The sequence below is a fragment of the Sporosarcina ureae genome (assembly GCF_029267015.1).
GTDB lineage: Bacteria > Bacillota > Bacilli > Bacillales_A > Planococcaceae > Sporosarcina > Sporosarcina ureae_D.
Genome location: NZ_JARIEA010000042.1, coordinates 57,672 through 115,342 on the forward strand (window position 1 = coordinate 57,672; position 57,671 = coordinate 115,342).

A 57,671-nucleotide genomic window follows, 5' to 3' on the forward strand; every position below is an offset into this window, starting at 1 on the left:
CACAGAAATTTGAAGGAATTCAGAATACGGGGAATTAAAACGAATATTCCTTTCCTGGAAAATGTAGTGTGCCATGAAAACTTCTTGTCAGGTGAGTACAACACAAGCTTTATCGATGAAACGCCTGAACTATTTACATTTGCCAAGAAACAAGATAGAGGAACGAAAATGTTATCTTATCTTGGAAATGTCACTATTAATGGCTTCCCTGGTATTGACGATGCGACACGTCCAGTTCTCCATCCGGTACGTATCCCTAAAGTTGATTACAGTGCGCCAATACAAAAGGGAACAAAACAAATTTTAGATGAGCAAGGTGCAGATGGATTAGTCAAATGGGTGTTGGAGCAAGACGATGTATTATTGACAGATACTACGTTCCGCGATGCGCATCAGTCTTTGCTCGCTACGCGTATGAGAACAAAGGAGTTAACACAGATTGCAACGGAAAGTGCGCATTTATTACCTGATCTCTTCTCGTTTGAGATGTGGGGTGGCGCAACATTCGATGTAGCCTACCGTTTCTTAAAAGAAAGCCCGTGGGATCGACTAGAAAAATTGCGTGAGCAAGTTCCTAATGTGTTGTTCCAGATGCTCTTTAGAGGGGCCAATGCCGTCGGTTACACAAACTACCCCGATAACGTCATTCGTGAATTCATAAAAGAATCGGCTTCATCAGGTATAGATGTATTCCGTATATTCGACAGCTTGAATTGGATCAAAGGCATGGAAGTCGCGATTGATGAAACACGTTCGACAGGAAAGATTGCGGAGGCAACGATTTGTTATACAGGAGATATTCTGGACGACAACCGTGCCAAATATACGGTCAACTACTACAAAGAGATGGCCAAAGAACTCGAAGCAGTCGGTGCTCATATATTGGCAATCAAAGACATGGCAGGGTTGCTGAAGCCTGAAGCAGCTTATCGTCTAGTGTCAGAATTGAAAGCGTCAACAAGTCTGCCAATTCATTTGCATACGCACGATACGAGCGGGAATGGTATTTATATGTACGCTAAAGCGATTGAAGCCGGAGTTGATATTGTCGATACGGCAATTGGTTCCATGGCGGGTATGACGTCACAACCGTCTGCCAATTCACTTGCTTACGCTATGCAAAACAATAAACGACATGTTCGTGCAAATACAGAGTCGTTAGAAAAACTGTCGCACTACTGGGAAGATGTGCGGAAATACTACAAGCCGTTTGAGAGTGGTATGAACAGTCCGCATTCAGAGATCTATGTACACGAAATGCCAGGGGGCCAATATTCAAATCTACAACAACAGTCAAAAGCTGTAGGATTGGGAGAACGCTGGGAAGAAGTGAAGAAAATGTACTCCCGCGTGAATTTCCTCTTTGGAGACATTGTCAAAGTAACACCTTCATCCAAAGTAGTAGGGGATATGGCATTGTTCATGGTACAAAATGAATTGGATGAGCATACGGTTATTGAAAAGGGACAAACTATTGATTTCCCTGAATCCGTTATTGATTTCTTCGAAGGTTCAATCGGTCAACCATATGGCGGTTTCCCTGAAGAGTTGCAGGAAGTCATATTGAAAGGTCGCAAAGCGATCACTGTGCGTCCGGGTGAGTTATTGGCACCGGTGAACTTCCAAGACGTGCTGAAGAAGCTAACGGAGAAAATGGGCAAGCCAGCTACTATGCATGATGCACTAGCTTACGTCTTATATCCGAAAGTGTTTGATGAGTACATTGAAACGAGAAAACAGTTTGGTGATGTTTCCGTCATCAATACTCCTGAATTCTTGTATGGTTTACGTTTAGGTGAAGAAATCGAAATTGAGATTGAGTTCGGGAAAACACTTATCGTCAAACTAGTGTCAATTGGTGAGCCAAACCCAGACGGAACGCGAGTGCTATACTTTGAGTTAAATGGTCAGTCTCGTGAAATTATCATCCAAGATTTCCAAGTGGAAACAAAAGATGAGACGAAACAAAAAGCTGATCCTACAAATGAGTCTCATATTGCAGCTACGATGCCTGGAACTGTTTTGCAAGTCGCGGTTTCATTAGGTGCGAGAGTAAAACGTGGGGAGCACTTACTCATTACAGAGGCTATGAAAATGGAAACAACAATTCAAGCTCCTTTTACAGGAGTTGTAAAAGCTATATATGCAGGCCCTGGAGATTCTATATCAACAGGTGACTTGTTAATTGAATTAGAACACTAAAAAACAGCTTCCACATGCCTTTAGGGCAGTGGAAGCTGTTTTTGTCATAAGTTGTATATAAGAAGCGTGTAACGGCCGCCAAGCAGCTGTTACACGCTTCTTGTTACTTCTTCAAACGACTTCGTGAAACCAGTAGGACTAGATAAGTTAACAAGCCGAATAATAACGTGACGAACAAGGAGTGTAGTAAAGCAAAATAGAGATTCAACTTCGTCAGTACAACTATCATTCCAGTTGTGGCTTGTGCAAGTACTAAAGCGAACGCTGAAATCCATCCCCAGTATAGAACACGCTGATTCTTGTAATGCTTTATTGCTTTAATAGCGATAAAACCAATCCATATCACGATCATCGCGGCAGCCAAACGATGGCCCATCTGAATCCATTCGTACATGTTGTTAGGCAAGCTAAATTCATTATTGCGGCATAGTGGCCAATCAGAACAGATCAGACCAGAATCCGTATGACGAACAAGCGCGCCAGTGTAAATTACAATGTATGAATAAATCGTTACGCCGATTGTGTGGAAGCGCATTGACTTATCTATACGTAATTTATCTGAATCAAATTTTTGATCCACTTCAAACACCAATAATGTCAGTAGGAATACTGCTGCAAATGAGATAAGCGATATACCGAAGTGAAGCGCAAGTATAAAGTCACCTTGACCCCATAAAACTTGTGCCGCTCCTATCAATGCTTGTAAAACCAGGAAAAAAATTGCCATGAATGCCAAAAACTTTGTTTCGCGGACATGACCAAGTGCTTTCCACGACCATACAGCTAATATGACGATGAAAATACCTACTGCACCTGTAACTAAACGGTGTGAGAACTCGATTAATACTTCTGCTGTGATGTCATCCGGAATAAGTTGTCCATTACATCCTGGCCAATGTCTTCCGCACCCCATGCCGCTGTCGGTTTTAGTAACGAGAGCTCCACCAAGTAAAATCGCGAGCATTCCGATCGTAGAAGCTACTCCAAACCACTTTAAAAATCTGTTGTATCGCAAGTATGAAACACCTTCTTCTATTGAATTGACCATAAAAAGGTCGATTTACAGTAAATTTTGCCCGGTAAACAGAAATAATTATCTGGAAACATATGAGTGAATCGCGTAGATTTCTGTTGAATCAGGGCAGCTATTGCAAGCTTTATGATAACGAAAAACTTAAAGAAACACAATGCATGTAGTTAATAAACCACTGATGTATAAGGCTTTTCACAAATTGTTCATAAAATAGTCTCTTTAACTTCACAAATGGCAGTCAGAAATGCTTTACTATATAGGAGGTGAAGGACAAAGACACAAAGGTTGCACGAAACCGCTATAAATTGAGAAATGCTCTAGAAATTACGGACGTTTTTCGATATAGTAGGTGATAGGGTCTTTGCTGAAAACTTTGAAAGGAGGGTTATTATGTCAAACGGTCGAACGCTTTCGACAGTTGCAGATCCAAAAGTAGAGACAATCACCTTATGGAAAGACTTTTTGGCGCTGATCAAAATTGGTATTGTCAATTCGAATTTGATCACTACGTTCACCGGTCTTTTTTTGGCATTTCAATTCACCGGTAAAAGTTTTCTTCACAATTTTGATCTACTGGTATTTGCGATTTTAGGTACTGGATTGATTATCGCATCGTCAGGTGCCATGAATAACTTGATTGATCGCGATATTGATCCCGTCATGTCGAGAACGAAGTCGAGACCGACAGTAACAGGTAGATTTAAAGCTCCCGCTGTGATGACGTTAGCCGTTACATTCCTACTAGTCGGAGAAGTGTTATTATTTTCTGCATCATCTACGGCTGGTTGGCTAGGCATCTTGGGTGTATTTGCTTACGTTGTTTTGTATTCCATGTGGTCTAAACGTAGGCATGTAAGCAATACTGTAGTAGGAAGTCTTTCAGGAGCAATACCACCCCTTATCGGATGGGCAGCTGTTGATCCTACACTGCCAATGGGAGCGTGGGCGTTGTTTTTAATCATGTTCATATGGCAACCACCGCATTTCTATGCGTTGGCTATGCGCAGAACAGAAGAGTATCGGGCAGCTAACATTCCGATGCTACCTGTAGTAAAAGGATTTGAGCGGACGAAAAAGTCCATGCTTATGTGGGTGCTACTACTGTTCCCATTGCCTTTCTTATTATCGGAGCTCGGTACTGCGTTTATAGTTTTTGCAACACTGTTGAATGTCGGGTGGCTTTATCTAGCGCTGAAAGGATTTAAAGCCAAAGAGGATTTGAAGTGGGCAACCGGGATGTTTGTATATTCATTGAATTACATGACAATCTTGTTTGTATCTATGATTATCTTCTCAATATTCATCTAACGTATCGGAATTCTTTCTTTAAAACAGGAATTCATCATAAAGAGGCATTCAGTCCTCCATAGTAGAAAAACATTTTTTTAGAAAGAGAGGTATTAGTTAGCGATGATTAAAGGACTCAAAAAGTGGCGTCTCTTTTCTTTACTAGCGGTTTTTGCTGTGTTCATGGCAGGTTGTGGTAATGAAGAAATTTCAACCTTCCAACCGGCTGGACAAGTCGCTAATGACCAGTTCAAATTGTTGCTATTAGCATCAGGCATCATGTTACTGGTTATCATTGTAGTAGTAATTATTTACACTGTTGCATTATTCCGCTTCAGACGTTCCAAGTTGGGTGAAGATCATATACCAGAGCAAGTAGAAGGAAGTCACACACTTGAACTGATTTGGACATTCATTCCAATCGTATTACTTCTTATCCTTGCAATTCCTACTGTTCACTACACGTATAAATTAGGTGATGTGCAAGCAATGGGAGCAGTTGATGATGATGGTAATGCGGAAAACTTGGTAGTAGACGTTACAGCGAAATTGTATTGGTGGGAGTTCGAGTATCCTGATCTAGGAATTGTTACGGCTCAGGAACTAGTAGTACCTACTGATGAAAAAGTTTATTTCAACTTGATTGCAGCAGACGTAAAGCACTCATTCTGGATTCCGTCAGTTGGCGGTAAGCTAGACACGAACGTTGAGAACGTGAATAAGTTCTATTTATCATTTGAGAAAGAATCTGAAGGCTTGAAAGATGGCGTTTTCTACGGAAAATGTGCTGAGCTATGCGGACCTTCTCACGCATTGATGGACTTTAAAGTAAAAACATTACCGAGAGATCAATTTGACAGCTGGGTTGCAGCTATGCAGGAATCAGCAGAAAAACCTGTTGTTGCAAATGCTGACGGCGAAGAAGTCTTCTCTCAAAGCTGTATCGGGTGTCACGCAGTTTCGGGTGTAGGTGAGTCTGGTGCACAAGGACCTAACTTGACTTCATTCGGTGATCGCAATCGTGTTGCAGGATTCCTTAAACACGATGAAAAAGAATTAAAAGAGTGGATTCGAGATACACAGAAATACAAGCCAGGCAACACAATGCCTTCATTCAGTAAAGATCAAATTTCTGATGAAGAATTGGATGCATTAGCTGAATACTTAATGGGCTTAAAAGTCGCAAAATAATTTTCAAACGGAAATTGAATAGGAGGTAACACAGTGAGTTCAGTTGCTCAAAAAAGTGGCTTTGGCGCAACGCTATGGGATTGGCTGACAACAGTCGACCATAAGAAGATCGGAATTCTGTATCTCCTTGGGGGATTATTCTTCTTCGTTCTAGGTGGTATTGAAGCGATGATCATTCGTCTTCAGTTGATAACCCCAAACAACGATCTCGTAAGCGCAGGGCTTTTTAATGACTTAATTACAATGCACGGAACAACCATGATTTTCTTGGCAGCGATGCCGATTCTCTTTGGTTTTATGAACGCGATCATGCCGCTTCAAATCGGAGCACGTGACGTAGCATTCCCATTCATCAACTCATTAGGTTTTTGGATGTTCGCATTTGGTGGTTTATTCCTTAACATCTCTTGGTTATTTGGTGAAGTTCCGGATGCTGGATGGACGTCTTATGCATCGTTATCACTTCACTCGCCAGGACATGGTGTAGACTTCTATGCCATTGGTTTACAAATCGCAGGTGGTGGTACGTTAATGGCAGGGATTAACTTCCTTGTAACGATCATCAACATGCGTGCGCCAGGTATGACGTATATGCGTATGCCACTATTCACATGGACAACATTTGTTGCATCTGCAATGATCTTGTTCGCATTCCCTCCATTGACAGTTGGATTGTTCTTCTTAACATTCGATCGAATGTTTAGTGGTAACTTCTTCGACCATACAATGGGCGGAAACACGATTATCTGGGAGCATATTTTCTGGATATTCGGTCACCCTGAAGTATATATCTTGATTTTACCGGCATTCGGTATTTTCTCAGAAATATTCTCTGTATTTGCTCGGAAACGTCTTTTCGGTTACACGGCGATGGTATTCGCAACAGTGTTAATCGGTTTCTTAGGATTTATGGTATGGGCTCACCATATGTTTACAGTTGGTCTTGGACCGACAGCGAACGCAATCTTTGCGGTTGCTACAATGGCTATTGCTGTACCTACAGGAGTTAAAATCTTTAACTGGTTGCTTACAATTTGGGGCGGTAGTATTAAGGTTACGACTCCAATGCTTTACGCTTTAGGTTTTATTCCTTCATTCGTAATGGGTGGAGTAACAGGCGTTATGCAAGGGGCAGCACCACTTGATTATCAGCTACACGATTCATATTTCATCGTAGCTCACTTCCACTACGTAATTGTAGGTGGGGTAGTACTCGCTATTTTTGCAGGCCTTCACTACTGGTGGCCGAAAATGTTCGGTACTATGTTGAATGAGTTTTTAGGTAAAATTACTTTCGTATTCTTCTTTATCGGTTTCCACATGACATTCCTAATTCAACACTGGTTAGGTTTCTGGGGAATGCCACGTCGCGTTTGGACGTTTATGGATGGACAAGGTTGGAACATTGCGAACTTAGTAAGTACAATCGGTGCTCTATTAATGGCAATTGGTTTTACAGTAATGGTGATCAACATCATTATGACAACTATTAAAAATGAGCGCGTTGGAAATGACCCTTGGGGCGACGGACGTACACTTGAGTGGGCGATTCCATCTCCACCACCTTTCTATAACTTCCCAGCAACTCCATTAGTTCGTGGTTTAGATACACTTTGGATTGAGAAGATGGAAGGTAGTAAGGAAATGATTACACCAGCTGAGCCTATTACGGACATTCATATGCCGCACGGTTCAATCATCCCAATGTTGATGACTCTTGGATTATTCATTGCTGGATTTGGTGCAATGTTCCATCAAGAAACTTCATGGGGATTAGGAGTATTGATCTTTGGTCTTGCTTTCACATTCGTTGCAATGGCAGCTCGTTCATTAAAAGATGATCTTGGTTATTATGTAACGAAAGAGCAAATCTTGCAGGATCAAGAAAATATTAAAAGGGGGCGTAACTAATGGATTTGAATACAAAATTCACCCCTGAAACGTGGCCCGCTCATCCTGAGAGAGCGACTATGGAAGCAAAGAATAAATTCGTTGGTTTCTGGCTATTCCTTGGCGGAGAGACAATTCTCTTCGCTACGTTGTTCGCAACGTATATGGCTTTGAAAAACAAAGGTCCAAGTGGCTTTGGTTTCACAACACAAGAATTATATACATTACCGTTAGTATTTGTTATGACAATGCTTCTTTTGACATCGTCACTAACAAGTGTATACGCAATGTATCATTTGAAGAGTTTTAACTTCAAAAAAATGCAGCTATGGTTAGGTATTACAGCATTATTAGGACTAGGATTCTTAATGTTAGAAGTGTATGAGTTCTCTCATTACGTTCAAGAAGGATTTACGTTCAGTAATAGTGCGTTCAGTTCTGCGTTCTATACATTAGTAGGAACACACGGCTTCCACGTTGCAGTTGGTTTAGTATGGATCACATTGTTGATCTTCCGTAACTCGAAGCGTGGATTGAACTTGTATAACGCAACTAAATATTATACATTTTCACTTTACTGGCACTTCATTGACGTAGTTTGGGTATTCATCTTTACTGTAGTCTACTTGATGGGAGTGGTCGGTTGATGTCAGAAGTTCAAATGATTAAAAGATCTCCTGCTGAACAGTCACTGTCTCAACGTCGTGCAAAAGAATCAATGCGCAGTCAAGTTGCGATGTTTGCTCTGATGATTTTCTTAACACTTGTATCGTTTTCTATGGTGTTTGCTCATCTAAATGACGTTGCTGGTTTCTCAAAATTCTTTATCATTCCAACATTATTCCTCTTTGCAGCTGTACAAGTTGGTCTTCAACTTTACTACTTCATGCATATGAATGAAAAAGGACATGGCATTCCACAAATGTTTATGTTTACAGGTGCTTTGCTAGGATTCTTGATCCCACTTACATTTGTAACTATCGTTTGGTGGTAAGCAATAGAAAGAGCTTATGGATTTTTCCATAAGCTCTTTTTTATTCGTTTTTAGATGAAATTGTCAAAGTTCGTACATTGAGTTATCGTTTATAAGCTCGTATAATAGGCGTAGGAAAGAACTTCGTCAACTTTTTGCTGTGATGGTGAGTATGTTGCGAGTAACTCAGCACTACGCACAGAGTAGATTCAGCGAATTGATTATAAAAGGAGAGTGATTGTTTTGCCGTTAAGTATTTTTGGTTTTAGGGCTTTGTGGAGTCCTTATTTCTTAATAGCCATTGCACTTGGAATCGTTTTATATTATCTCATAACCGTTAAATGGCGTGATCGTTTCGAGGGGTCACAACCGTTAAAGAAACACCAAGCTGTTTATTTTTTATCGTCCATGGTGTTGCTCTATGTTGTCAAAGGCTCTCCTATGGATTTAATTGGTCATATTTTATTTTCTGTCCACATGGCTCAAATGGCTATATTGCTTTTAATCGTTGCACCGTTCTTCATTATCGGTATACCGAACTGGATATGGGAAAAGCTTCTATCCTTCACGATTTTCAGAAAAGTATTCATGCTATTGACTAAACCGCTCATTAGTTTGTTAGTATTTACATTTATGTTCTCGATGTATCACTATCCACTCATATTAGACCAAGTGAAGTTAAGTTTGCCATTACACACTATTTTCACCATCACACTTTTCTTCTCTGCTATTTGTCTCTGGTGGCCAGTAGTCAATACGGTAAAAGGGCAGCCACAATTACACGGTTTGAAAAAAATCGGTTATGTAATATTGAGTGCTTTGCTCATTACACCTGCCTGTTCGTTGATCATCTTTGTCGACGTGCCCGTTTACGAAACATACAGCAGTGGTGAAGCGTGGCTACAAGCGATGGCTTTATGTGTGCCAAGTGGAACTCTAGCTGGACTATCAGGCCTTGGCATCTCAGGACCTGAGCTGTTCACAAATATGCCTACGTTATACGATCAGCAATTAGGCGGTATCCTGATGAAAGTGATTCAGGAACTCGTTTATGTAGTTGTTATCGGTCGCATTTTCTTAAGTTGGTCACAGTATGAAAGAGATAATGCGGAAGAAATTACTAGACAAGATTTACTCAAACGCCAGAATTTGACTATGCATGGCTGATTGAGCAAAAAGGAGTTAGTGTAGGATGGGACTACCACTATTACCGACGATCAGCACATTTTTTATCATCTTATCTGCTGTTTTGGTTGCGGTTGGTTGGAATTTAGTACGACAAAGGAAGATAGAAGCGCATAAGAAAACGATGATTGCAGCCGCTGTATCAGCAGTTCTATTCTTTATTATTTATATCTCTAGAACAATATTTATAGGTAATACTGCTTTTGGTGGACCGGATGAGTTGAAAATTTATTACACAGTGTTTTTAATATTCCACATTGTATTAGCAACGACAGGGGCCGTCTTCGGCGTTATTACGATCAATGCAGGTTTAAAGAACAATCTTGCACGTCATCGTAAAATCGGTCCTGTTACAAGTATCATCTGGTTTTTCACAGCCATTACAGGAGTCGCTGTGTACTTGTTGCTCTATGTCTTCTATACAGGCGGAGAAACTACTTCGATGTTTAAAGCAATTCTCGGCTTTTAGTAAAATTTATGATTGAAGTCGAATCACCTGTATACATGTGTGTAACATCAGCCTTTTACCTAAGAACATTATAGCTATATAAAACAAAAGGGATATCTCAATCGAGATATCCCTTTTTGACATTAAATTTTGAAATTCAGTTTGATCATACCTGCTTCTCTTGCTGTATTGAATAGAATGACGAGCATTGGTCCAATGAAGAAGCCAAGAAATCCAATTAGCTTTAAACCGATAAACATCGCAATCAAAGTAGGTAATGGAGACAATCCGATTTGTGAACCCATTACTTTCGGTTCGATTGTTCGTCTGATGACTAAGAGAATGACAGCTAATATCGCCAATTTTGTACCCATTGCAATATCGCCTGAGACATATTGATAGATCGACCAAGGAGCGAGAATAATAATGGAACCGAGTATTGGAATGATATCAACAATCCAAATAACTAACGCCATAACCACTGCGTATTTGGGGATAATTAGCAACAAGCCGATAAAGGAAACGACTAGAATGATTACACTAACGAGCAATTGTGCTTTGACGAAGCCTAATATGACATAACGTAATCTGTTCATCATATAGTGGACCTTTTCTGCAGTAGCCTCTGTTAAGTGGAAATAGAAAGTCTTTTTCAAGTTAGGTAATTCCAACATGAATAAGAATAGGGCAATCATAAACACGATAAAACTAACGAGGAAATTAGGGATATCAGAAATCAAAGCCAAAATCCGATCATAGCTCAAAAGCGTAATAATTGAAATACGTATCGATTCAATGATTTCATTAAATTCATTTTCCAGCATCGCCAGTATATCTTCCGGCATTCCAACGGTGTACTGAAATAATTTGCTTTGAGTGTTAATCCATACACTTGAAAGGGAATTTAAATAATTTGGAATTTCTTTTGTGAAATAAACTATTTTACCGATGAGTGTAGTAACCGTATAGTAAAGTAGAAAAACACTGATTCCAACAAATACAATAAAATTCACAATAACAGAAACTTTACGCTTCCATTTAAATCGCATTTCTACCCATTTAACGAGGGGATCTAAAAATAGAGCGGTCAACAACGCTAAAATGATAGGGATAGAGACGGGTAAAACAAAGAATATGATAACTAATAATACGATAATACTTAACACAATCATGATATTTCGTTTTGTCAGCAATTTCAAAAGTGATCGTCCTCCACATAGATACTGTTTTTATTATAACCAAATTAGTGGAGTAATAGTAGAAAAAGCCGAAGAACATTTAGCTCTTCGGCTTTTCGTATCATTACAAACTATATTGCTTTAACTCATCATATACTTTCTTTAGCGTGAGTTCGCAGTCCTTAACTAGGCTAGCTGGGAAGTTTTCTTCTTCGCCATACTCCACACCGTGTGGATAGTAGTGCTTTCCTAAAACTGGTTGTTTTAGACGAACTGTAGCTTTTCTACCATCTATATCGCCTTCAACTAGTTCACCAAAAACTCGCAAGTAATATGTACCTTCTTTGACAATATACTTTTTGTCAAAAGTTACACGCTCATAATCCCATTGTCCATCAATCTCAAGATTATTCTTATTCATAATTTCTTCCATTACGCGTAAATCTGCTACAAGGCCTTTAAGACCAATATTTTCAACATACATCAGTATATCCCCCTCTATGTTCATCCTGACGAATACGTATACTATTATATCATAAAACAAATCGATTTTACTTGCAATGACAACATTGTGTCAACGCTTTCTTTCTGACTTATATAAGTGACTAGAGCGAGTGTCTTCTGTACAATGAAGGAAAGTTGCATTTTAAATTAAATATTCATCACACCATGATTTTTACAATACGCTAAACTAACAGAGTAACAACAGATACGTGTGGAAAGGGAGATTACATGTGGAGAGTAGGATGGAAGATTCTTCTTTTACTTTTTATCGTAATGGGAGTCTTTTATTTCATGAGTGATAAAGTGAGTGAGAACGAGCTGCTGGAATCACCCGTGCAGCACGGTTCGCCAATAGCCGTTCCTGAAAAAGGTCCGTCAATAGGCGGGGAAGGAATGCCGCGGCCAACAGAAGGTATGTCAGTACTTGTTGGACAGAAAGTTGAGAAGATGGAAGAACAATATGGAGAACCATCTAGGATTGAACCTTCAAGTTTTCAATATGAGTGGTGGATCTATACGGAAGAACCGCGCTTCATGGCGGGAGTTTTAAAAGGGAAAGTGAATCAGATTTATACTGCTGATAGTACGTCAGATATTGTTCCTTTTAAAATCGGTCAAAATGTACAAGAAATTCATCGATTTACACCCATCGAATCTGAGATTGATGTAAAGATTCAAGAGAATATTTATACATTTTCATTAAATAGTGAAGATATAAAAAATCGTATACTGATCCCATATGAAAATTTATTCGTGCAATTATATATTGATCAGATAGATGGTGGGATTGAAGGGGTTCGCTTTATTAGCCCAAGTACTTTGGTGAAGCATCAGCCTTATGATATGACGTACTTAGGGGAAATGATGGAAGCACCTAAGCCTTCGTCAACCGTACAGACTGAGGTAGATCGTGCTATGGAACGACAGACGTTTGAATTGACTAATCAGTTGCGTCAAGAACATGAACTGCCACTTTTATCTTATAACGATAAGCTGGCTATACTTTCAAGAAAGCATAGCCAGGAAATGATATTTCGTAAATATAGTTCCCATGAGGAAGAGCCTGTTCAAGTATATACTGAGCGTTTAAAATCGGTCGGACTAACCCCTAGCAAAGCTGGGGAAAACATAGCGTTCAATTATATCGATGCGATTGAAACTGTGCACGGTTGGTTGAATTCTCAAAAACACCGAGATGTCTTATTAAATCCTGACTTCACTGATACTGGCATAGGTGTTTATAATAAATACTATACACAGGCATTCATAGCGCAAATTGAAACTGAACAATCAATAGAAGAAGACTAAGGAAGAATCCATGTACCTTCCTCATTTGAGCCGATGCCTCGTATATGAAGAGGCATCGCTTTTTGTTGTGCATAAATGGCTGCTTTCTCTTGAATGACAGGTCGATCACATTTTAATAACGGAAGGAACTCATCAAATAGGAGTTTGTCAAACCGCTTATAGTCAGACGTTTTGTGAGGATCTGCTGACATAACGCCTGGTACATCTTTATAAAACTCTACATGACTGGCTTGTAATGCAGAGGCTAATGCGATCGCAGTCAGATCACTGCCACCTCTGCCAAGAGTCATAAATTGCCCCTGTATATTCATCCCTTGAAATCCAGGGACGATGATGCATGAGTGCTTTTGTAGTGTATTGACGATATGTGTGCTGTTTATTTTGTCAATCGTTGCATTGCAGAATTCGCCTGATGTGCGAATGCCTGTATTTTGTCCATAGATTATCGTGTTGTTTATACCTTCAGTAGATAATTCTGCAGATAAGACTGCCGAAGCAATCAATTCCCCGCATGCAGCCGCCAAATCTCTGGCTTCGCCGGATTTCGAGAAGGAGTCCGTAAGAGTAAGTAAATCGTCTGTGGAATAGGCGTCGCCTCCTCTACCCATTGCAGATACTACAACGATGACAGCACGATGCTTCGACAAAGCCTGTCGAATATGCTGAATACACTTTGCCCGTTGTTGTTGATTCTGCATGGCAATCCCGCCAAACTTCTGGATAATCATAGAATCCCAACTTTCTTCGTGACATTCTTCTTACGCCTTTCATAGAATACTTTATGCTTCGTTTCATTATATTCTCTGACGAATAAAATGTTCGGGAAGGGGCGGGATACCTTGCTTTTATCTGAATTACTAAAAGATTGGCCATGCACTATTTTACAAGGATCCATACGGTTAAATATCAATGGAATCACGGAATCATCAAAGAGGGTAAAGGAGAAGTATGTATTTGTTGCAAAGAAAGGGGTTCTGGCAGATGGAACGTCATTTATTGAAGAAGCAATATGTAATGGAGCAAAGACACTCGTAATCGATCGAACGAACATAGATCTTACGCATATACCATCTAATATTACGGTAGTTCTTGTGCCTGATAGTTCGCTATTTATATCATATGGAAGTGCAAAACTTTCAGGTGATCCGGCTGAAGTACTACAAATCATTGGCGTTACAGGAACGAATGGTAAAACGACTGTCAGTCACTTTATAGGGCAATTGTTAAATAAACTTGGGCATAAAACAGCTGTTATAGGAACGACAGGACTTTATATTGACGGGAAGTTAATGGAGACGATTCAAGACTCGATGACAACGATGCCAGCGGAACAATTTCATCCGATTTTACGTAGATGTATTAATCAGCAAGTGACGCATATCGTCCTTGAGGCTTCTTCGATTGGATTATCAACTAACCGCTTAGCGCATTGTCCGTTAACCGTAGGTGTTTTCTTGAATATCGGAATGGATCATTATGCAGAACATGGGGGGAGACAGCCGTATATAGAGGCGAAGAAGTTATTGACCTCACTGGCTGATCAGCTTGTGATAAATGAAGACGACGAAATTTGTCGCGCAATAGGCGGGGGAATGTCTGAAACACCTATTTATTTCAGTAGTCAACATATCAATGGAAGGCAACAGCAAGCACCACTATTTCCAAATCAAGGTCAACATAATGAAATGAATGCTAGGGCAGCTATATGTGCAGTTATGGCTCTAGGTTATTCTTTACGGGCCATTAGACCACATTTGAGCGATTTACGTTTACCTACTGGACGTCTAGAGAAATACGAAGAAGCGGGAGTCGAAGTATATGTGGACTATGCACATACACCGGATGCATTGCAAGCCGTTCTGCAGGCGTTGTCAGATCGCTCTAGACGGTTAATCACTGTATTTGGGTGTGGAGGTGAAAGAGACCGTGAGAAACGCCCGCAAATGGGTGCAGTAGCTGCTCACTATAGTTCCCATGTAATTTTAACGTCGGATAATCCAAGGAAAGAGGATCCATCACAAATTATCATAGACATATTGACAGGCATGGCAGGTTTTTCAACGCCGATTGATATTTTGGTTGATCGTCATCTTGCAATTCAATATGCTATCAGCCAAGCGCAACCAGGAGAAATTGTACTCATTGCAGGTAAAGGACATGAACAGATTCAGCAAATAGGAAATCAAACTACTCACTTTTGCGATATGGAAGAAGTAAAAAAATCATTTATTAGCCGAAATACGTAAAAATAAAAATCTTAATGAATAGTCGAGCAACCCGTTTTTTGATATGATGGTTGTGATAGGAGGTGCGGCAATTGGTAATGATGACAGATGAGTGGATGCGAGTCATCGATATGGCGGAAGATCTTTCCGATATGCTGCTGCGTTCTGAAGTGGTGAAAACCTATCAAGACGCACACGACCGTGTATATTCAAACGCTGATCTACGAAAGCAGATCATGGATTTCACTAAAATGAAAGAACAATATGAGGATGTACAGCGCTTTGGGCGCTATCATCCAGATTATAAAGTAATTATGAAGAGCATACGTCTTCAAAAGCGTGAACTGGATTTACAAGATGAAGTGGCGGCCTTGCGTCTAGCTGAAAATGACGTACAGGATTTGTTAGATGAAATAGGCATTCTGATTGGCCGGTCGGTTTCCGAAGCAGTGAAAGTACCTGCAGGAGACGGAACATTCTCCAACAGTTCTTGTGGCGGCGGATGCGGCTCAGGCGGCAGCTGTTCTTGTTCAGCATGATGAACTTTATAACTACAAATAACCCCTTGCAGAGAAATTTATCTGCAAGGGGTTATTTATATTTGTTGTATATGTTACGGGTCGGCTGAAAATATCGATCCACGGTGCCATATCCAATCACTATATCCATAAATAAAACCCTGCAAAAACCAGCAGGGCTTAGTTCTCGTTAAAAAAAGTTAGCAATTGTTTGGGTTGACTTGTAATACAGCCGTCTATATTCAATTTAACTAGCTTCGAAAGTTCATTTGTTTCATTCATCTCAAAAAACACAGTGATATTCAGGTCTTGTAAAAAGTGAATGAAACCTTCTGAAGCCAGTGGGAACACGCCAAGTTTTTCGGGCAAGCAGAAAAGGTCTGCGTTCGGACGATACAAATGACCGAACTTGCTTGAATATGCGACGTACGCCTTTTTGATTTCCTCACTTCCGGCACCTAACGCAACGGAATTCTGTGCATATAGATTAAACCGATCAATTTGTTCATCGTATAGACTTGTTACGACAACCCGTTCAGTAGCATCCATTTCTTTTAGTAAACGCCACAACTTGGAAGGAATTAAACTACCTTCATACGTAGTAGGTGAATCACTCATAGAGATGACCAGCAATAGTTGAGGGAATTTCTTCAACAGTTCGCGAAGCGACACGACAGATAAACCACCGTGCAAAGTATCAAGTTCATCGGAACTGCTAAATTCACTTTGGATTTCTTGTAGTGTATAGTCGGAGATTTCGTCGGAAAGTATAACTTCCTGACTTGGCACTAAAAGAATTTCTTCATCTTTTGTCAGCTGTACATCTATCGCGAATCCATGAACACCTAAATCTGCTGCTTTCGTATAAGCGGAAAGTGGATCAACTTCTGTATCTTGGCACATTTGTGGGTCAGTCAAAACAGCTACTTCTGAAAAAAGAAGCGCTTTCTTTTCAGCACGAGGTTCTTGTTTTGCTATTACTTTTGAAGCAGCCCATGCAGCTACACTCGCTGCCCCCACAGTTATTGCAACATTTGTTTTTCTTCCCAATTTAGAACCTCCTCAATAAATAGTATATCTTCTCTTTTTGTATAGCAGAAGTTTGTGTTGCAGCCGAATATAAAATATTTGTAATCCTCATCATGTATAAAATAGACAGAGAGGATTCAAATAAATGTCTTATTAAGTGTAACCTATCTAAGAGAAGGTGTGCAAACAAAGATTGAGGTTCGGTCCGAGAGCACATAGCTTTATTCAAACATTTCATATGCAAGGTTGCAGGACTTTTCTCACCTATGGTATTGTATGGAGTAAGAAAGAGGGGGAGAATCATGATTGATCGACAAGGAATAATTGTCTATCTCCATCATTTAAAACAAGCAAAATCATTGCGCAAATTTGGGCATGTTCATTATATTTCAAAACGAATGAAATACGTTGTGCTTTACTGTGATATGGAAGACGTGGAAACAACAATCACTAAGTTGGAGCGTTTATCGGCTGTACGGAAAGTATTGCCCTCGCAGCGTCCCTTTGTCAGCACAGTATATGAAAATGCAAAGCCAGACAAAGCAAAAGAATACGATTATAAAACAGGTTTGTAACTTGTTGCCGCTTTGTTAATTTAGCGGCGGCAACAAGTGGTTTAAGCGTAAGATCCCGGTGATATACTGATAAAATAGCTCCTTCTCAGCAAATTGAGATGAATGCTTTATTTCTACTCTAACGGGTTTTTTATTCAGTGATTCTGCATGTTCAACAAACATGTCATAGCGTTTAGATGGCTTGTCTGCAGAATAACGAATTCCTTCCCTGCAAATATAGATCGGCATAAAGTGGTTGTTCTCGGTAGCAGGGGAAAAAGAAACAGCGAATGACAACTGTTCATTCGAGTTGTGTTTAGATGAAAAAATATAAGATTTATGAATTCGATGGGAGTTTGTGGACATTAATTCAAGCAATTCATAGATGTCACTATAGCCTTCTCCTAGTTCGATAAAACGTTGTTGGATCATAATCAAGCGCTTCCTTTCAGGCGATTAGTAATGGTTCGTATCCATCATACCATGTGATGAGGTGTTGTACGTTGAAAGCTATTGTCAGGATTTTATTTCTTTTGGCGGCAGTAAACGGTGGACTCGTTTATTTACACTACAGCCAGTCAGCAAATGCAGATGGAGAAGGCGCGAATTCAGGAACGTATCGTCAGGAAATCGAAGTCGTTAATCGAGCAGATGGATTGTATATCCGTCATCACTTTTATAACTTATCCGAAAGCAGACACGAAATTATTTGGCCAGAAGGAAGTGTCGAGCGAGGTTGTGAAGTGGAGGATTCTTCGTCGTGTGCCCGTCTGAATGATTCTAGTGTAGCGTTTGAAGAGGGAGAACGTGATCAGCAGTCCATTATGTATAAAATGCCCAAAAAACAGCCGCTGACTAGTAGAAAGTTATTTAAAAAGCCATTTGTATTATTGAAGGATGCCAAACCATTGACGACTGTTCTTCATATGACAGATGAACAAAATATTGGTGGTATGTGGGTAACAGGTCTTGAACGTGTAGGAAAGGCCGATAAAGAGCGTATAACGTATCGATTATACCGCGGAGTAGGATTTGTTAATGAGTTGTATTGGCAGCCTGAGGACGTTCCACTGGCATACTCCTCAAACAAGCTGACTCTGTTCGGTGAAGGTATTGACAAAAAACACAATGATCGTTTAGTGAAAATGCTTGAAAGTGTCGGTGGAAACCATGTGAATGTAGTGTTAGCTCCACGTAATCAACCACTGTATGCTGAGCGATTTATTGTGGAGAAAACCAGCAATATGTCTCAAGTGATGAAACAAGTAGCTAGAATGAGTGTGCAGTCACGTTTCGTGTTACCAACGGACGAGCCATCTATGAATAGTATGCTTGCTTCTATACTTGGAGACGAGCCAGTGGGAACGAAAGCGGAACAAGGAGCATTTCTTCGTTTGAAAGATTCGATTTCTGAAGAGCAGTATCAATCATTCCGTCAAAACATCTATGAGAAAATAGGGAAACAAATTTCGTCTTCCGATTTAGATCAATCATTGTCAAAAATACTGGCATTCGATACGCAGTATTTCCAAAAAACAATGAAAGAGGAACGATATAACTATCCATTCCTATTACTGGATCCACGTCTGGTGATGCTCGATGGAGAAGAAGTTCCTGAAGTCAAAGTAGTTGTGCAGAATGGGAAAAGTTTTTATCCGGCAGAAGAGTTATTATCGAAGATGGGCTATACTATTCGTTCAAACGAACAGTCGATTTATATCGATGGTCCAAGCCGAACCTATCGTTTTTCTAAAGTAGAGCCATTTTACGTCATGAATAATCGCAAATATGATTATAAAGAAAAGCCTTATACTACAATTAATAAAAAAATGTACTTTGATGAAAATTGGTTACGACGTATCTTTTTAGTGTTAATTGATAAGTCCGATGAAACCATAACGATCGAACAAATTGAAAAGTTGATAAAGGAGATGGAAAATGAGTGAGAGTCATTTCCGGTTCGAGAAAAGGAACACCTTTAAAGTCTCTACCAGGTACGTCCACTAGACCGACATCAGACAAAGTAAAGGAATCCATATTTAACAAGATTGGCCCATATTTCGATGGAGGCACTGTTGTCGAATTGTTTGGCGGCAGTGGCTCCATTGCCATTGAGGCGCTATCACGAGGGATGGAAAAAGCCATTGTGTTTGAAAAGAACCCTAAAGCATGCGCTATAATTAAAGCGAATGCAGAGAAGTGCCGTATGGAGGGGGCTTTGCAGATTGAGAAAAAAGATGCCCGACAAGCTGCGACAATTCTTAAGCAAAAAGAAGTGGTTATAGATCTACTGTTTGTAGATCCTCCCTATGCAACGGTAGAATACTATGATGTTATTAAAGACGTAATAGCACAAGGACTAGTGGCGGAAGATGCAACAATTATTTGTGAACACGATAAACATATAGATTTGCCCGAACAGTACGATACATATATTCAAATCAGTTCTGCCAACTACGGAAACACTGCTATTACGATTTACGAGAAAAGAGGCTGACAGCATGACACAAATCGCAATCGTACCAGGAAGTTTTGACCCGGTAACGAATGGACATTTAGATATCATAGAAAGAGCAGCAAAAACATTTGGGGAAGTTCATGTAGCGGTAATGAATAACTCTTCTAAAAAGCCGTTATTCACGGTAGAAGAGCGTATAGCACTTATTCAAGAAGTGACGTCGAAATATGACAATGTCAAGATTGACACATCTTCGGGATTATTGATTGATTATGCACAGGAAATTAACGCATCCGTCATCGTTCGTGGCTTGCGTGCGATTTCGGATTTTGAGTATGAGATGCAAATCACATCGATGAACCGAGTGTTGGATGAAAGCATTGAAACGTTCTTCGTTATGACAAAGAGCCAGTATTCATTCCTTAGCTCAAGCATCGTCAAAGAAGTCGCGCGATATGGTGGAGATGTCTCTTCGCTCGTCCCACCACATGTCAATGCAGCACTAAAGGAAAAGTTTGTGAAATAAGAGTGTATTTAGAGTATAAAAAAGGATGTCTATTATAGGCATCCTTTTTTGTGTAGAATTTAGTGCAGCAATGAATACTTTTCCACCTCAATAAATCCAAATGAACAATATAGGCACGAGCAGCGTGTTCCAGACCCTTGCGATGATATAAGGGAATATTCGTATGCCTGCCGCTTTGGCGATCGTCATGACTTGCATATGGATGCTCAGGCCGTTGATCGAGAGAATCGCTGCAATGAGCATCGGATATATTGCATCCCCGGCAAAATGCTCTGTAGCAGACTGGACACCGGAAGTCATTTCGAACACAGCGAGCAATAAAGTCTCTGTCACGCCCATATCAACCATAAATACAGAAGAAATGGAATGCGAAAGCACGTTGCTGAGTGAAGAGAAGAAAATAACTGTTGTTGCCACCAATAAAATAACAGAGGAACTGTCCTTGATAGAGCGAAGTAAAGGAGACGTGCTATGTTGTTTAGGAACAATTGGTACAATGTTCTCTTGATACCGCCTGCCTATAATTGACATCGCCAATATGAAAAATATGATATTAGCTAAATGAATGGCGATCAACAACTTCCAGCCACTTGTCGTGTTGCCGAATAATTCGTTACCAACAAAGCCAATAATAAACATGGGGCCTGGTGCATGGCAGGAGGCAACGAGCAAACTACTTTCAGCTGCAGAAATCTCACCGTTCTTCTTCATTTCACTAACAGTCACGGCACCTACAGGAAAGCCACCAAACGAACCAAGCACATAAGCTTTTATGTATCGACTCCATTGACCGGTGACGCGTTTGCTAGGCATTTTCAATAACCACTGCGTTAAAATAATATAAGGTAGCAAATAGGGAAGTAACGCAGTAGTGAACAATTGGGCACCAGTGACGGCTCCTTCATGTGCGACATCTGGTTGCAAAATAAATAAAATAATCAGTGCCCAGATGACGAGTACGTTACTCATTGTTCGATACGGCAGAATCGTAATTTAATAAGCATCTGTCGCACTCCTTCCTTATTTTTGAAATACAATAAAATCTACCGTAATATATATGTAGTATTCGTACAGGCTATTAATGGAGGTGAACTTTTATGAAAATGCGGAAATGGGGAATAGCGGCAGTAATCCTGATAGTAGTAGCTGTTATAGCACTTTATCCGTTAGATATGTATATTTCTCGGCCAGGTGGAGCGTACGATTTAGCGCCGCTTGTAGAAGTAGTAGGTGGAGATACAGATGATGTAGGAACATTTAGTTTGATGACGATTGCAATCGGCAAAGCGACCCCCATGACTTATGCGTGGTCAAAGTTTTCCGATAAAATGAAACTACTACCAGCTACCCAAGTGAGAAGGCACGGTGAAAGTGACGAAGAGTACGGAGTGCGTCAGAAGAAACTGATGAATGATTCCAAAACACATGCCATATCCGTCGCATTTGACAAGGCAGGTTTGCCAATCAATCGGAAGTTTACCGGTGTTTTTGTGGCAGGCGTATTACCTGCAGGGGCTTCTGCAGGTAAGTTAGAAGTTGGGGACCTCATTCAATCAATCGATCTGCAAGAGCTTGCTTCAGCAAAAGAATTTATGCAAGAGATTGGTGATAAGCCTGAAGGTCAGAAGGTACAATTGCGAGTGAAACGAGGGAAACAGGAACTGGATGTTCCAATAGAATTAAAAGAATTACCTGATTCAAATGGTCGTGCAGGGCTTGGTATAGAGTTTGAAGAACAGATCAAACTAGAAACAGAGCCAAAGGTCGACATACGCACAGAAGACATTGGTGGGCCTTCAGCGGGCTTGATGTTTACGCTGGAATTGATGAATCGTTTAGTGGATGTCGATTTGACAAAAGGCTATAATATCGCAGGAACCGGTGAGATGCTCGAAGATGGTTCAGTAGGAAGAATCGGTGGAATTGATTTTAAAGTTATGGCTGCCGATCGTCAAGATATCGAAATATTTTTCGCGCCTGACGACGAATTACCGGATGAAGTGAAAAAGAAAAACCCGCAGCTTCGCTCAAACTATGAAGAAGCGAAAGCAACTGCGGATAAAATCGGTACGAAAATGAAAGTCGTACCCGTAAAAACGATTGATGATGCACTGAGTTATCTGGAAAAGCTGGATGAAAAGTAATCACTCACAGTAAAATGGGCGGAGTTTTAAAATCGAGTCCTGGTTCACCTTGTATACCGCACATATAAATATCTGTACTTTTGATATCCATCAATAGTGATGGATCTTTGTGAGAACCAGCGCGGCTTACGAGTGGCAACGGCAATTCTTTTTTTACAGACCGTAAATAACTTCTCCCATTTTCCGATATGCCGAGAAGTCTTAAATAAGACGGGCTACAAATTTGTGCGCGTGTCGTTTTACGATAACCTGTCAATATGTGCACTAGCATGCGTTGTATACGTGTCCACGTATAGCGTTTTGATTTGACGGCCTGCATGAACTGTTGGAATGTAGAATTTTCTTTTGCGGCGCGCCAAAAAGAAAACTCGATGCCTTCCGTGATATCTGCAATGAGAGCTAATTGTTCAGGTCCTTCCCGAAGAATCGTGTACCGAAGAAATGGGTAGAGATGATTCCAACTCTGATGTGGCTGTTGTTTGAGAAGGTTAAAGGAAGCTGGTGGCATGAATGTTTGCACGTGCTCCGTATCGGTTGCAAACAGCTCTTTGCGTATTCCTGTAGCACTAGCAATAGAGTTCTCAGGTAAAGCTTCATCGTGAAAATGTGTACCTTTTCTTGCGATCGTGACAGGCAGTATATCCGACCTGATTTCTCTTGCAGACTGCATATAATGAAAACCTAAAATGTTATTTGGTTCTGACAAGTCAGCTAAGGGTTCATCAGTGTTGTGTGAAATTTCTTCATATGCAATCCGCAATGCGTTTGGATAACTAATACCTTCTTGCACGGAAGACATTATTGTTTTTTCATAAAGTTCTTTATTTGTGTCTATTGTGTCTAAACTATTCGTAAACGGTGCGATACTCCCTTCTTCACTGCCGAAGCAAATGTATTTGCATTGAAGGGCGTCAAGGATTTGTACGGAACCTTTTGCGAATTTTGGGGCATGTGCTGTAGAAAAAGCATAGGGTAACTCGATGACGAGATCAGCCCCACCAGCGAGAGCCATTCGCGTCCGTGTCCATTTATCGACAATCGCGGGTTCACCACGTTGAAGGAAATGCCCACTCATCACAGCGATGATTACATTCGCGTTCGTTAGCCTTTTTGCTTCATTCAGATGGAATAAATGACCGTTATGGAAGGGATTATATTCGACGACAATACCAGTAGCTATCAATGAAATCCTCCTCTGTACTTGCGTATAATGAATTATAACGTTAAACTTATTAGGGTGACAAGAAAATATCTTGACATCCCATATTTTAAATACTATAATCAACATTGTTGTCTTGAGGTGATAGACATGAAATGGTCCATTCATCAATTACGGAAACATAGGCAAGGTCCGCTACTGTTTGACGAAGCAGTAAATTTAGATTCTGTGAAAAATCGGAATCAAGAAATTAGGGCAATTCAGCCTGTTCGAGTAAGTGGAACATGTACAATTGGTGAGAAAAAGTTAACATGCCGGCTTAAGTTAGAAGGTTCAATGACTTTGCCTTGTGCACGTACGTGGGAAGACGTCGATTATCCTTTCTCTATCGAATCGTTTGAGCAATTCAGCTGGGACGATGAGACACTTCAGATGGATGATGAAATTCATCCGGTTGAAGGAGAAATAATTGATTTTATTCCTGTATTGGAAGAACTCATTTTGCTAGAGATCCCGATGCAAGTATTCTGTGATAACGCAGATGAAATGCAGCAGGTTGAAGGCAAAGGTTGGTCCTATACAACCGATGAAGAATTGGAAGCGCAACGACAAGAAGCAGGAGAAAAAGTGGATCCTCGCTTAGCAGGATTGGCTAATTTTTTTGAAACCGATAAAGAGTAAACCCTTATAAGGAGGTGCCCCCCAATGGCAGTACCAAAGAGAAGAACTTCTAAAACGAAGAAAAATATGCGTCGAACTCATTACAAAATTGAAGCGCCAGGTATGACTACTTGTAGCAACTGTGGAGAAATGAAGTTGGCACACCACGTTTGCAAATCATGCGGACACTACAAAGGAAAAGACGTTGTAGGCGAATAATTTAGATTCTGCACAACGAAATAGAAGACTACCTTGAGACCATGGCTCAAGGTAGTCTTTTTTGTTTTACACAAAAATGGTATGCTGAGTAAAAAGGGGGAATTTTTTTGTCTTATTCAATAAATATAGATCAGTCCTTAGCTCGCTTCACAATTAATCGTCCTGCTATGCGAAATGCAATAAATTATGACGTTATGGAGGGGCTTGAACTCTTCCTGGATAAAATCGAGGATGATCCTGAAATTTCTTTCGCTGTCATAACAGGAGAGGGGAGCCTTGCATTTTGTTCAGGCGGAGACCTAAGTGATTTTCATGGCTTTCAAACAGCGGAGGATGCTATTCCAATGCTTAGTAGGGGAGCAAGTATATTGTACCGTATTGCCACGTTACCGATGCCTACAATAGCGCTTGTGAATGGAACAGCTGTTGGTGGCGGTTGTGAACTGGCAACAGCTTGTGATTACCGTCTAGTTGCGTCGCACGCAAGAGCAGGTTTCATTCAGGGTACGTTAGCTATCACGTCAGGCTGGGGTGGCGCAACACTGTTATTCGAGAAAAACAGTCCACATGATCGTATGTTGCAGTTTACGAGTAGAGCGAGCGTTCATTCGCCTGAAGAATTACTTGAGCTTGGATGGGCGACTGAAGTGTATGAGGGGGATGCCCGAACTGCACTTGATCGATTCTTAGCTCCTAAGCTGAAAGTGCATAGAAATGTACACCGTGCATATAAATCTATCGCAACTAGAAAGTGGGAAGCGAGTGGGCTTGAGCAAGCGATGCAAGAAGAGGCTCGAATTTGTTCTGTTCTGTGGGAAAGCGATGCGCATCATGAAGCAGTTCAACGATTTTTAACGAAAAGCAAGTAAAGTTACGGTCCCGATAGACATAGACTGTCGGGACTGTTCAACATTTACTTGTAAACGGTTTCATAAATAAGATACACTAACTATAAAGAAATAGTTTTCAACAAATGTAAGTACTAAGAATATGAGGAGTGATTGTATGCAAGAAGTAAAAGCAGCGATGGCAGGGACGATCTTTCAGATTGAAGTGAAAGAAGGAGACGCAGTGACGAAGGGACAAGTTGTCGTCATTTTGGAATCGATGAAAATGGAGATTCCGCTTGAAGCAGAAATCGATGGAACAGTAAGTAAAATCCACGGAGCTGAGGGCGATTTCGTAGATGAAGATGACGTATTGGTTACTATTCAATCGTAATGGAAGGCGGGAAATCCCTTGAAAAATGAATCGACAAAGACAGCTTATAATGAAAAGCTTGAAGAGATCACTACTCGCATTATGGCAGGCGGTGCGGAAAAATATCATGCTAAATCTGAAGAACAAGGAAAGTTGTTTGTAAGAGAACGGCTTCGCTTATTATTCGATGAAGGTAAGTATGCTGAAGATGGTAAATTTGCGAATTGTGAAGCAAAAGATCTTCCTTCAGACGGGGTTGTAACGGCTACTGGGAAAATCGACGGTCAAACCGTTTGTGTGATGGCCAATGATTCGACAGTCAAAGCAGGTTCGTGGGGTGCGCGAACAGTAGAGAAAATTATTCGTATTCAGGAAACTGCTGAAAAACTTCGCGTACCTCTACTTTATTTAGTGGACTCTGCAGGAGCGCGAATTACAGATCAGTTGGATATGTTCCCGAATCGCCGTGGCGCTGGTAGGATATTCCACAATCAAGTACGTTTATCTGGCGTCATTCCACAAGTTTGTCTTTTATTCGGACCTTCTGCAGCAGGTGGAGCTTATATTCCAGCCTTCTGTGACATTGTCATTATGGTAGAAGGCAATGCCTCGATGTATCTAGGGTCACCTCGGATGGCTGAAAAAGTTATAGGGGAGAAAGTGACGTTAGAAGAAATGGGCGGGGCGCGCATGCATTGTTCCGTAAGTGGTTGTGGTGATGTGTTGGTAGATAGCGAGGAGCAAGCCATTGTAGAGGCCCGCAGATACTTGTCTTACTTCCCTGAAAACTATGAAGCGCCTGCCAAAATGGTTGAACCTCGTGAGGCGAAGATAGGACGCACGCTGGAAGAGATCATACCAGAAAATCAAAACGCTCCATTCGATATGCATGAGGCAATCGATCAATTGGTAGATGAAGATAGTTTGTTTGAAATCAAGAAGTTGTTTGCTGGGGAGGTCATCACTACTCTTGCGCGTATTGACGGCCGGCCTGTAGGGATTATTGCCAATCAGCCGAAAGTAAAAGGTGGCGTACTGTTTGTAGACTCCGCTGACAAAGTAACGAAGTTCATCACCTTATGTGATGCTTTCTCTATTCCGTTGTTGTTCCTTGCAGATGTGCCAGGATTCATGATTGGGACGAAAGTGGAACGACAAGGAATTATCCGCCATGGGGCAAAGTTAATTATGGCGATGAGTTCCGCTACTGTACCAAAAATTTCGGTTGTTGTGCGCAAAGCTTACGGAGCTGGCCTATATGCGATGGCAGGACCTGCGTTTGAGCCTGATGTCTGTATTGCCTTGCCAACTGCGCAAATCGCTGTAATGGGCCCTGAAGCAGCCGTCAATGCAGTGTACTCGAATAAAATCGAAGCCATTACAGATCCGAAAGAAAAAATCGCATTTATTAAAGAGAAGCAGCGAGAGTATAAAGAGGAAATTGATATTTATAGAATGGCATCAGAACTCATTATTGACGAAGTAGTTGCACCACATAATCTTCGCTCAGTACTAGCTGAGAGATTTGGATTCTATGAAACGAAAAAAATTATGAATTCTTCGAGAAAACATCCTGTCTATCCTGTATAATAAAATGTACCAACAGAGACGCCTTTACTGGGTCTCTTTTTTAAGGAGGAAAGCTATGCGATTTGTAGTGGTGGGAGCAGGATCAATAGGTTTGTTAATTGGTTCCTATTTAGCTCAACATCAGGCAGAGGTTACCTTCTGGGTAAGACGCGAAGAACAAGCAAAGCGCTTACGTAGTGGTCTAGTGAGAGAGCCTGAAAAAAATACATATGAAGTACGTTCAACCATACATATTGAGGAATTACCGACAGATGCGTTGTGGATTATTGCGGTGAAGTATGATGCCTTGCCAGTTATCTTGTCTGAAATTAGTACATTATCTGTACAACCAAATTTGTTATTTGTTCAAAACGGGATAGGTCACCTGTCGTTGGCAAAGCAATATTCGCTAGGGCATGTGTCGTTCGCAACAGTTGAGCATGGTGCAGGAAGGATAAATGATCGAACAGTTTCACATAACGGTGTTGGGCCTATAACCATTGCGGAAAACGAGCAGATTTTATCAACGATTCAGTGGATGGCTGAAATCGATCCGCTGAATTTTCCAATCGCTACACAAAAAAGTCCGGAACGCTTACTTTTCCGTAAAGTATTGATAAATTGTGCAATTAATCCTCTCACAGCACTGTATCAAGTGAAGAACGGACAATTGTTGGAGAATCCCCATTATTATTCATTGTTCCGTCAGTTATGTGAAGAGTTGTTAAGTAATTTTGAAGAGTATAGTGATCTATTGAATTATAAGGATATAGAAGAGGTGTGCCGTAAAACAGCTCATAATCAATCTTCTATGCTAGTGGACAGAAAAAAAGGAAGAAAGATGGAAGTCGAAACAATTCTAACAGCAGTCTTGAAGGAGATTGAAAGAAAAGGTGGAAGTGCTCCTTTTTTGCAAATGCTTGAGACGATGTTGCTTGGAATAAACAGGAGTGAATCTAGCGGATGTTGACGAATATACTTGGGGCATTATTATTGTTTCCGTTTATTATTTTAGTTGTATTAATTATTGTGGCAAAGAAGATTGGAATTACGAAGAAAAAAAGAATTGGCTGGGCTATTGACTGGACAACGCCATTCATGGTTCTAACCGTGCTCATCTTAATTCGAGCTATTTGGGATGTTTGGCTGCCTATTTTATTGATAGGTGTATTGTGCATAATTGCGATAGGCTTCTCTATCATGGAACGTTCCAGAGAAAAGGAATTCCGGACTTCTTGGGTTCTGCGCAGAACGTGGCGGGCTTATTTCTTGTTGTTGACTGTAACTTACTTCTTGCTGTTCGTTATCGGAATCACATTGCAAATTATTCGCTATGTGAACTAATTTGCGCTCATAAGCGTATCAATTCATCCTATTCGGATGAAATGATATACTTGCGATAAGTATGCGACATAAAGGAGTTTGTGACATGTATTTGGACACAATGGAATTGCCGAAAAAGAATAAATTGATGGAAGCGTATCGGCATGATCCACAATTTTTTCATACATTTTTTGATTATGAAGTAACACAGACTGGATATGAGAAAAGAGCAGAAGAGTTGCAGGGGCGTTCATTTCAACGGGAACAACTAGCTATTGCCATAGAACACTATATGGAGCCGTTTGGTATATCGGATTTGGCTGCTCAACATATTCAAGAACTTTCTAATGATGCGCTCGTCGTCATAGGAGGGCAACAAGCGGGAATTTTGACGGGGCCTTTGTATTCTGTTCATAAGGCTATTTCTGTTATTTTACTGGCAAAAGAACAACGCAAAGCACTAAAGAAACCCGTAATTCCTGTTTTTTGGATTGCAGGAGAAGATCATGACATCAATGAAATTAATCATACATATACTGCCAAAGCAGGAAAGGCGGCCAAACGACAGTTTAAACAGCCGACCATTTTGAAAACGATGGCTTCGGATACGCTATACGATCAAAAAGAAATGGCTGCTTTCATTAGAAAAGTTTTCAAAAGTTATGGAGAAACAATTTATACACGTGGGTTGCTAGATAATGTACTGCAAACCGTGAAACAACAGCAAACGTTCACAGGTTTTTTCACTTCTTTAATGAACGATCTGTTTACAAAGCACGGGTTGTTGTTCATGGACGCGGCCTATAAACCACTACGCCAATTGGAATCACCATACTTTTCGCAAATGATTGAAAGCTCTGAAGCGATGGCAAGAAGTATCCACGCAACAGAACAACAGCTTCAGTCACATGGTTACTCGAAGCCGATCGAAGCCGAAGAGCAAGATGCCAACATCTTTTACGTTCATGATACAGGGAGAATTTTGCTCCGAAGAAAAGACGGTAAGTTCGTTAATGAACAATCTGGTATTTCCTTCACTGAGCAAAAGATGTATGAGCTTGCCAAGAATGAACCTTGGTTGCTGAGTAATAACGTAGCAACTAGACCCATTATGCAAGATTTAGTATTTCCTGTATTAGCATTCGTTGGCGGACCGGGTGAAATTGCGTATTGGTCTTTGCTGAAAGACGCATTTCATATTATGGGTATCCATATGCCGGTCATCGTCCCAAGGCTTTCTATCACACTGGTCAACAGACAAGTCCAAGACGCACTGGAACTGACAAATATTACGATGGCACAAGTAATGGATTATCAATTACCGGAACATCAAGAACAATGGCTAGAGCAACAAAGGGATGAGGCGTTTGATCGATTGCTTGACGAGACGAAGAGTCAACTAGAAGCACAGTATGAAATGTTGTATACGCATTTAGAAACGACAGATCCAAGCTTACTTCAATTACTTCAAAAGAATTTGCAGTTTCATAAGAGTCAGTTTGATTATTTACAGAAGAAAAAAGAACAATCAATCTTAGTAAAACATCATGTACAGTACGAACGTTACCATGTCATTTCTGAGCAGTTATTTCCAGAAGGCTCCTTGCAAGAACGTCTCTATTCCCCTTACTTCTACATGAATCAATTTGGAGAAGATTTGATAGACGAGTTACTGAAACAGTCGTATACCTTCGATGGATCTCATCAGCTCGTGTATTTATAAGAAACCCTTTAAACCCGCCATTCGTTCTATGAATGGTGGGTTTAATTTGCGTTGAAAGGATCGGCTAGCAAGGATGCTGGGTAGGGATTTTGAGTGTAAAGCTGTGCTCTCAACGCTCTGCTTTTACTCGCCAAAGCAGTCCTTCGTTACGGCTCTTCCCGCTGGCACACCGGAAAGCATCCGCAACAGGAGCTTCAATCCCCTCGTATTTACTAAATGTTTAATTTTCACTGGGATTTCACCTTACGACAATTCCTAGTGTTACTAGCGAAAACAGTGGTTTTTTCGCGATATGAGCAGGAAAACAAATCAGAAAGAAGTACTATTGACACATTTTAATAAATATGAGAAGAAAAATAGCCAAGTGGGTGGAGGAAAGTGGGGGGATGTGGTACATTATTTCATACAGTGGGGTGAATTATATGTTCATGGGAGAGTATCAACATTCAATTGATATGAAAGGTCGTCTAATCGTTCCTTCGAAATTTCGGGATCTGTTGGAAGATGGCTTTATTTTAACCCGTGGACTTGATAATTGCTTGTTTGGATACCCACTGGACGAATGGCAAAAGCTTGAAGAAAAGTTGAAAGCGTTGCCGGTCACAAAAAAGGATGCTCGTGCATTCACTCGCTTCTTCTTCTCGGGAGCATGCGAAGCAAGTCTTGATAAGCAGGGGAGAGTCAATATACCTGCTAATTTACGAGAGTTCGCAAAGATTGAAAAGGACTGTATGATTATCGGTGTATCCAGCCGGATTGAAATTTGGTCTGCAGAACTTTGGGAAGCGTACTACGAGGAATCTGAGGAATCATTTAATGACATTGCAGAAAACCTTATTGATTTTGAATTTTGAAAGCAGGCGGAATAAACATGTTTAACCACACAACAGTATTACTGCATGAAGCCGTCGATGGCTTGCATGTAAAGGAAGATGGCATTTACGTGGATTGCACACTTGGTGGTGCAGGTCACAGTGAAGAAATAGTCAAACTACTTTCATCTAAAGGCCAACTAATCTGCTTTGACCAAGATATGACGGCCATTGAAGCAGCACAACAAAAACTAGCGCACTATACAGCACAAGTACAATTTGTCCATGCAAACTTTAAGGACTTGAAAAATGAACTAGCGAAATTAGGAATATCTCATGTAGATGGCATTTTATATGACCTAGGAGTTTCTTCTCCACAATTGGATACAGCCGAGCGAGGATTCAGTTACCATCTTGATGCACCATTGGATATGCGTATGGATACGTCTGCGCCATTGACAGCTTACGAAGTAGTTAATGAATGGTCGTATTCCGACTTGGTTAGGATATTTTTCCGCTACGGTGAAGAGAAGTTCTCAAAGCAAATCGTCCGTAAAATTGAAGAAGCACGCGCTGATGCGCCTATACGTACAACAGGGGAACTCGCGGAACTTATTAAAACGGGTATTCCAGCAGCTGCCAGAAGAACCGGTGGCCATCCTGCGAAACGTGTTTTTCAGGCTATCCGAATTGCAGTAAATGATGAGTTGGGAGCAGCTGAGCAATCTTTAACTGACGCCCTCACGTTATTACGTGAAGGAGGTCGAATCAGCGTCATTACTTTCCATTCACTTGAAGATCGCTTATGTAAAACCATATTTAAGGAAGCATCTTCTATGCCGGAGTTGCCGCCGAACTTACCTATTATACCTGAGGGAATGGATCCGGACTTCCGTCTTATTACTCGCAAGCCGATCATCCCGACAGATGAAGAAATAGAACATAACAAACGTGCTAGATCAGCAAAATTACGAATCATTGAGAAAAAATAGAAAAGGGGAATCAAGCCATGGGACTAGAACAACGGAACCTTAATACGCCACAGACACCGGAGGTAGAACAACATACTGACCAAAATCAGCAACAGGTTGTCCGCCGTGTGAAAAAACGTTTTTCTAAGGGCGAAAAGATATTGTTCACTTTATTTGCAGCATTTACAATCGGCACTTCATCTATGCTTTTACAGACACATTCAGATATAAACGCTGTCAATAAAGAAGTGCAGTTGATGAATACGGAAATTGAAAATACTAAAAAACAGAATAATGAATTGTCCATTCAAGTGAGTGACAAATCCACTTACGAACGTATTTGGAAAAAAGCACAAGAGAATGGTTTGAACCTTAACGAAAGTAACGTAAAGGTCGTACCAGGACGATGAAGAAGTTTCGCTTTCAATGGGGAGCCTTTCTAATGTTTGTAGTATTCGGAGGGCTCTTTTTCATATTATTCGGCAGAATTCTTTTTATTCAGATGACGGGCCAAGTAGATGGTAAAGAATTAGCGAAGATCGCTTCTAACCAATATGAAAGAAATGCAGTCTTACAAGCTAGCCGAGGGGCTATCGTAGACCGAAACGACGTGGCGATTGCATCGGATACATTAAGCTACCATGTGGTGGCTGTAGTGAACGAAGCGGCAAGTAATAACAGCAAAAAGAAATATCATGTAGTCGATTATAAAGAAACGGCAAAAGTATTAGCTAAGTATTTGCCACTAAAAGAACGTGAAATATACGATAAATTGAAAAATGCCAGAGAAGGTGCTTGGCAAATTGAATTTGGTCGCGCTGGCAAAGATTTGAATCGTGACACGGTATTGAAAATGAAGGAAGAACTCGATAGAAAAAAATTATCGGGTATTTTGTTTGTAGAAGGTAAAAAACGATTCTATCCCAATGGTCGTTTCGCTTCGTATTTAGTGGGCTTTGCTCAAAAAGAAGAAACGGAAAATAACCAAACGGTCACCAAAGGAAAAATGGGGCTTGAAAAAACGTATGACAAGCAACTAACCGGTGTCGATGGGAAAGTGAATTACCAAGCGGATGTCTGGGGTACTTTATTACCTACTGCTAGCAAACAAATTGAAGAACCACAAGACGGTCAGACGATTAAACTGACATTGGATAAGACAATCAGTAATTTCGTGGAAGAAGCAATGGATAAAGTAGAAGAAGAATACTCACCTAAAAAAATGCTAGTGCTCGTATCTAATCCTAAAACAGGAGAAATTTTAGCGATGAGCCAACGGCCTACGTTTAATCCTATGACTAGGGAAGGTCTGACAGAAAACTGGCTGAATGATGCAGTTGAGCAGACGATTGAACCAGGTTCACCAATGAAGATGTTCACGTTGGCAACTGCCGTGGAAGAAGGCAAATGGGAACCAGACGAATATTTCCGATCTGGATCTTATCAAATCTACGATCAAACAATTCGTGATGTCAATGTAGACGGCTGGGGAACAATAACCTTCCTTGAAGGATTGCAACGTTCCTCTAACGTTGGGATGGCGTACTTGCTCGAAAGAATCGGAGATCAGAAATTTATCGAGTACGTTCATAAGTTCGGTTTTGGAAAACGAACTGGGATAGATTTGCCGAATGAAGCTCCTGGTGTTGTACTAGATAATTATCCAGCTGAACGATTGACGACTTCTTACGGGCAAGGGTCCACGGTAACGCCATTACAGATGATTCAGGCGGCTTCTGCAATCGCAAATAACGGGGTAATGATGAAGCCGTATGTAATTGATAAAATTATTGATCCGAATACGGAAGAAGTATTGGAGAATCATGAGCCTGAAGAGAGCGGAACACCTATCTCTGCAGCGACCGCTAAGGAAGTGCGGGAAATTTTAGCGACAACAGTTACTTCAGAAAATGGTACTGCAAAAAAATATCATTTAGAAAACTATGCAGTAGGTGGTAAAACAGGAACTGCCGAACTACCTAAAGAAGGTGGGGGGTATCAGAAAGGAGGGGGTAATTATTTGTACTCATTCCTAGGAATGGCACCAATTGATGATCCACAACTTCTGATTTACGTAACAGTTCAGCAACCGAAATTAAAAGCAGGAGAGCTAGGTTCAGATCCTGTATCGAAAGTGTTTAATCCAATTATGGAAAACAGCTTAAAGTATTTGAATATCGCACCTGATGATGAACAAGTAGTTCCAGTGAAAAAGGTTGGGGATTACGAAGGAGAAGATGCAGAAACGGCAGCTTCTTTGGCTGTTGAGGACGGCTTCCAAACCGTGTTGATCGGAGAGGGCGGCAAGGTATCCAAACAAATACCAAAAGCAGACACGAAGTTAACAGAGGATTCGATAGTCTTGTTGGAAACAAAAGGAGACACGACATTCCCTGATATGACAGGATGGTCTAAAAAGATGGTTCTTTCATTTATGCATCTTTCAAAGTTGGATATTCGAATCAATGGTGAAGGCTATGTTGTTGGACAAAGCATCACGGAAGGAACGTTAGTAAATAAGAAAGATCCAATTGTCGTCGAACTTCGAACACCGGAGCAACAATATAATAAAAAGAAGAGTAATGACAATAAAGAAGAGGACGAAGAGGACCAAATCATGGGTGGCTAATGTATAGCACGCAATTTCACAGCATACCTTAATAGAAAAAAAGGTAGTGAGTCTTTGCGGTCATTTATTGATATGCAGTCAAAAAAACGTTTACGTGTAGCCTTCATTTGTTTTCTCTTCGGTCTACTACTCGTTATAGGGAAACTATTTCATGTGCAGATCATTAAACATGAGTGGCTGAAAGAAAAAGCAGAAGAAAACTGGGATATTGAAGTGCCTTTTGGGGCTATGCGAGGGAATATTACGGATCGAAGTGGGAAGTTAATTGTTGGAAACAAACTAGCGCCCACATTATATTTCATGCCAGCACAAAATCCTGACATTTCCAGTGATATACCTGCGATTGCAAAAATCCTTCAAATGCCTCCGGAAAAATTAGAGGAGAAACTGAAGAAAAAAACCTATATGGTGAAACTGGCTCCCGAAGGAAAAAATATCACCAAAGAACAAGGGGATGAAGTCTCGAAACTGCAAGTAGCCGGCTTGTATGTAGGAGTAGATTTCATCCGCTACTATCCATATGATGATCTGTTAGCTCGTTTGCTCGGTTTTACTGGATATGATGGCAATGGCTTAGCGGGAATTGAGTACGCGTACGATGAAATTCTGAACGGAACAGGGGACAAAGTACGACTGTTCACTGATGCTAAAGGAATTGCCTTGCCCCATGTAGAGGATAGCTTTGAACATGGTAAAGATGGCTCGACTTTGGAACTGACGATTGATCTTAAAATGCATCAAATCGTCGAACGCGAACTGATTCAAGCGATGGAAAAGTATGATGCAACACAGGCGTTAGCTATTATTATGAACCCGAAAACGGGTGAATTGTTGTCACTAGCATCCGTGCCAGGTTTTGATCCGCGCGAATATCAATCAGCGGATTCCACTATCTATAACCGCAACTTGCCTGTCTGGATGACATACGAGCCGGGTTCTACATTCAAAATTCTTACCTTGGCTGCTAGCTTAGAAGAAGACGTCATCGATTTGGAAAATGAAAACTTTTATGATCCTGGTTACAAAATCGTTGCAAATGCCAGATTACGATGCTGGAAAAGAGAAGGTCATAAAGATCAAACATTTTTGGAAGTAGTAGAGAATTCATGTAACCCTGGCTTCATTACGATGGGGCAGAGACTCGGTAGTGAAAGGTTAGATCGTTATATTCGTGAATTTGGCTTTGGTAGCTCAACAGAATCAGGTATTGCCGGAGAATCGAAAGGTATTTTATTTTCTAAGGAAGCATTTGGACCTGTTGAACAGGCAACCACTTCGTTCGGGCAAGGAATCTCTGTCACCCCGATCCAACAAGTGCAAGCTGTTGCCGCAGCTATTAACGGTGGTAAACTTTATAAGCCCTATATTGTCAAATCTATAAAGGACTCTGATGGTAAGACGATTAAACAGTTCAAACCTGAATTGAAAAGACAAGTAATCAGCGAAGAAACATCAGCTAAGGTGCGTCACGCTCTTGAATCGGTTGTAGCGAATGGATCAGGTCGTAATGCTTTTGCAGATGGCCTTCGAATAGGTGGTAAAACAGGGACCGCACAAAAAGTAGAGAATGGTCGCTATAAAGATGGTGATTATATAGTCTCCTTCATTGGTTTCGCGCCTGCAGATGATCCTGAACTACTCGTATATCTAGCGATCGATAGTCCGAAAAACTCGATTCAATTCGGAGGAGTTATCGCTGCACCGATTGTCGGGCGAATCATTGAAGAAATTGCTCCGATCGCTAACATAGAACGAAGGAAAGAACAGTTAGAAAAAGAGTACCGATGGGGTGACGCGATCACATTCCGTTCACCTGATTTACTTGGAATGAATGAAAAAGAATTGTTGTCTCAAAATTACACATTCAAAATAAAGTGGCATGGAAAAGGTAAGAAGGTTATTCGACAGTTACCAGCTCCTAATTCTTTGATGACTGTGGAAGACACAATTCATTTATACACAGAATAAGCAGTGCTTCACTGACACGCAATTGATAGTAGAAGGAGAACTTAACATGACACTCGGCACCACAGTCACGATAATCGCTGTTTCATTTTTTGTATCAGCGATTATCGGGGTGATCATCATCCCATTACTTAGAAGGTTGAAATTTGGTCAAAGTATACGAGAAGAGGGCCCACAAGCGCATATGAAAAAAGCGGGTACTCCCACTATGGGAGGGCTCATCTTCCTTCTCTCTATATTGATTTCAACACTAACTTTATCTTACATAAACGACACACTAACTACTCATACGATTGTGTTATTGATCGTGCTGATCGGTTTCGGAATCATTGGCTTCCTCGATGATTTTATTATTATCGTAGCGAAGCGCAACTTAGGGTTGACATCACTTCAGAAATTAATCGGTCAGATCATCATTGCGATCGTTGCCTTTTTCTTACTGAAACTCGGACCATTCGAAACGACCGTAACGATTCCTTTCACGGATCTTGGGATAGATCTCGGTGTGTTTTATGTGGCGTTTTTAGTATTTTGGCTTGTAGGTTTTTCTAACGCAGTCAATTTAACGGATGGCTTAGATGGTCTAGTAGGCGGTACATCGGCTATTGCATTCTCTGCCTTCGGTGTATTTGCGTTAGCGTATGAGCAAAATGATATCGCGTTATTTTCATTTGTAGTAGCGGGTGCAATGCTTGGGTTTTTATTATTCAACATCAAACCAGCGAAAGTATTTATGGGGGACACAGGTTCACTGGCATTAGGAGGCGCACTCGCTATGATTTCAGTATTGATCAAACAGGAGTTGTTGCTGTTGGTCATCGGAATTGTATTCGTAGTAGAAACGCTTTCTGTCATTATTCAAGTCATCAGTTTTAAAATGACTGGAAAACGTGTATTTAAAATGAGTCCCATTCATCATCACTTTGAATTATCTGGCTGGTCAGAATGGAAAGTAGTCATTGTGTTCTGGGGTGTGGCATTACTTGCTGCCCTCGTACCGGTCTTTTTGGAGGTTATGTAAATGAAGAATACAGAACAATTCATAGGGAAACGGGTACTTGTAGTCGGACTTGCGAAGAGCGGAGTCGCAACGGCAAGTTTGCTTCAGCGTCTTGGCGCGGAAGTTGTAGTCAATGATTCAAAGCCTGCAGAAGGTAATGAAGAAGCGATGGAACTTCAAGCACAAGGAATTGAAGTCATTGGAGGGGGGCACCCGAGTGATTTACTAGAGCGGAATTTCGACTTCATCGTAAAAAATCCGGGTATCCCTTACACTAATTCGTTACTAGCGAAGGCTGTTGAGCAGAATATTCCGATTTGGACTGAAGTTGAATTGACTAGTATTCTTAGCGAGGCTCCAATTATTGCGATTACTGGATCGAACGGAAAAACGACGACCACTACATTGTTGTATCACATGCTAAACATGGGTAAGAAACATCCATTAATAGCTGGTAACATTGGAACGGTTTCTTGTACGGTTGCTGAAAAGGCGAAAGCGAATGAAGTAATTGTACTTGAGGCTTCGTCGTTTCAGTTAGCTGGGACAGAAAGCTTTACTCCGCATATTGCAATTTTTACGAATTTGTATGAAGCGCATTTGGATTATCATGGATCGATGAATGAATATCTCGATGCGAAGTTGCACGTAGCACGCAACCAAACTTCGGAAGAATACTTAATCTTTAATGCGGATCAACAGCTAATTAAAGAAGCAATAGAATCATTCGAATCCCACAAAGTACCTTTTTCAGTTCTTGGAAAAACTAGAGAAGGTATTTCAGCAGATGAAGAATGGATTTATTGGCTTGGTGAACCTTTCATAGAAATTAAGCATATTAAATTACCGGGCCGTCACAATTTAGAAAATGTTTTATCCGCAACGGCAGCAGCCATATTGTCCGGGTGTGAAAAAACAGCGATAGAAAATGTTTTGAGTTCTTTCACCGGTGTTCGCCATCGCATGCAATTTGTTCGTGAAGCAAATAGCCGTACAATATACAATGACTCAAAAGCTACGAATACATTGGCTACAAAAAGTGCTCTTTCCTCATTTAAGAAGCCAATCGTTTTGATTGCAGGGGGACTAGACAGAGGTCATTCATTTGAAGAATTACGACCTTATATGAAAAATGTTCGTGCTGTCGTCACGATAGGGGAGACGGCAAACCGTTTTGCAGACTTTGCTAGGTCTTGTGGCGTTGCTGAGACTGTCCAAGCAACAACAATGCAAGATGCAGTCCAGAAGGCATATAAGTGTAGCTGTGAAGATGATGTGATTCTACTGTCGCCGAGCTGTGCAAGTTGGGATCAATATAAGAGCTTTGAAATTCGGGGCGACGAATTTATTGATGCAGTAATGAAGTTGTAAATCCTTTGTAATAGTTGGAGAGTAAAATGAAAAACTGACTGATTAATTTGAGGAAGGATGCGAACGCTGGAGAGAACCTACCGAATAATCTTTTTGACAACCGCCTTACTATTGTCGCTGATCGGATTAGTATTCGTGCAATCGGCAGGATCTTATTGGGGAGAAGTTCATTATCAAGATTCTTCTCCATTTATCGTCAAGCAAGGCATCTATATGATTATATCTTTGGCTGTCGCTTATGTGCTGGTCAAAAGTCCGTTGACATCACATCCTAAATTCTGGACGTATTGTTATATTGGATCGATTCTCATGTTGGTTGCGGTACTGATCCCAGGTATTGGAGCTGTGCGAAACGGTTCTCAAAGCTGGATCGCGTTTGGTCCAATCAGTTTGCAACCGGCGGAATTTGTAAAGGTAGCATTGCTTGGAAAATTAGCAAGCGGTATGAAGAAACATAAAGACAAGTCTTGGCAATGGCAACATTTCGCTTGGATTTTATTACCCGCAACGTTGATCATGTTGCAACCTGACCTTGGCTCTGCCGTCATCATGATAGTATCTGCTTTTGTCATTCTTTTCTTAGCGGGCTACCCATTGTCATTCTTTATTTTTCTTTTTGTCTCAGGACTCGGTGCTTTTATCGCACTTATTCTAGCTGCACCCTATCGTCTGGATCGAATTAAATCCTATATTGATCCATGGAACGATCCTCTCGGTACGGGGTTTCAAAGTATTCAATCCTTATTCGCGATTGCTCCTGGTGGATTATTCGGCCATGGCTTCGGGAATAGTCGTCAAAAGTTTTTGTACTTGCCTGAACCTCAAAATGATTTTATTTTTTCCATTATTGCAGAAGAAATTGGATTTATAGGTGCAGCAACTATCGTCTTGCTGTTTATCTTGCTATTCGCTTCTGCATTCGGCATAGCGATTCGATTGAATAACTGGAATTCATTTTTAATTGTCACCGGTATGGTGTCCATGATCACTTTCCAAACGTTTTTAAATATGGGAGTCGTCTCGGGTTTGCTGCCTGTAACAGGGGTGACGTTGCCTTTCATTAGTTATGGAGGGTCCTCGCTGTTGACTACTTGGCTGGCTATCGGAACGATTCTACATTACTCTGCGAATAAAAAGGCAGGATGAAAGGAGAACAGGATGTGGAGAAAGTAATAGATATTGAAGATCGAATTCCATCCATGCGTAAAAAACGCAGAAGAAGAGCCAATATAAGTTTTCTTCTGCTCGTTGTAATATTCGTCCTTGTTCTTCTTGCCTTGTTGTATTTCCAATCTTCATTAAGTGATGTTTCGAAAATATCCATTAATGAGACTGTTTTACACGAAAGCGAGGAGTATATAGACCAAAGCGGGTTGTACAAGGGACAATCACTATGGGGCTTCCGTGCTAAAGATATAGAAAAAAACATCAAGAAAATTCCTGGTGTAAAAGATGCGAAAGTCAAAAGAAATTTTTATAATGATGTTTCCATTAACGTTGCGGAATGGGAACCCATTGCCTATGTAGAAAGTCAAACGCAATATGACCTTCTATTAGAAAATGGTGAACGACTGGTAACAGCCGATCCTGATATTCTTTCACACGCACCGATTCTTTCTGGTTTTAATGAACCTGAAGCGACAGATCGAATGATTGAACAACTACAAGAGATGGATAGTTCAGTCTTTGAACTTCTCTCGGAGCTTCGTTATGAAGGAAAAGACAAAATTGACGTATTTATGAGTGATGGATATGAAGTCCATGCTGTAATTTTAGGTTTTGCTGAAAAAATGTCCTACTACCCAGATATTATTGCGCAATTGCCTAAAGAAGAAAAAGGGGTACTAGATATTGAAATTGGCGTGTTCTTTAAAACATATACAGATTTCTACAAAGAACCAATACCGGTAGATATGGAAATCCCACTACTAGACGGAAAGCCGGACGTAACAAAAGGGAAACCGGCGGATGTAGAAATTGAAAAGGAGGAAGAAAGTGAGCAAGAAACTGAAGAAAACTAGAGAGAAGCGCGGCAAACAACTTGTGTTGTCTATCGTCTTTTTAGTACTGGGCTTCATGCTTGCATTTTCCTATCGAACAATTGGCAGTAAGCAACAAGTATTGAGTCCGGAGCAAACCAATTTATTTCAGCAAGAAGAACAGTACCGTGCGGATCTAATTGAACAGCAAGAAAGAAACAAAGAATTGACCAATGAATTACTTGAGAAACAAAAAGAAGTGCATTCGTTTGAACAAGACTTCTCCGATAAAGAAAAAAATCATGCAGTTCTTGTAGAGAAAGCGCGGGATTTAAGATTATTACTAGGTGATATTCCGTCAAAAGGTCCGGGGATTAAAGTGACACTGGAAGACGCGGATTATGATCCCTCAGTACAGAATCCCAATGATTATATTGTTCATGAAAGTCATGTCTTACGTGTAATTAATGAATTGAAAATCGCAGGTGCGCAAGGAATGACTATAAACGGCCAACGAATTAATTCGAATTCGTATATAAAATGTACAGGCCCTGTTATTATGGTTGATGGTAGAACGTTTCCGGCACCTTTTATTATAGAAGCAGTAGGGGATCCGAAAGTGCTGTCTCCAGCTCTGCATTTAAAAGGCAGTGTCATCGATGGCTTGTTGCGAGATAATATTGTCGTCACATTAGAGGACATGAAGGAAGTTCAACTGCCTGCGATTCGTGACGAAGTATGATGGATTGTGGGGGGGTAGAGTGAAGCAGAAAATACACTGGAAGTTCACATTAATACTAGGTATAGTGGGATTTGTATTGGCTTTACAATATAACTCGATGAATACTACATCTCCACGTGATACACGAGATTTATGGGCTATTCGTAAAGAGTTGTCGAATGAAAAGAAAATACACTCTGAACTTTTAGAAGAACTTAGAGGAATTGACCAGACGCTTGCTTCGTACAATGCATCACCTGAAGCAAATGCAACTGGCGTACTACAAGACACATTGGACAAACTGTACAAACAAGCGGGATTCATGCCGACCACTGGTCCAGGATTTGTAATAGAGGTTGCTCCATCCCCAGAAAGTATTGCGTTCGGTTATGAAGTAGTACCAGTATCGTCTGAACTACTGGCTTGGTTTATTAATGTGGTCAATCAACAACAAGGAAACGAGTTAGAGATTGATGGCAAGCGCTTCACCACGTTAAGTTGGATCCGAGATATTAACGGCAACCTGACTGTTAGTGGGGAAGTAGTTTCCACACCACCGTTCGATATTAAAGTCGTGTCTCCTACAAAGGAAGCCAGTGAAAAATTGTATAATCAATTATTGACGACTACCATTCAGGATGAATTTTATTTAGACGACTTAGTTTTAACAATTAGTGAACCGGCGAACCGTATTACTTTACAAGGCTGGACGGGTGGTTTTGAAAACCGATTTTTAAAAGAACAAACAAAGGAGTAATGACAATATGTGGCTACCCTTACTTGGGCTCCTCCTTGGCGTTTCACTAGGTTTGCTCTCGGATATACAGATCCCGCAAGTATATAATAACTATTTAACTATTGCGATTCTCGCTGCATTTGATACACTATTTGGTGGAATCAGAGCCTATCTTCAGCAAGTGTATGACGACAAAATATTCGTCAGCGGATTTTTCTTCAATATTCTTTTAGCAGCAGCACTTGCTTTTATCGGAGTGCACCTTGGTGTAGATCTGTACTTGGCAGCCGTCTTTGCGTTTGGTGTGAGATTGTTTCAAAACATCGCGGTTATCCGAAGAATCCTGCTTGCAAAATGGACAGGAAGAAACAAAAATCCCAATACAAATGTGTGATATTAAATGTTTTTAGAAGAGGGTGTTGAAAATATTTAGACAAAGCAGTCATAATACAATAGAATGGAAGTTACTAGTTACATTAAGGAGGTGTCAATAATTGAGTAAATCAAATCATTACGTATCACTTGATATAGGATCATCCACAATTAAAGTCTTGATTGGGGAGATGGATCAAAATGCCCTACATGTTATAGGCGTGGGGAATGTACAATCTGCTGGAATTCGAAAAGGAACAATTATTGATATTGATGCCACTGTCCAGTCAATCCGTAAAGCGATTGAGCAGGCTGAACGAATGACAGGCTTAAAAATTGAAGAGGTGGTTCTTGGTATACCTGCAAATGGTGTCCAGTTCCAAAACGTTAAAGGTGTAGTAGCAGTAAACTCTGAAAATCGTGAAATTACAGATGATGATTTGGAAAGAGTTATGAAATCATCACAAGTAATGAATGTTCCACCTGAAAGAGAATTCGTCAATTTAGTGCCTAAGCAATTTATTGTCGATGACTATGATGAAATAACAGATCCACGTGGTATGATGGGAGTAAGATTGGAAATGGACGCAACGTTGATTACGACGTCCAAAACTCAACTACATAACATTTTACGCTGTGTAGAAAAAGCAGGGTTACAGATTCGTGAAATTTATTTGCAACCATTGGCGGCAGGTACATTCGCATTATCTGAAGATGAAATGTATCATGGAACTGCCTTCATCGATATTGGCGGAGGGTCAACTACGGTATCGGTATTTGCTGAAAATCGTTTGATCAGTACGTCTGTATTACCAGTCGGCGGGGATCATATTACAAAAGACTTATCCATTGTCTTAAAGACGCCTACAGAACAAGCAAGAATGATTAAGCATCAGTATGGACATGCCTATTATGATGACGCTTCCGATGAAGAATTATTTGAAGTGCCAGTAGTAGGGTCGGATGCTAAAGATCAATACAGTCAGCGTTATATCTCTGATGTTATCGGTTCACGTCTAGAAGAATTGTTCGAATTGATTCTTGAAGATTTATATGCAACAGGTATTCGTGACTTGCCTGGTGGTATCGTCATTACTGGCGGAACAGCTAAATTGGACGGTATTTTACAGTTAGCTCGTGATGTCTTCAAAACTAGAGCAAGATTATACACACCAGAGTATATTGGTGTCCGTGAGCCGATGTATTCCACAGCGGTTGGCTTAATTCGCTATGCGTACATGGAAGATGTATTCTTTGGTTATGAAGAAGAGCCAGCTGGTTCACCTCAATCACCAGACTCCATATATGAAGTCGCGGAACCTTCGGCTAAACCGGTTAAACCGAAAAAAGAAAAAAGTCAAGGATTCATGAAACGCGCTAAAAAAGTATTCGACAATTTCTTTGAGTAATATATTGCTTTAGATGGGGAATTGCAGATAATTTAGAGGAGGAAAATCAATGCTTGAATTTGAGACGAACATAGATGCATTAGCAGTAATTAAGGTTATTGGAGTAGGCGGCGGCGGAAATAATGCGGTCAACCGTATGATCGAACATGGGGTGCAGGGCGTAGAGTTTATCGCGGTAAACACAGATGCACAAGCATTGCAATTATCATCAGCTGAAATCAAACTACAAATTGGTGAGAAGCTTACTAGAGGACTAGGCGCAGGCGCTAACCCTGAAGTAGGTAAAAAAGCGGCTGAAGAAAGTAAAGAACAGATCGAAGAAGCTCTACGTGGAGCAGATATGGTATTCGTTACAGCGGGTATGGGCGGTGGAACGGGTACGGGTGCAGCACCGGTTATTGCCCAAATCGCTAAAGATATTGGCGCATTGACTGTAGGTGTAGTTACACGTCCATTTACATTTGAAGGTAGAAAGAGATCAACTTCAGCAGCTGGCGGTATCGCAAGCATGAAAGAAGCAATTGATACTTTAATCGTTATTCCAAATGATAAACTACTTGAGATTGTAGACAAAAACACGCCAATGCTTGAAGCGTTTAGAGAAGCTGACAATGTATTGCGCCAAGGTGTCCAAGGTATCTCTGATTTGATCGCAGTACCTGGATTGATTAACCTCGACTTTGCTGACGTGAAAACAATCATGTACAACAAAGGTTCTGCATTGATGGGTATCGGTATGTCTACTGGTGAAAATCGTGCTGCAGAAGCTGCGAAAAAGGCGATTTCCAGTCCATTGCTTGAAACATCGATCGATGGAGCAAAAGGTGTCTTGATGAACATTACAGGCGGTTCGAACTTAAGTTTGTTTGAAGTACAGGAAGCGGCGGACATTGTTGCTACTGCATCAGACGAAAACGTCAATATGATCTTCGGTTCTGTTATCAACGACGACTTGAAAGATGAAATCATCGTCACAGTTATCGCGACAGGATTTAACGAAGAACAACTAGCTCCTTCAAGACAAAGAGGTCCTGGTGTAACAGGCGGCATGCGTCCACAACGTCCTGTACAACAGCAGCCACCAACACAACAAAGCAGATATGAAGAGCAACCACGTTACGAGCAACAGTCTGAGCCGAGACAGCCACAAGCTAATCAGCATCAGCACGATGAACAACTAGATATTCCAACGTTCTTACGTAATCGTACGCGTCGTAAATAATAGATAGAACAAGCTCCCCGCTTGAGAAGAAATTCTCTAGCGGGGAGCTTTTTTGCTTTCATAACAATCGCTCGCTCCGTCATATTTAAAAATATGTCGAAGCTTTTATCTTAAAGCATCCAAAGCCTGACAGGTTTTTCATTACACCCATGATAATCTGTTTGTAAGGAGGCCGGCATATGTATGGTGAACTGATGATAGGGATCAACATGCTCTTTAACTACGCCATCCTATCATTTACTAATAAAGTTGGAAATCATCAAACGAGCAGAAGGAGGTTATGGAGCGCAGCATTTATCGGTGCCTTCTTTGTTACATTGTTCCCGTATTCTGTGCCAGCGATGATCTTCACTTTTTTAGGAATGACGTATATTGCATTTGGACAAACAATTGGTAGTTGGAAAAGTTCCATCCTTGCTGTATTAATTGCAACATTTTTTGCAGGAGGATTGCTGACACTCATCTATGCACAAATTAGTATCAGCGCACATCAGAGCTTTTTATTCGTAGCTATTGGCCTCACGTATCTATCTTTATATATTGTGAAGCATAAATGGATTGATACACGCATGATGAATAAGTTAATGAGCTTTACGCTCGATTCGGAATTGATGTTATGGGGACAATCCATTCCACTTAAAGTATTCATCGATACGGGTAATCATTGCGTAGAACCGTTATCAGGGGATCCTGTACATTTTATTGGCTATCGGGCAGTTAAAGAAAAACTACCCGTAGATTTTGCTTCAGCGCTAGAGTCTTGGAATCCTGCAGAATCCCCAGACTTGGCCTGTTTCCCCGCTACTTATCAAAGAAGTCTTCGATTGATACGATTGCAAACTGTTCAAGGTGCTTCGTGGGCTGTAGGAATCAAGTATGATAGTTGGCTTCTCGATGGAGCATTATTACCTACTGGATATATTGTCTTGACGAAAGAACAGCGTAAATATCCACAAGGTGCTGCAGCTATTTTGCAAGTGAGCGCAATGGATGTACTAAAAGAAGAAGGGAGAACAGCTACATGTTGATAGAAGTGAAAAAGTGGGTTTCATATATTGCAGGATTCTTCAGACGAAAAGGTGGCATATTTTATATCGGGGGTCATGAATCTCTTCCAAAACCCCTCAATAAAGAACAAGAAGCAAAAACCATTGCAGCATTAATGAATGGAGATCCTGCTGCACGTGACACATTAATTGAAAAGAATTTACGTCTAGTCGTCTATATCGCAAGACGTTTTGATAATACCAATACGAATATTGAAGATCTAATCAGCATAGGGACGATCGGATTGATTAAAGCAATCGAAACATTTAAAGCGGATAAGAATATTAAGCTTGCAACATATGCTTCACGCTGCATTGAAAATGAAATTCTCATGCACTTACGTAAAACTAATCGTATTCGCTCCGAAATTTCATTTGATGAACCGTTAAATTCAGATGCAGATGGCAATGAATTGCTACTATCAGATATTTTAGGTACTGATGAAGATATTATTACAGACGATGTAGAGAAAAAGTTGGAGCGTCAATATATGATTGATGCCATTTCCATTTTAGATGAAAGAGAACGTTACATTATGGAACAGCGATTCGGATTGATGGGTACAAACGAAATGACACAAAAAGAAGTAGCGGATCTTCTAGGTATTTCACAATCCTATATATCGAGATTGGAAAAGAAAATAATTTCTGAACTCCGTGATCGGCTAAATCAACCAATTTCCTAAATGGACTTATCGGCAGAAATTGGCGATTCGTGAATTCGCATATTCTAAAGAGTTGAGGACAGACTACTCTGTACACTCACCTATAGAATGCGGAGGAAAAGCCAATGGTACGTACAAGAGTAGAAATTTGTGGAATCAATACGTCCGAGCTGCCATTATTGACGCCAACTGTGATGAAAGAAACATTCATTCGTTTGCAAAGCGGTGACGAATTTGCCAGAGATGAATTGGTGTTTGCGAATTTGCGTCTCGTACTCAGCCTAGTTCAACGCTTTAACTATCGTGGAGAACAGGCTGATGATTTATTCCAAGTTGGTTGTATTGGGTTGTTGAAAGCCATAGACAATTTTGATTTAAAACATAATGTCAGGTTTTCCACCTATGCCGTGCCAATGATTATTGGAGAAATTAAACGGCATCTTCGTGATCATCATGCTGTCCGTGTATCCAGATCGTTACGTGATATAGCTTATAAAGCCATTAGAGCAAAAGAACAATATGTCAACGAGCATCAACACGAACCAAGAATTTCTGATCTGGAGAAGATTACGGGAATACCGGAAGAAGATATACTCTTCGCTTTAGATGCTATACAAGATCCTATGTCGTTGCATGAGCCGATGAACAGTGATGGCGGCGATCCGATTTATATGATGGATCAGCTGCATGATCAGAGGGTGTCAGAAGACCGCTGGATGAACTATGTGTCCATTAAAGATAAAATGGGCGATTTAGATGAACGTCAACAGCTTATCGTCTCCAAACGATTTTACCTCGGTCAGACGCAAACCGAAATTGCCAAGGAGCTTGGAATATCGCAGGCGCAAATTTCTAGAATTGAAAAGCATGCGATGGAGCAGATTCGGCTTGGAATTGAGCAGAAGAAATAGTAATAGCTAGTAATATACAGAGACTGTCCTTGCCACTTGATTGTGGGGAGGGCAGTTTTTGTTTTGTTTGGCTGAGTTAGTAGAAGAGGAAAAGACAACGTTGATCGACGTTCTAGGCAGACGCCTCGGGAAAGCGTCCGTATCTGGAACGAAAATCCCGAACCACTTACCATGTGATTTCTCCCTAGCACTCCGAAACTGCAAGTCATTTTTTGCGTTCTCATTAAAACTCACTATGCATAGTATGAAAGAAGGAGGGGAAACTATGCGTTTTTCCAGCTTGCAGAAAAAAGAAGTGATTGAATTGAAAAAAGGATCATTCCTCGGATTTGTTCAAGATGCCACAATAGACATTGAAAAAGGGCAAATCGCACAACTTCATATTGGGGAACTTGAACGCTCATTTTTCACGGACAGCAAGTCAAAAGGTGTGCAGAAAATCGATTATAAAGATGTCATGACGATCGGAAAAGATATTATCTTGATAGATAATAAACAGCTTAATAAGTGACTTATCGTTGATATAAAGTGCTCTAATTGATACAATGAAATAAAGATGATGAAAAGTAGTGATAATATGGAACAAGTAGAACAACGACTAGCAACTATACAAAAACAAATAAATGAAGCATGTGAAACGTCAAATCGTTCAGTAGAAGACATCACGTTGATAGCCGTCACGAAGCAAGTTTCTTCAGCTCGGGCACAATCTCTATTGGATGTGGGTATACGGGACTTAGGAGAAAATCGTCTTGAAGGCTTGCTTGAAAAGCAAGAAGCGATTAAGGATTCGGTACATTGGCATTTCATTGGTAACTTACAGACACGAAAAGTAAAAGAATTAGTCCATACAATTGACTGTCTTCATTCGCTAGACCGTATGAGTCTTGCGAAAGAAGTGAATAAGCGGGCAAGTCAGCCGCTGGATTGTTTTGTACAAGTCAATGTTTCGGGTGAAGAATCTAAATCGGGTATTACTCCTGATGAAGTAGATGAATTTTTTGAGCAATTAGCAACTTATGAGAATGTTCATGTTATTGGACTTATGACGATGGCGCAAAATACGGAGGATGAATCCATAATTCGCGATACATTCCGTTCTTTACGTGAACTTCGTGACCGAATTGCAGCGAAAAAGTACTCCTACGCACCCTGTACAAAGCTGTCTATGGGGATGTCCAATGACTTTACAATCGCAATAGAAGAAGGTGCAACCCATATACGCATCGGCACTGCATTGGCCGGATCAGAAAGCGAGGAAACTGAATGAGCCTCAAAAAACGATTAGAAAAAATGTTTTGGGTACAAGAAGAAGACTTAGTTCAACAGCCTCAACCTAAACCTCAAAGTAAGCCTTCAAAAAGTGAACAGACTATTTCTCGCAAAGAGATGAAGAAACTTGGAGGTAAGAAGAGAGCTGTCAATAGCCGTCTTCAAAGTGGACAACAACAGTCTTCGTCTGCTCAAGCTCCAGTGATTAGCTTACAAAGTCTTCAAAAATCATCAAAAGTTATTTTACTCGAACCACGTTCTTATGCAGAAGTAGAAGACATTGCAGAACATTTAAAGAACCGTCGTTCCGTTGTAGTAAACTTGCAACAGATAGAACGAGATCAAGGGTTTCGTATCATTGATTTCTTGAGTGGGACAGTTTATGCACTCGGTGGCGATATTCAGCGGATTGGCGCAGATATTTTTCTATGTGCACCTGACAACGTAGAAGTAGCCGGTAAAATCACAGAATTTCTATCAGAGCAACAAGAACGATAGGCTACACAACTTAGGACTTTCACTAAATGAAGGTTGAACAATTTGAATGAGGTGTACATGTTATTATGATCGCATTATTAAATAATTCGTATCTTTTGATCTCTGGAGCGTTACAACTATTTTCAATCCTGTTAGTCATTTATATCTTGATGTCATGGGTTCCCTCCACTAGAGAAACAAAATTTGGTAAACTTATAGGGAAAATAGCGGAACCTTATTTAGGGTTTTTCCGTAAATTCATTCCACCATTCGGAATGATTGATTTTTCACCTATTGTCGCATTGCTGGCATTACAATTAATCAGTAGAGGAATCGGTCAAATTTACTTAATGATCTTCCAAGCATTGGTATATTGAGTATAACCTTAATTGAAAATGGAAATCCTCACAAGGTGAGGATTTTTTTATATAAGGAGAAGAAATAAAATGGATTCCATATTTCAACATTTTCGTAAAGACGAACAACCTTTTATTGAGAAAGTAAATAGTTGGGTGAAGGAAGTAGAAGATACTTATGCACCCAAGTTAACAGAATTTCTAGACCCTCGCCAGCGCTTTATTACTGAATCAATCGTCAGGAATTCAGATCTTACACTGACAGCTGAAGGTGGTTTTTCAGATGCAGAGCGACAGAGAGTACTCATTTATCCAGATTACTACATGCCGACTAAAGATGATTTTCAAATCAGTATTTACCAAGTGAACTACCCGCAAAAATTTGTTACGATGAAACATTCTCAATTGCTTGGATCCCTAATGTCTATAGGTATTGAACGTTCCCGATTTGGCGATATTCAATTAATGGAAGAAGCGGTGCAATTCGCGGTTGCACAAGAAGTTTCAGAGTATATTCATGTCAATTTCACCCAAGTTGGTAAAGTGAAAGTATCTGTGGAGCCGGTACTAAACGCTGAAGATTTCATTGATATAAAAGAAGAATGGACAGAAGAGCTATATATTATAAGCTCATTGCGTCTTGATACTGTCGTAGCCGCATTAACGAACAGTGCAAGAGCCAAAGCTTCTTCTTTAATTAAAGGAGAAAAAGTAAAAGTAAATTGGGCTATGATTGATCAACAGGCATTTGAAATAGAGGAATACGATGTTATTTCAATTAGAGGATATGGCCGGTTTAGAATTATGAGTATCGAAGGACGCACGAAGAAAGACAAAATCCGTGTGATGATTGGTGCGCTAGTATAGAGAGAATCCTTGATAAATTAGGAAAAGTAGTGTTTAATCAAGTAGTAAACACAATCACACTGTAAACTATGTAAGCATACTGAAAGGAGAAAGCGTATTATGGCTTTAACCCCTACGGATATACATAACAAAACGTTTAATACGAAATTTCGTGGCTATGATGAAGATGAAGTTAATGGGTTTTTAGAGCAACTTATGAAAGACTATGAAAACGTCTTAAAGAAAAATGAAGATCTTGAAAAAACGGTTTCTGATAATGAGGTAAAGATTACTCATTTTAATTTAATTGAAGAAACAATGCAGAAATCTATTTTGATTGCACAAGAGGCTGCAGAAGATGTACGAAAAAATGCGATTCAAGAATCAAAATTAATTATCTCTGAAGCGGAAAAGAATGCAGATCGTCTTGTGAATGATGCACTCGCGCAAGCAAGAAAAATTGCACTCGAAGTGGAAGTGTTGAAGAAACAGTCAAAAGTATTCAAAAGCCGTTTCAAAATGATGGTAGAAGCGCAGCTTGATATGATCAATACGGAAGACTGGGACGATTTGTTGAAGTATGAATTGGATACAACGAGCGTAGAAAGTGTAGCAGAGCAAGAATTAGATCTTCCGAATGTAGACAGTCTAGGCGAAGAACTAGTTAAGAAGACGGAAGAAGCTTGACAACTTACGACCACATTTTTATAATGAAATGTAAATTAAAATGAAGAAGCGTTGACGGAAAGAGTACTTTCTAATTATACTCATAGCGAGCCGGGGGCGGTGTAAGCCCGGTGGTACAGTAGAAACGAAAATCACTCCTGAGCTAGAACCTTTATATAGATCTTGGTTCTCGGTATCACACTGCCGTTATTAGTGTCTAAGCGGCAATTGCTTTATGCAATTGCAAGTAGGGTGGTACCGCGAGAATGAACCTCGTCCCTTTTTGGGATGGGGTTTTTTATATTCTAAAGCGAAACGCCCCGAGAACCTGGTGCTTGTGGCTAGCTGAATTCAAAAGCGAAAAGCACCGTTTAAGATCGAAAAACGTTCAAACCAATCACAAAATGATTCACACATATTTTAAGGAGGAATTATAATGGAATATAAAGATACATTGCTTATGCCGAAAACTGATTTCCCTATGCGTGGCAATCTGCCAAATAATGAGCCGAAAATGCAGGAAGAATGGAATGAAAAGAATATCTATCAGCAAGTACAGGAACGTACTGCAGATCGCCCGTCCTTCATATTGCATGATGGACCACCCTATGCGAACGGTGACTTACACATGGGCCACGCACTTAACAAAGTACTAAAAGATTTTATCATCCGTTATAAATCAATGTCTGGCTTCCGCGCTCCGTATGTACCGGGATGGGATACACATGGTTTGCCAATTGAGCAAGCCCTTGTAAATAAAAAAGTCGATCGCAAAAAAATGAGCACGGCTGAATTCCGTAAAATGTGTGAGGAGTATGCACTTCAACAAATCGACAATCAGCGTACACAGTTTAAGCGTCTTGGCGTTCGCGGAGATTGGGACAATCCATATATCACGTTGAAGCCTGAATTTGAATCTCGTCAAATTCAAGTATTTGGTGAAATGGCTAAAAAAGGATATATCTATAAAGGATTAAAGCCTGTTTACTGGTCACCTTCAAGTGAAACAGCATTGGCGGAAGCAGAAATTGAATATCAAGATAAAAAGTCTGCGTCTATTTATGTAAGCTTCCCGATCCAAGATGGAAAAGGTGTACTAGATGAAGATGTGAAGTTCTTAATCTGGACAACAACGCCATGGACAATTCCAGCCAACTTAGGAATTTCTGTTCATCCTAAATTTACGTATGCAGTAGTAAAAGTGCAGAATGAGAAATTTGTAGCAGCAAAAGATTTAGTGGAATATTTGGCGGAAGAGCTGGAGTGGGAAGAGTATTCCATCGAAAAAGAAGTTCAAGGTGCAGAGCTTGACCGGATTGTCGCCAGACATCCATTCTATGACCGTGATTCATTAGTTATGCTAGGTGAGCATGTTACAGCAGATGCTGGTACAGGATGTGTTCATACAGCACCAGGTCACGGTGAAGACGACTTCTACGTTAGTAAGCAATACGGAATCGATGCATTATCTCCAATTGATGACCGCGGTGTCATGACGGAAGAAGCGCCATTTTTCGCTGGTATGTTCTATGAGGATGCGAATAAAGCGGTAACTGAAAAGTTGGAAGAAGTCGGCGCACTTCAAAAGTTGTCATTCTTCACTCACTCGTATCCGCATGATTGGCGTACGAAGAAGCCGGTCATCTACCGTGCGACTGCACAATGGTTCGCTTCTATTGAATCGTTTAGAAGTGATTTACTCGACGCGATCCGTACTACTACATTCACACCGTCTTGGGGTGAAACACGTTTATTCAATATGGTCCGTGACCGTGGCGACTGGTGTATTTCTCGTCAGCGCGTATGGGGTGTTCCGATTCCGGTATTCTATGCGGAAAATGGTGAAGTAATTCTGACTGACGAAACGGTCAGTCATGTAGCCGATTTATTCCGTGAGCATGGATCAAATATTTGGTTCGAACGTTCTGCAAAAGAACTATTGCCTGAAGGCTACACGCACGAAGGAAGTCCGAATGGCGAGTTCACGAAAGAAACGGACATTATGGATGTCTGGTTCGACTCAGGAACAACACATCAAGGTGTACTTGATGAGCGTGATGATCTTCGTTATCCGGCAGATTTATATCTTGAAGGTTCGGATCAATACCGCGGCTGGTTTAACTCATCATTGACAACTAGCGTAGCGATCAATGGTATTGCACCGTATAAAGGTATCTTGAGCCATGGTTTCACATTGGACAAAAATGGTCGTAAGATGAGTAAATCTCTAGGAAATGTAATCGTCCCTTCAAAAGTCATCAATCAACTTGGCGCAGACATCGTGCGTCTATGGGTATCATCTGTAGATTATACAGCTGATGTTCGTGTGTCTGATTCGAACTTTAAGCAAGTTTCAGAAGTTTACCGTAAGATCCGTAATACGATTCGTTTCTTGCACGGTAACGTAGCCGACTTTAATCCAGCTACAGATCGCGTAGCATTTGATGATATGCGGGCAGTTGATCAGTACGTCTATGTGAAGTTGCAAGATTTGACTGAGGAAGTGCTTACAGCTTACGAGCAATATGCGTTCCCTACGGTCTATCACGCAATCAATAATTTCTGTACAGGCGTGCTCAGCTCGCTCTACTTGGATATTGCGAAAGATGTAGTCTATATTGAAGCTGCGAATCATCCGGATCGACGTGCAATGCAGTCGGTGATGCATGATACATTGATTACACTAGTCAAGCTCATCACACCGGTCTTGCCACACACAGCAGATGAAATGTGGAAATATATTCAGTATGTTGAAGAAGACAGTGTCCAATTGACGGATATGCCGAAAGCGGATCATAAAGGCGAACAAGCGGACAAGCTTCGTGAGCGCTTCGATAACTTGATGGAGATCCGTGATGATGTCTTGAAGGCACTAGAAGAAGCCCGTAACGCGAAAGTAATCGGTAAATCTTTGGAAGCCAAAGTGACAGTTGTATTACCTGAAGATCAACGTAGTGTTCTGCAAACAGAGGATATTGATTTTGCGCAATTCTTTATCGTATCCGCATTTGAAGAAAGTACGAATGCAGAACTGCCAAATGCAATGAAACTAGATCGCGCAACGGTCTTGGTTGAACCTGCAGAAGGTGAAAAATGTGAACGATGCTGGACTATCTCCAAGACAGTTGGAGAAGACACAGACCATCCGACACTATGTACACGATGCGCAACTGTTGTGAAAGAAAACTATGCGTAAGCAATCTTGATGTCTCAGCCATCATCATTCATTCGTGGATGATGATGGCTTTTTTTTACACAGTAGGACTGACAATCATATTGCAAGACAAAATTTGTGGTAAACTAAAGAAGAAATTAGCTGGACGGAGGGTAATGAAGTGATCGTTTATTATGCTATTGCTGTACTGGTCATCGGCTTGGATCAGCTGACGAAGTGGCTAATCGTAAAAAATATGGAACTAGGTGAACATATATCTGTTCTGGATCCTTATATCGCATTACTGTCCCACCGTAACCGTGGTGCTGCGTGGGGAATGCTAGAAGGGAAAATGTGGCTGTTTTTCATTGTAACTATTGTAGTAGTGGTGGCTATAATTTATTTCTTCCATACAGAAGGTAAAAAGGATCGACTACTAGGTGTGAGTCTGATGCTATTGCTCGGCGGTGCGATCGGTAACTTCATCGATCGACTAGTAAGGGGAGAAGTAGTAGATTTTATTAGCGTCCTGATTCCTGTGATTAACTATGATTTCCCGATATTTAATGTGGCGGATGCTGCACTGACAATTGCTGTCATATTGATTTTGTTACATGTACTACTTGATGAGAAAAAGAAAAAGAAAAAGGTGTCGTAATGGAAAGATTTGAATATGTAATAACAGAAGAACTTACAGGTAATAGAATAGATAAAGCATTGGCTACTCTTCAGCCAGACTGGTCACGTACGCAAATCCAGCAATGGGTGAAAGATGGGAATGTTCAAGTAAATGATAGTTCAGTTAAACCGAACTATAAAGTCAAGACAGATGATAAGATCGCTTTAGAGCAACCAGATGTGGAAGAGTATGATATAGAAGCAGAAAACTTAAACCTAGAAATCGTCTATGAAGATCAAGACGTGTTGGTTGTCAACAAACCAGTCGGTATGGTTGTCCATCCGTCAGCTGGCCATGTGAGTGGGACATTAGTGAACGGGTTGATGTACCAAGTGACGGACTTGTCAGGTATTAACGGCATCATGAGACCAGGCATCGTGCACCGTATCGATAAAGATACTTCAGGGTTATTGATGGTAGCTAAAAATGATAAAGCACATGTTTCATTAGTGAATCAGCTAGTGGATAAATCAGTAAATCGTGTCTATACAGCATTAGTTCACGGACATATTCCACATGACAACGGTACGATTGATGCACCAATTGGACGAGACAAACGAGATCGTCAAAGAATGGCAGTTGTGGATGATGGAAAACATGCTGTTACACATTTTAAGGTTCTTGAACGTTTTGGAGACTATACATTGGTTGAATGCCGTTTGGAAACAGGAAGAACTCACCAAATCCGCGTGCATATGAAATATATTGGCTATCCACTTGTAGGAGATCCGAAATATGGCCAAAGAAAAACAATAGATTTTGGAGGACAAGTACTCCATGCTGGAACGGTAGGATTTGATCATCCCGAAACGGGTGAATATATGGAATTTACCGCTCCGTTGCCTGAAAATTATAAACAATTACTCAATGAATTACGTCCTTGATAGTCGTTGACAAACGCTTGTGGTGAGATGTATACTCTATTAAGCAATTGAATAGCGATACCTTTAATGTCAGTCCTGTGAGGCTGGGAAGGTTGCACGGAATTACATGATAGCTTACTGCGGTAAGTATCGATGTATGCTTTTTTCTGCACGTCCGCCCTCCAGTCTACTCTGACTGGAGGGTTTTTTGTAGACTATAGGTGAAAAAGGAAGGGGATTTATGATATGGCGGAAAAAGCAGCAATACTCGATGAGCAAGCCATGACTCGGGCGATCACACGTATTGCACATGAAATTATTGAAAAGAATCGTGGCATTGATCAATGTATATTAGTAGGCATTAAAACAAGAGGGGCCATCTTGGCTAAACGCTTAGCCGATAAAATCGAATTAATTGAAGGAAAACCAATTAAAAAGGGTGAATTGGATATCACATTGTATAGAGATGATCTTCAATTGAAGAATGCCCAAGGAGAAGCATTTGTTCAACAAGTGAATATTGAGCACGATGTGGCCAATCAAAAAGTTATCTTAGTTGATGATGTTCTCTACACAGGTAGAACAGTCCGAGCAGCATTAGATGCAATAATGGACTTAGGAAGACCTTCTTCCATACAGCTGGCGGTATTAGTAGACCGTGGTCATCGGGAACTACCGATTCGACCGGACTTTGTCGGGAAAAACATTCCGACTTCAAATGAAGAACGGGTCGTAGTCAGTATGATCGAAACAGATGCAACGGATGGAGTCACTATTCATACACGAACATTATAAGCAGCTGGGGGAAATGACGGATGAGCGTTAAAGTATTGGATGTACATGAAAAGCCGCAACCGGTGCGCTGGCTTGCATTAAGTTTACAGCATATGTTTGCTATGTTTGGCGCGACAATCTTAGTACCACAACTAGTAGGTTTAAGTCCTGCTATCGCACTATTAACAAGCGGAATTGCAACTATCGTATTTATAATCGTAACTAAGTTTCAAGTGCCCGCATATCTAGGCTCTTCATTCGCCTTTATT

60 protein-coding genes and 1 other annotated feature (2 of these 61 cut by a window edge) are annotated in these 57,671 nt (G+C 40.6%); of the genes, 52 read left to right on the top strand and 8 right to left on the bottom strand.

Translation table 11 applies throughout. The features are described 5' to 3' along the window. On the top strand, positions 1-2,202 hold the 3' portion of the coding sequence (gene pyc, locus Q7P97_RS06130) for a pyruvate carboxylase (RefSeq protein WP_303967976.1). Its footprint begins 1,254 nt before the window's first position; 2,202 of the gene's 3,456 nt are visible here — the last part of the coding sequence; the start codon falls outside the window, past its left edge; its stop codon occupies positions 2,200-2,202. Positions 2,203-2,305: 103 nt separating this feature from the next. Here pyc and Q7P97_RS06135 read toward each other — a convergent pair whose 3' ends face one another. After that, positions 2,306-3,250, bottom strand: a complete 945-nt coding sequence (locus tag Q7P97_RS06135) for a COX15/CtaA family protein (RefSeq protein ID WP_483315723.1) — start codon at positions 3,248-3,250, stop codon at positions 2,306-2,308. A gap of 375 nt (positions 3,251-3,625) precedes the next feature. Here Q7P97_RS06135 and cyoE point away from each other — a divergent pair, with 375 nt between their 5' ends. The 7 genes from cyoE to Q7P97_RS06170 all read left to right on the top strand — a co-directional run bounded on the left by cyoE (position 3,626) and on the right by Q7P97_RS06170 (position 10,230). Then, positions 3,626-4,543 (top strand): heme o synthase, encoded by a 918-nt coding sequence (gene cyoE / locus Q7P97_RS06140; protein ID WP_303967981.1) that lies wholly within the window; start codon positions 3,626-3,628, stop codon positions 4,541-4,543. Positions 4,544-4,645: 102 nt separating this feature from the next. Continuing rightward, positions 4,646-5,713, top strand: coding sequence for a cytochrome c oxidase subunit II (gene coxB, locus Q7P97_RS06145; RefSeq protein WP_303967983.1), 1,068 nt, complete (start codon positions 4,646-4,648; stop codon positions 5,711-5,713). Between the two features lie 33 nt (positions 5,714-5,746). After that, complete coding sequence (locus Q7P97_RS06150; protein ID WP_303967986.1) at positions 5,747-7,624, top strand: cytochrome c oxidase subunit I; 1,878 nt, start codon at positions 5,747-5,749, stop codon at positions 7,622-7,624. Beyond that, a complete protein-coding gene (locus Q7P97_RS06155; RefSeq protein WP_303967989.1) occupies positions 7,624-8,250 on the top strand; it encodes a cytochrome (ubi)quinol oxidase subunit III in 627 nt (208 codons plus the stop codon). The genes Q7P97_RS06150 and Q7P97_RS06155 overlap by 1 nt, the downstream gene beginning before the upstream one ends. After that, positions 8,250-8,597: a cytochrome C oxidase subunit IV family protein gene (locus Q7P97_RS06160; protein WP_085428536.1), complete on the top strand. Its 348-nt coding sequence runs from the start codon at positions 8,250-8,252 to the stop codon at positions 8,595-8,597. The genes Q7P97_RS06155 and Q7P97_RS06160 overlap by 1 nt, the downstream gene beginning before the upstream one ends. A gap of 222 nt (positions 8,598-8,819) precedes the next feature. Then, positions 8,820-9,743 carry a cytochrome c oxidase assembly factor CtaG gene (gene ctaG / locus Q7P97_RS06165; RefSeq protein WP_303967993.1) on the top strand — a complete coding sequence of 308 codons (924 nt, stop codon included), beginning with the start codon at positions 8,820-8,822 and terminating at the stop codon, positions 9,741-9,743. Positions 9,744-9,768: 25 nt separating this feature from the next. Next, positions 9,769-10,230 carry a DUF420 domain-containing protein gene (locus Q7P97_RS06170; protein ID WP_303967996.1) on the top strand — a complete coding sequence of 154 codons (462 nt, stop codon included), beginning with the start codon at positions 9,769-9,771 and terminating at the stop codon, positions 10,228-10,230. A 122-nt stretch (positions 10,231-10,352) separates the two neighbouring features. Here Q7P97_RS06170 and ytvI read toward each other — a convergent pair whose 3' ends face one another. Next, positions 10,353-11,408: a sporulation integral membrane protein YtvI gene (ytvI, locus tag Q7P97_RS06175; protein ID WP_303967999.1), complete on the bottom strand. Its 1,056-nt coding sequence runs from the start codon at positions 11,406-11,408 to the stop codon at positions 10,353-10,355. 103 nt (positions 11,409-11,511) lie between these two features. Next, positions 11,512-11,871, bottom strand: coding sequence for a YugN family protein (locus Q7P97_RS06180; RefSeq protein ID WP_029052401.1), 360 nt, complete (start codon positions 11,869-11,871; stop codon positions 11,512-11,514). Between the two features lie 311 nt (positions 11,872-12,182). Between Q7P97_RS06180 and Q7P97_RS06185 the strand changes: the two genes are divergently transcribed. Beyond that, a complete protein-coding gene (locus Q7P97_RS06185; protein WP_303968007.1) occupies positions 12,183-13,199 on the top strand; it encodes a CAP domain-containing protein in 1,017 nt (338 codons plus the stop codon). Here the strand turns inward: Q7P97_RS06185 and Q7P97_RS06190 are convergent. Beyond that, positions 13,196-13,927, bottom strand: a complete 732-nt coding sequence (locus Q7P97_RS06190; protein WP_303968009.1) for an amino acid kinase family protein — start codon at positions 13,925-13,927, stop codon at positions 13,196-13,198. The two genes, Q7P97_RS06185 and Q7P97_RS06190, sit on opposite strands and share 4 nt — an antisense overlap. 111 nt (positions 13,928-14,038) lie before the next feature. Between Q7P97_RS06190 and Q7P97_RS06195 the strand changes: the two genes are divergently transcribed. Both Q7P97_RS06195 and Q7P97_RS06200 read left to right on the top strand, forming a co-directional pair. After that, on the top strand, positions 14,039-15,445 hold the full coding sequence (locus Q7P97_RS06195) for a Mur ligase family protein (RefSeq protein ID WP_303968012.1): 1,407 nt from the start codon (positions 14,039-14,041) through the stop codon (positions 15,443-15,445). Between the two features lie 77 nt (positions 15,446-15,522). Next, positions 15,523-15,963 (top strand): YlbF/YmcA family competence regulator, encoded by a 441-nt coding sequence (locus tag Q7P97_RS06200; protein WP_303968152.1) that lies wholly within the window; start codon positions 15,523-15,525, stop codon positions 15,961-15,963. 159 nt (positions 15,964-16,122) lie between these two features. Here Q7P97_RS06200 and Q7P97_RS06205 read toward each other — a convergent pair whose 3' ends face one another. Beyond that, positions 16,123-16,992 (bottom strand): glycerophosphodiester phosphodiesterase, encoded by an 870-nt coding sequence (locus Q7P97_RS06205; RefSeq protein ID WP_303968016.1) that lies wholly within the window; start codon positions 16,990-16,992, stop codon positions 16,123-16,125. 281 nt (positions 16,993-17,273) lie between these two features. Between Q7P97_RS06205 and Q7P97_RS06210 the strand changes: the two genes are divergently transcribed. Next, positions 17,274-17,546, top strand: a complete 273-nt coding sequence (locus Q7P97_RS06210; RefSeq protein WP_085428546.1) for a YlbG family protein — start codon at positions 17,274-17,276, stop codon at positions 17,544-17,546. 15 nt (positions 17,547-17,561) lie between these two features. Here the strand turns inward: Q7P97_RS06210 and Q7P97_RS06215 are convergent, their stop codons facing one another. Next, positions 17,562-17,957, bottom strand: a complete 396-nt coding sequence (locus tag Q7P97_RS06215) for a DUF7147 family protein (protein ID WP_085428547.1) — start codon at positions 17,955-17,957, stop codon at positions 17,562-17,564. A 71-nt stretch (positions 17,958-18,028) separates the two neighbouring features. On the opposite strand from Q7P97_RS06215, the gene Q7P97_RS06220 reads away from it, so the two are divergent. The 3 genes from Q7P97_RS06220 to coaD are packed head-to-tail and all read left to right on the top strand — an operon-like array spanning position 18,029 to position 20,509. Beyond that, positions 18,029-19,471, top strand: coding sequence for a hypothetical protein (locus tag Q7P97_RS06220; protein WP_303968019.1), 1,443 nt, complete (start codon positions 18,029-18,031; stop codon positions 19,469-19,471). Beyond that, positions 19,468-20,022 (top strand): 16S rRNA (guanine(966)-N(2))-methyltransferase RsmD, encoded by a 555-nt coding sequence (rsmD, locus tag Q7P97_RS06225; protein WP_303968021.1) that lies wholly within the window; start codon positions 19,468-19,470, stop codon positions 20,020-20,022. Before Q7P97_RS06220 ends, rsmD begins: the two co-directional genes overlap by 4 nt. 4 nt (positions 20,023-20,026) lie before the next feature. Beyond that, positions 20,027-20,509 (top strand): pantetheine-phosphate adenylyltransferase, encoded by a 483-nt coding sequence (gene coaD / locus Q7P97_RS06230; RefSeq protein ID WP_303968024.1) that lies wholly within the window; start codon positions 20,027-20,029, stop codon positions 20,507-20,509. Positions 20,510-20,596: 87 nt separating this feature from the next. Here the strand turns inward: coaD and Q7P97_RS06235 are convergent, their stop codons facing one another. After that, entirely contained in the window at positions 20,597-21,478 is an 882-nt protein-coding gene (locus tag Q7P97_RS06235; RefSeq protein ID WP_303968027.1) for a hypothetical protein, read from the bottom strand. 128 nt (positions 21,479-21,606) lie between these two features. Between Q7P97_RS06235 and Q7P97_RS06240 the strand changes: the two genes are divergently transcribed. Beyond that, positions 21,607-22,653, top strand: coding sequence for a SepM family pheromone-processing serine protease (locus Q7P97_RS06240; protein WP_303968029.1), 1,047 nt, complete (start codon positions 21,607-21,609; stop codon positions 22,651-22,653). 4 nt (positions 22,654-22,657) lie between these two features. On the opposite strand, the gene Q7P97_RS06245 is transcribed toward Q7P97_RS06240, so the two are convergent. Then, a complete protein-coding gene (locus Q7P97_RS06245; protein ID WP_303968032.1) occupies positions 22,658-23,836 on the bottom strand; it encodes a nucleotidyltransferase in 1,179 nt (392 codons plus the stop codon). A gap of 126 nt (positions 23,837-23,962) precedes the next feature. Here Q7P97_RS06245 and Q7P97_RS06250 point away from each other — a divergent pair, with 126 nt between their 5' ends. The 36 genes from Q7P97_RS06250 to Q7P97_RS06425 all read left to right on the top strand — a co-directional run. Further along, entirely contained in the window at positions 23,963-24,493 is a 531-nt protein-coding gene (locus Q7P97_RS06250; RefSeq protein ID WP_303968035.1) for a YceD family protein, read from the top strand. 24 nt (positions 24,494-24,517) lie between these two features. Beyond that, positions 24,518-24,691: a 50S ribosomal protein L32 gene (gene rpmF, locus Q7P97_RS06255; protein ID WP_085428555.1), complete on the top strand. Its 174-nt coding sequence runs from the start codon at positions 24,518-24,520 to the stop codon at positions 24,689-24,691. Between the two features lie 107 nt (positions 24,692-24,798). Next, positions 24,799-25,560: an enoyl-CoA hydratase/isomerase family protein gene (locus Q7P97_RS06260; protein WP_303968041.1), complete on the top strand. Its 762-nt coding sequence runs from the start codon at positions 24,799-24,801 to the stop codon at positions 25,558-25,560. A 136-nt stretch (positions 25,561-25,696) separates the two neighbouring features. Beyond that, positions 25,697-25,912 carry an acetyl-CoA carboxylase biotin carboxyl carrier protein subunit gene (locus Q7P97_RS06265; RefSeq protein ID WP_085428557.1) on the top strand — a complete coding sequence of 72 codons (216 nt, stop codon included), beginning with the start codon at positions 25,697-25,699 and terminating at the stop codon, positions 25,910-25,912. A gap of 81 nt (positions 25,913-25,993) precedes the next feature. After that, positions 25,994-27,481 (top strand): acyl-CoA carboxylase subunit beta, encoded by a 1,488-nt coding sequence (locus Q7P97_RS06270; protein ID WP_303968156.1) that lies wholly within the window; start codon positions 25,994-25,996, stop codon positions 27,479-27,481. A 55-nt stretch (positions 27,482-27,536) separates the two neighbouring features. Beyond that, complete coding sequence (locus tag Q7P97_RS06275; RefSeq protein ID WP_303968044.1) at positions 27,537-28,430, top strand: ketopantoate reductase family protein; 894 nt, start codon at positions 27,537-27,539, stop codon at positions 28,428-28,430. Then, positions 28,424-28,804 (top strand): DUF3397 family protein, encoded by a 381-nt coding sequence (locus tag Q7P97_RS06280; protein WP_303968047.1) that lies wholly within the window; start codon positions 28,424-28,426, stop codon positions 28,802-28,804. The genes Q7P97_RS06275 and Q7P97_RS06280 overlap by 7 nt, the downstream gene beginning before the upstream one ends. Before the next feature lie 85 nt (positions 28,805-28,889). Then, on the top strand, positions 28,890-30,506 hold the full coding sequence (gene bshC, locus Q7P97_RS06285; RefSeq protein WP_303968050.1) for a bacillithiol biosynthesis cysteine-adding enzyme BshC: 1,617 nt from the start codon (positions 28,890-28,892) through the stop codon (positions 30,504-30,506). 422 nt (positions 30,507-30,928) lie between these two features. Continuing rightward, positions 30,929-31,360, top strand: a complete 432-nt coding sequence (gene mraZ / locus Q7P97_RS06290; protein WP_303968159.1) for a division/cell wall cluster transcriptional repressor MraZ — start codon at positions 30,929-30,931, stop codon at positions 31,358-31,360. 17 nt (positions 31,361-31,377) lie between these two features. Further along, positions 31,378-32,310, top strand: a complete 933-nt coding sequence (gene rsmH / locus Q7P97_RS06295; RefSeq protein ID WP_099624466.1) for a 16S rRNA (cytosine(1402)-N(4))-methyltransferase RsmH — start codon at positions 31,378-31,380, stop codon at positions 32,308-32,310. A 17-nt stretch (positions 32,311-32,327) separates the two neighbouring features. Beyond that, on the top strand, positions 32,328-32,699 hold the full coding sequence (gene ftsL, locus Q7P97_RS06300; RefSeq protein WP_303968055.1) for a cell division protein FtsL: 372 nt from the start codon (positions 32,328-32,330) through the stop codon (positions 32,697-32,699). A 32-nt stretch (positions 32,700-32,731) separates the two neighbouring features. Continuing rightward, on the top strand, positions 32,732-34,918 hold the full coding sequence (locus Q7P97_RS06305) for a penicillin-binding protein (protein ID WP_303968058.1): 2,187 nt from the start codon (positions 32,732-32,734) through the stop codon (positions 34,916-34,918). Between the two features lie 72 nt (positions 34,919-34,990). Further along, positions 34,991-36,886 carry a penicillin-binding transpeptidase domain-containing protein gene (locus Q7P97_RS06310; protein WP_303968162.1) on the top strand — a complete coding sequence of 632 codons (1,896 nt, stop codon included), beginning with the start codon at positions 34,991-34,993 and terminating at the stop codon, positions 36,884-36,886. A 46-nt stretch (positions 36,887-36,932) separates the two neighbouring features. Next, complete coding sequence (gene mraY, locus Q7P97_RS06315; RefSeq protein ID WP_303968062.1) at positions 36,933-37,904, top strand: phospho-N-acetylmuramoyl-pentapeptide-transferase; 972 nt, start codon at positions 36,933-36,935, stop codon at positions 37,902-37,904. After that, on the top strand, positions 37,905-39,254 hold the full coding sequence (gene murD, locus Q7P97_RS06320) for a UDP-N-acetylmuramoyl-L-alanine--D-glutamate ligase (protein ID WP_303968064.1): 1,350 nt from the start codon (positions 37,905-37,907) through the stop codon (positions 39,252-39,254). Between the two features lie 57 nt (positions 39,255-39,311). Further along, positions 39,312-40,400: a putative lipid II flippase FtsW gene (ftsW, locus tag Q7P97_RS06325; protein ID WP_303968067.1), complete on the top strand. Its 1,089-nt coding sequence runs from the start codon at positions 39,312-39,314 to the stop codon at positions 40,398-40,400. Positions 40,401-40,414: 14 nt separating this feature from the next. After that, complete coding sequence (locus Q7P97_RS06330) at positions 40,415-41,275, top strand: cell division protein FtsQ/DivIB (RefSeq protein ID WP_303968070.1); 861 nt, start codon at positions 40,415-40,417, stop codon at positions 41,273-41,275. Then, positions 41,250-41,975: a DUF881 domain-containing protein gene (locus Q7P97_RS06335; RefSeq protein ID WP_303968072.1), complete on the top strand. Its 726-nt coding sequence runs from the start codon at positions 41,250-41,252 to the stop codon at positions 41,973-41,975. Before Q7P97_RS06330 ends, Q7P97_RS06335 begins: the two co-directional genes overlap by 26 nt. A gap of 19 nt (positions 41,976-41,994) precedes the next feature. Then, the gene (locus Q7P97_RS06340; protein ID WP_303968075.1) at positions 41,995-42,711 is read left to right on the top strand and encodes a DUF881 domain-containing protein; all 717 of its coding nucleotides are present in this window, start codon (positions 41,995-41,997) and stop codon (positions 42,709-42,711) included. A 7-nt stretch (positions 42,712-42,718) separates the two neighbouring features. Beyond that, a complete protein-coding gene (locus Q7P97_RS06345; protein ID WP_303968078.1) occupies positions 42,719-43,084 on the top strand; it encodes a small basic family protein in 366 nt (121 codons plus the stop codon). A gap of 100 nt (positions 43,085-43,184) precedes the next feature. After that, positions 43,185-44,471 carry a cell division protein FtsA gene (ftsA, locus tag Q7P97_RS06350; protein ID WP_303968081.1) on the top strand — a complete coding sequence of 429 codons (1,287 nt, stop codon included), beginning with the start codon at positions 43,185-43,187 and terminating at the stop codon, positions 44,469-44,471. A gap of 49 nt (positions 44,472-44,520) precedes the next feature. Further along, on the top strand, positions 44,521-45,693 hold the full coding sequence (gene ftsZ, locus Q7P97_RS06355) for a cell division protein FtsZ (RefSeq protein ID WP_303968083.1): 1,173 nt from the start codon (positions 44,521-44,523) through the stop codon (positions 45,691-45,693). Between the two features lie 179 nt (positions 45,694-45,872). Continuing rightward, positions 45,873-46,721, top strand: a complete 849-nt coding sequence (locus tag Q7P97_RS06360) for a sigma-E processing peptidase SpoIIGA (protein WP_303968085.1) — start codon at positions 45,873-45,875, stop codon at positions 46,719-46,721. Next, a complete protein-coding gene (gene sigE / locus Q7P97_RS06365) occupies positions 46,715-47,425 on the top strand; it encodes an RNA polymerase sporulation sigma factor SigE (protein WP_085428572.1) in 711 nt (236 codons plus the stop codon). The genes Q7P97_RS06360 and sigE overlap by 7 nt, the downstream gene beginning before the upstream one ends. Positions 47,426-47,529: 104 nt before the next feature. Then, entirely contained in the window at positions 47,530-48,315 is a 786-nt protein-coding gene (gene sigG / locus Q7P97_RS06370) for an RNA polymerase sporulation sigma factor SigG (protein ID WP_085428573.1), read from the top strand. 58 nt (positions 48,316-48,373) lie between these two features. Continuing rightward, complete coding sequence (locus Q7P97_RS06375) at positions 48,374-48,826, top strand: PRC-barrel domain-containing protein (RefSeq protein ID WP_303968092.1); 453 nt, start codon at positions 48,374-48,376, stop codon at positions 48,824-48,826. Positions 48,827-48,892: 66 nt separating this feature from the next. Further along, the gene (locus tag Q7P97_RS06380; protein WP_303968095.1) at positions 48,893-49,585 is read left to right on the top strand and encodes a YggS family pyridoxal phosphate-dependent enzyme; all 693 of its coding nucleotides are present in this window, start codon (positions 48,893-48,895) and stop codon (positions 49,583-49,585) included. Beyond that, entirely contained in the window at positions 49,582-50,085 is a 504-nt protein-coding gene (locus Q7P97_RS06385; RefSeq protein WP_303968097.1) for a cell division protein SepF, read from the top strand. The genes Q7P97_RS06380 and Q7P97_RS06385 overlap by 4 nt, the downstream gene beginning before the upstream one ends. A 65-nt stretch (positions 50,086-50,150) precedes the next feature. Then, positions 50,151-50,441 carry a YggT family protein gene (locus tag Q7P97_RS06390; protein ID WP_085428576.1) on the top strand — a complete coding sequence of 97 codons (291 nt, stop codon included), beginning with the start codon at positions 50,151-50,153 and terminating at the stop codon, positions 50,439-50,441. Positions 50,442-50,510: 69 nt separating this feature from the next. Next, the gene (locus tag Q7P97_RS06395) at positions 50,511-51,287 is read left to right on the top strand and encodes a YlmH family RNA-binding protein (protein ID WP_303968101.1); all 777 of its coding nucleotides are present in this window, start codon (positions 50,511-50,513) and stop codon (positions 51,285-51,287) included. Positions 51,288-51,386: 99 nt separating this feature from the next. Next, entirely contained in the window at positions 51,387-51,953 is a 567-nt protein-coding gene (locus Q7P97_RS06400) for a DivIVA domain-containing protein (protein ID WP_085428578.1), read from the top strand. A gap of 42 nt (positions 51,954-51,995) precedes the next feature. Beyond that, positions 51,996-52,216, top strand: a binding site (T-box leader). A gap of 152 nt (positions 52,217-52,368) precedes the next feature. Further along, on the top strand, positions 52,369-55,128 hold the full coding sequence (gene ileS / locus Q7P97_RS06405; protein WP_303968104.1) for an isoleucine--tRNA ligase: 2,760 nt from the start codon (positions 52,369-52,371) through the stop codon (positions 55,126-55,128). A gap of 139 nt (positions 55,129-55,267) precedes the next feature. Next, complete coding sequence (lspA, locus tag Q7P97_RS06410; protein ID WP_099692657.1) at positions 55,268-55,744, top strand: signal peptidase II; 477 nt, start codon at positions 55,268-55,270, stop codon at positions 55,742-55,744. Beyond that, positions 55,744-56,649: an RluA family pseudouridine synthase gene (locus Q7P97_RS06415; RefSeq protein WP_303968109.1), complete on the top strand. Its 906-nt coding sequence runs from the start codon at positions 55,744-55,746 to the stop codon at positions 56,647-56,649. The genes lspA and Q7P97_RS06415 overlap by 1 nt, the downstream gene beginning before the upstream one ends. A gap of 225 nt (positions 56,650-56,874) precedes the next feature. Next, positions 56,875-57,423, top strand: a complete 549-nt coding sequence (gene pyrR / locus Q7P97_RS06420) for a bifunctional pyr operon transcriptional regulator/uracil phosphoribosyltransferase PyrR (protein WP_085428583.1) — start codon at positions 56,875-56,877, stop codon at positions 57,421-57,423. Positions 57,424-57,443: 20 nt separating this feature from the next. Further along, positions 57,444-57,671, top strand: partial view of a uracil-xanthine permease family protein gene (locus tag Q7P97_RS06425; RefSeq protein ID WP_303968113.1) — the start only. It continues 1,059 nt past the right edge of the window; only the first 228 of its 1,287 coding nucleotides appear in the window; it begins with the start codon at positions 57,444-57,446; its stop codon lies off the right edge, out of view.

Excerpts from the sequence above, each read along its gene's own strand:
- coxB (WP_303967983.1), top strand. The coding sequence starts at position 4,646 with ATGATTAAAGGACTCAAAAAGTGGCGTCTCTTTTCTTTACTAGCGGTT.
- Q7P97_RS06275 (WP_303968044.1), top strand. The coding sequence starts at position 27,537 with ATGCGATTTGTAGTGGTGGGAGCAGGATCAATAGGTTTGTTAATTGGT.
- cyoE (WP_303967981.1), top strand. The coding sequence starts at position 3,626 with ATGTCAAACGGTCGAACGCTTTCGACAGTTGCAGATCCAAAAGTAGAG.
- Q7P97_RS06135 (WP_483315723.1), bottom strand. The coding sequence starts at position 3,250 with ATGGTCAATTCAATAGAAGAAGGTGTTTCATACTTGCGATACAACAGA.
- Q7P97_RS06250 (WP_303968035.1), top strand. The coding sequence starts at position 23,963 with ATGAAATGGTCCATTCATCAATTACGGAAACATAGGCAAGGTCCGCTA.
- Q7P97_RS06265 (WP_085428557.1), top strand. The coding sequence starts at position 25,697 with ATGCAAGAAGTAAAAGCAGCGATGGCAGGGACGATCTTTCAGATTGAA.
- ftsW (WP_303968067.1), top strand. The coding sequence starts at position 39,312 with ATGCGAACGCTGGAGAGAACCTACCGAATAATCTTTTTGACAACCGCC.
- sigE (WP_085428572.1), top strand. The coding sequence starts at position 46,715 with ATGTTGATAGAAGTGAAAAAGTGGGTTTCATATATTGCAGGATTCTTC.
- Q7P97_RS06400 (WP_085428578.1), top strand. The coding sequence starts at position 51,387 with ATGGCTTTAACCCCTACGGATATACATAACAAAACGTTTAATACGAAA.
- ftsL (WP_303968055.1), top strand. The coding sequence starts at position 32,328 with ATGGGACTAGAACAACGGAACCTTAATACGCCACAGACACCGGAGGTA.
- Q7P97_RS06310 (WP_303968162.1), top strand. The coding sequence starts at position 34,991 with ATGCAGTCAAAAAAACGTTTACGTGTAGCCTTCATTTGTTTTCTCTTC.
- pyrR (WP_085428583.1), top strand. The coding sequence starts at position 56,875 with ATGGCGGAAAAAGCAGCAATACTCGATGAGCAAGCCATGACTCGGGCG.
- mraZ (WP_303968159.1), top strand. The coding sequence starts at position 30,929 with ATGTTCATGGGAGAGTATCAACATTCAATTGATATGAAAGGTCGTCTA.
- Q7P97_RS06390 (WP_085428576.1), top strand. The coding sequence starts at position 50,151 with ATGATCGCATTATTAAATAATTCGTATCTTTTGATCTCTGGAGCGTTA.
- ftsZ (WP_303968083.1), top strand. The coding sequence starts at position 44,521 with ATGCTTGAATTTGAGACGAACATAGATGCATTAGCAGTAATTAAGGTT.
- rsmH (WP_099624466.1), top strand. The coding sequence starts at position 31,378 with ATGTTTAACCACACAACAGTATTACTGCATGAAGCCGTCGATGGCTTG.
- Q7P97_RS06180 (WP_029052401.1), bottom strand. The coding sequence starts at position 11,871 with ATGTATGTTGAAAATATTGGTCTTAAAGGCCTTGTAGCAGATTTACGC.
- Q7P97_RS06345 (WP_303968078.1), top strand. The coding sequence starts at position 42,719 with ATGTGGCTACCCTTACTTGGGCTCCTCCTTGGCGTTTCACTAGGTTTG.
- Q7P97_RS06270 (WP_303968156.1), top strand. The coding sequence starts at position 25,994 with ATGGCAGGCGGTGCGGAAAAATATCATGCTAAATCTGAAGAACAAGGA.
- Q7P97_RS06415 (WP_303968109.1), top strand. The coding sequence starts at position 55,744 with ATGGAAAGATTTGAATATGTAATAACAGAAGAACTTACAGGTAATAGA.
- Q7P97_RS06185 (WP_303968007.1), top strand. The coding sequence starts at position 12,183 with ATGAGTGATAAAGTGAGTGAGAACGAGCTGCTGGAATCACCCGTGCAG.
- Q7P97_RS06170 (WP_303967996.1), top strand. The coding sequence starts at position 9,769 with ATGGGACTACCACTATTACCGACGATCAGCACATTTTTTATCATCTTA.
- coaD (WP_303968024.1), top strand. The coding sequence starts at position 20,027 with ATGACACAAATCGCAATCGTACCAGGAAGTTTTGACCCGGTAACGAAT.
- Q7P97_RS06240 (WP_303968029.1), top strand. The coding sequence starts at position 21,607 with ATGAAAATGCGGAAATGGGGAATAGCGGCAGTAATCCTGATAGTAGTA.
- Q7P97_RS06395 (WP_303968101.1), top strand. The coding sequence starts at position 50,511 with ATGGATTCCATATTTCAACATTTTCGTAAAGACGAACAACCTTTTATT.
- Q7P97_RS06160 (WP_085428536.1), top strand. The coding sequence starts at position 8,250 with ATGTCAGAAGTTCAAATGATTAAAAGATCTCCTGCTGAACAGTCACTG.
- Q7P97_RS06215 (WP_085428547.1), bottom strand. The coding sequence starts at position 17,957 with ATGATCCAACAACGTTTTATCGAACTAGGAGAAGGCTATAGTGACATC.
- Q7P97_RS06280 (WP_303968047.1), top strand. The coding sequence starts at position 28,424 with ATGTTGACGAATATACTTGGGGCATTATTATTGTTTCCGTTTATTATT.
- Q7P97_RS06385 (WP_303968097.1), top strand. The coding sequence starts at position 49,582 with ATGAGCCTCAAAAAACGATTAGAAAAAATGTTTTGGGTACAAGAAGAA.
- sigG (WP_085428573.1), top strand. The coding sequence starts at position 47,530 with ATGGTACGTACAAGAGTAGAAATTTGTGGAATCAATACGTCCGAGCTG.
- Q7P97_RS06200 (WP_303968152.1), top strand. The coding sequence starts at position 15,523 with ATGATGACAGATGAGTGGATGCGAGTCATCGATATGGCGGAAGATCTT.
- Q7P97_RS06235 (WP_303968027.1), bottom strand. The coding sequence starts at position 21,478 with ATGAGTAACGTACTCGTCATCTGGGCACTGATTATTTTATTTATTTTG.
- Q7P97_RS06210 (WP_085428546.1), top strand. The coding sequence starts at position 17,274 with ATGATTGATCGACAAGGAATAATTGTCTATCTCCATCATTTAAAACAA.
- ileS (WP_303968104.1), top strand. The coding sequence starts at position 52,369 with ATGGAATATAAAGATACATTGCTTATGCCGAAAACTGATTTCCCTATG.
- murD (WP_303968064.1), top strand. The coding sequence starts at position 37,905 with ATGAAGAATACAGAACAATTCATAGGGAAACGGGTACTTGTAGTCGGA.
- Q7P97_RS06305 (WP_303968058.1), top strand. The coding sequence starts at position 32,732 with ATGTTTGTAGTATTCGGAGGGCTCTTTTTCATATTATTCGGCAGAATT.
- rpmF (WP_085428555.1), top strand. The coding sequence starts at position 24,518 with ATGGCAGTACCAAAGAGAAGAACTTCTAAAACGAAGAAAAATATGCGT.
- Q7P97_RS06360 (WP_303968085.1), top strand. The coding sequence starts at position 45,873 with ATGTATGGTGAACTGATGATAGGGATCAACATGCTCTTTAACTACGCC.
- Q7P97_RS06155 (WP_303967989.1), top strand. The coding sequence starts at position 7,624 with ATGGATTTGAATACAAAATTCACCCCTGAAACGTGGCCCGCTCATCCT.
- Q7P97_RS06190 (WP_303968009.1), bottom strand. The coding sequence starts at position 13,927 with ATGATTATCCAGAAGTTTGGCGGGATTGCCATGCAGAATCAACAACAA.
- bshC (WP_303968050.1), top strand. The coding sequence starts at position 28,890 with ATGTATTTGGACACAATGGAATTGCCGAAAAAGAATAAATTGATGGAA.
- Q7P97_RS06380 (WP_303968095.1), top strand. The coding sequence starts at position 48,893 with ATGGAACAAGTAGAACAACGACTAGCAACTATACAAAAACAAATAAAT.
- mraY (WP_303968062.1), top strand. The coding sequence starts at position 36,933 with ATGACACTCGGCACCACAGTCACGATAATCGCTGTTTCATTTTTTGTA.